The following is a 57,246-nucleotide window of genomic DNA, read 5'->3' on the forward strand; positions in this document are numbered from 1 at the left end:
GAGCGGTGCGCGGTCGAGCCCGCTCTTGAGGATCGAGGCGACACTGCGGTAACGCATTGCCCCGAGGGTGACGGCGCGGGTCGCCGCGGCTTCGAGGCGTTCGTTGCCGTATTGACGACCGAGGCGCATCAGCCCGAGGCATGCCCGGTAGCCCTGCTCGGGGTGCGGCATGCGTTCGAGTTGGTGGCTGACCACCTGCTCGGTGTGAGGTCCGACCGTGGCACCCCAGGCGATGAGTTTGCCCGGGGACCACTGGCGATGCGCCTGATGCGATGCGGGCATGTGCTCGGTGAGCGTGGTGAAGGCACCGTGCCGGTGGCTCCTCGCATGCACGGCCACGCGCCTGCCGCCGGCGAGGCATTCGATGCTGCTCGCGGTGATGCGCAGCTCCACCGCCTGGCCGGCGAGCGCATAGGGCACGCTGTAGTAATGCCCGTCGAACTCGACGTGGTAATCGATGTTGGGCTTGGCCCGCTTCCACTGGGCGAACTGGAAGGGCGTGGCCGGCAACGCGCGCAGCGCCGGGCGGTCGAGCGTCTCGAACGCTTCGTGGCGCGAGCCTGGCAGGCGCCGGAAGGCACGCGTGTTCAGCGGCTCGAGTAACGCGGCGATCGCCTCGTTCAACTCCCCCAGCGAGAAGAAACGCTGATGCCGCAACCGCGCCAGAATCCAGCGCTGCACGATCTGTACGCCGACTTCGACCTTGGACTTGTCCTGCGGCTTGTAGGGGCGCGCGGGCAGGATCGCCACGCCGTAGTGCGCGGCGAACTCGGCGGTGGTGCGCTGCAGTTGCGGCTCGTAGCGGTCGGCTTGGCCAACGAGCGAGCGCGTATTGTCGGGCACGACGAGCTCGGGCACGCCACCGATGAAGGCCAGCGCCCGGGCGAGCGAGCCCAGCCAATCCGCCTGCGACTGCGTCGCCGTGGCACAGGCGAAGGTGTAGCTCGAGGCCCCGAGGACCGCGACGAAGATCTGCGCGCGGGAAATCTCGCCCGTGTCGGCGTCAACAATCGGCACCGTGTCGCCGGCGTAGTCGATGAAGAGCTTCTCGCCGGCGCGGTGAACCTGGCGCATCGAGCGCTTCAGGTGCCGGGCGAACTCGCGGTACAGGTCGCAAAAGCGCGAGTACTGGTAGGCCGGCCCGGCGGCCGCCTGCACGTACTCCTCCCACAGCAGCGCGAGCGTGACGCTCTTCTTCTTCAGTCCCTGATGCACCGCCGCCAGGTCCGGCGGCACATAGCCCGCCGTCGCCCCGCGTGGGCGCATCGTCCCGCCGAGCCACCCGCGCAGCTGCGCCTCGTCGGCCGCCGACAACTCGGCCCACGCCCGTCCGCTCGCCTCGGCCGCCTTCACATACTTGGCGACCACCCCCTTCGAAATCGATAGCGCGCGGGCGATGCGCTCATGCGAGAGCGCGCAGTCGTACTTGAGCCGTAACAGCTCCCTGATCTTGTGCATGGCAATCCGCTCCGCCGGCATCCTCGGTCTCCGCGCAAAGCGCGCGAGGGTAGCCGGTCTGATAAACGACGTTGCCACGCCTGCTGCATACACCCGTTCCGATCTGATCGTGACCGGCGATTCCGACAACGTGACCGGTCATTCCGACGACCGCCCAAATCGGTCACGATCAAATCGGAATCCGCGGTCACCATCCCGGAAACACCGGTCACACCCTTCTCGGATTCAGCGGTCACGTTGGGTCGGAATCCGCATTCCGAATACAACGCCAAGCTCGAAGCCATTCTCAAGGGCAATGTCAGCGATGCGGCGATGGCCGACGTGCACCAGTTAACGTACACGCTGGAAAATGCACTGGGGAAGATGAACGAGGAATTGACGGAGCTCGCCGAAACGCTGGAAAAGCTGCATCAGGCGTCCGAAAAGCTGGATCGGGAAAACGTCATCCAGCATGGCGACGAATATCTTTCAGTTTCCCGGCAGCTCGTAAAGTAGCTGACTGCGGGACTCCTCCGCCCCGGCACCACGGTGACAGCCACCGCGGAATTTGCCGACTGACGAGAAACAGTTCGTGCTGTCGAACGTCACCGGCCACACCCGCAGGAAGAGTTTCCTGAAGCTGTTGATCGCCGGCGGCAGCTTGCGCCGGTCCTCATCCATCGTCCGCTCGATGGAATTTCGCGACTGCTCCGCCGCGTGCCAGCCCGCAATACGCTGGCCGGGACTTTTCCCTCACCCTCCACAATCCACCTGACGGGCCCGGTCGCCACGCTCCGAGCCGCAAGGCGACGCCTCAGATCATTCATCCATCATTTCAGGGAAGACCGATCCTTGACGTGCCTGACGGTGCCCGGATACTGGATGTTTATTTCGAGGAAAAGGAATGAACAGTCTTCGATGGGCGCTCTGTGCGGCGCTCGCCTGCGTGGCACACGCGGCAGAAGCGGCAGATCCAGCCGAGTGTCAGCATATCGAGGAAGACGCCGCGCGGCTGGCCTGCTACGACGAGGCGTTCAGAAGTGCGCAGACGGAGGTCGCCTCCGGGCAATATACGACGCTCGATTTTCGCGAGCTGTGGGTCAACCTCAGTGGCCACAGGGGGAAGAAAGTCGAGGTCGAAGGCGAGATTTCCACTTTGGCCGAGCCCGGCCTCGTATCCTTGGGAAAACGGTTGCCGAGCGCGAACACGATTCAGGTCAAAACCGACCAGCTCGACCGGGAGCTACGCCTGCGAATCCTCGAAGCCTGCCACCGCTCTTGCGCGGTGATCGTGAAAGGCGTCGTCTCGACGCGCGGCCAGAACCACATCCTCGCCGATGACATCGTGTTCAAGAAAGCGCTGACCCCGCTGGAGCGCCGCGAGCAAGGCCGGAGGTAGTGGCGACGGAATTCGCACCGTGCTCTTCACCTCGAGGTGTACCTGCCCCCCCTAGGTGATCAGCGCCTTGGAGTGGTTTTTTCCTGGATATGGAGCGGCGGAGCGTTGAGGACGAGGTCGGACTAGTCCTGCCGGTCCTTGCCGCGCCACACGAGCTGCGGGTCGAGATTGCGTTTGCGGCGCGTAGGCGACGCAAACGGGCGAGCGCTCGTCCTTCTACATCACCCACTGGTATTCGGCGGTGGGATGTTCTTTCGCGCTGCGTCGTCGTGAGTGAGGGTTGCGACGGTGAGGGCGGCGGCGGGTTTCTTGGCCATGGTCTTATTCGGTGGGGTTGCCGTCGCGCCGGGTGATCTGTTCGGCTCGATTGTCGTGTCGCCGATACGAGAATGCCACAATGGATTCATCGGTGCGGAGGCAATGGGTTCCGGTGGTGTCGTTTGTCATTCGCACTCACCTCTTGATGGGATGCCTGGAGCCTCGCAAGCATTTGCAACATGGCGGTCGACAGGACGTTTCAGCCCGGACTGCAGGCCATCGATGTGCTCGAACAAGTCGTCATTCACCTTTTGCCAGAGTGGATCGAGGATAAACTCCATGCCTTCCCGCCGGGCGAGCTGGGCGGCCGGGACGAAGTCACTGTCCCCCGCAACGAGAACGATGGTGTCTGCCTGTTTTTTCAGCGTCAGGCTGGCGATATCCAAGCCGATTCGCATGTCGACGCCCTTCTGGCGCAGACCCAGACTGTCTCCCCGCGGGCCGAGCGGTATTGCAAGCCAGAAAAGGAAAAGCCCCAGGGGTTCGGCACACTCTCGGGATAGTTGAGAGGGCGTACTGCCAAGGGGCGGATGTGCGGTGGACCATACCTGCGCACCACCACCAGGTCAATCATGAAATCCAAGCAAGAATAATAGTCACGATCTATGAGGTGGCGTACTGCCCGGTCGGCACCAGCCTCCACCGACTGTCCGGCCATCTTCCCGACGGCGGCAATAGGGTTTCCATGTATCCCGATCATCATTTACCTCGCTTGCTGCCAGCAACATCCGCTCGAACTCTGCCTCCACCTTCCTGGCGAAGTCGTCCTGCATCTGCCACACGTCCGTGAACTCGGCAAAAGCCCAGCGCCCATATGTGTAGAGGTTATTCACTCCGGGCACCCAGCAGGTATCCATCGTCGATTTTTTCCTTGGCGTTCTCGCGACGGTAGCCCTTGATCTCGATGACGAGGTGCAGCGGATCGCTCATTTGGTCGCCCTCGCCGTTGCCACCGTCGATGAGAAGGCTGTCCTTGCTCGTCCAACTCCCAGTGTCTCGCCGGATAGGCAAAGGCGAGTCCAGTAGGGGATGCTCGAAGAATGGATTGCTCATGCGCCGTTGTGGTTTTCCGGTTGTCGGGCGACGAGATATGCGCGAAGTCGCTTTTCAGGCCACGCGACGGGGCCAAGGAGTGACCGCTACTCGTTTCAGCTACTTCTTCTACCGGGATTATGCCAATTTTCTTGCGATGAACCGAATCGACTCTCCCCTTCGGACTTGCTGCAGGAGGACGCAATCGAGATCACGACGAAAAAACAGCCGTCCAAAGGCGGCCGAAGGAGCGATGGGGACCGATCCGTCGTTGGACAACGCCCGCATCAAGGTCTCGGTCGCGTCATGTCGGCTCGGGCCGACTACAGTCTTTGATTCGGACGTGCCAGTTGTCCACCCGATCGGGGATCGCGGCAGGGTGTGGACGTTACGCCGTCCCCCCGGAATCCTTGCGTGTTGCCGGGCTGCTCAGCGCTCGAATCGCCGCTTCAAGGCGTTGCCAGTCGTTCTCCGTCCCCGGCAGGCCGAAGCGCAGGCCTTGGCAATCGGGAGTCGCGAAATGGCGGACCAGGATGCCTTGGCGCGCCAGCGCAGCGGCGATCGATTCGGCCGCCGGAGTGGGCAGCCAGACGAACAGCGGATGCACGCGCCGCGTGTCCTCCGGGTCGAGCGGCGCGAGCAGCCGGGCGAGGCGTGCGCTCGCTTCGGCCAGCGTGGGCCGCATGACGTCCTGCCAGGCCGTATCGGCCAGCGCTCGGCGCGCCACCGTGCGTGCCGGCCCGCACAGCGGCCACGGGCCGGCCGCCTCGCGCAGCGCGGCGAGGAGGTCCGGCCGGGCGGCGACGAAGCCGACGCGGGCACCGGCAAGGCCGAAGAACTTCCCGAGCGAACGGAGGACGACCAGGTTCGGCAGGCGAGCGCCGGCCAGCGTGATCACTGAAGCGTCGGGCGTCGCGTCGATGAAAGCTTCGTCGACCACCAGGTGGCCTCCTCGCGCCTGCAGGCGTTCGGCGACGTCGATCAGGACCGCCGGCGCAATACAGCCGGCATCGGGATTGTTCGGCTGGCAGATCACGAGTGTGTCGACCGTGTCCGCGACGGCGGGCAGCGCCGCGGCCGCAAAGCGGATCACGTCGTGGCCGGCGCGCTGCCAGTGATGCGGATGTTCGGCGTAGGTCGGCGCCAGCACGCCGACGCGACCGCGCGGCAGCAGGAAAGGCAGCCCCTGGATCGCTGGCTGCGAGCCGGCCAGCGCCACCAGCCGCGCAGTGCCGTAGTACGCCGCGGCGGCGTCGAGCAGGCCATCGTCGTCTTCGGGCAGACGCAGCCAGTCTTCCGCCGCAATGGTCGGCACCGGATAAGCGTGCGGACTGATACCGGTCGACAGGTCCAGCCAGTCGGCTTCCGGGATTGCGTAACGCCTTGCCGCCACGCGACGGCGTCCGCCGTGTTCAAGCATGGAACGCTCCCCACACCAGCGCCGGCAGGAAACCGGCGATCAGCCACACGCCGATGCCGCGCCGAACCAGCGCCAGCGCACGTCGGATATCGGCCGCCGTCGGCGCCGCGCCGGCGCCCAGCATCGGGCGTGTCTCGGGCTGCCCGTGATACACCGCTGCGCCACCCAGGCTCACGCCGAGGCTGCCGGCGCCCGCGGCCATCACCGGGCCGGCGTTCGGGCTGTCCCACAGCGGCGCCTGGACGCGCCAGCACGCCAGCGCCTGGCCCCCGCGACCGAGCACCGCGTAAGTAAGCGCGCAAAAGCGGGCGGGCAGGTAACCGAGCAGGTCGTCGAGACGCGCTGCCGCCCGGCCGAAGTGAAGGTAGCGTTCGTTGCGGTAGCCCCACATCGCGTCGAGCGTATTGGCGAGGCGGAAGAGCAAGGCGCCCGGGCCGCCGAGCAAGGCGAACCAGAACAGCGCGCCGAACACCGCGTCGCTGCCGTTTTCCAGCGTCGATTCGACGGCGGCGCGCGCAACGGCCGTCTCGTCGAGCGCCGTGGTGTCGCGCGAGACGATGCGGCCGACAGCCTCGCGTGCAGCAGGCAGGTCGTCGGCGTCGAGCGCGTCGGCGATGGGCATCACGTGTTCGCGCAGGCTCTGGGCGCCGAGCGCGAAGTAGAGCAGGACGACATCGAGCGACACTGCCAGCCACGCCGGCGCGATATGGCGCAGCCACAGCGCGCCCCCGGCGCAAGGCAGGACAGCGAGCATCCAGGCGGCGATGCCGGCTTTTTTTTGCCGGTTGTGGCGCGTCGGGAAGCGGCGCAGCGCGGCTTCGATCCGTTGCGCCAGCCGGCCGAAACCGACCAGCGGATGAAAGCGGCGCGGTTCGCCGAACACGCGGTCGAGGCCGACGGCGACGAGGGCGCAAAGCGGCAGCTGCAGCCACTGCCACAATTCGACCGCAACGGTCAGGAGCTCGGCATCACCGGCCCCCGCGCCGACCAGCTCGACGATCCCCTGCGTAGACATTACTGACATCATGGGTTCAGCTCATGGCAGCTGGCTCGGCCAGCAGCTCTTCGATAGAGGTGGGCAGGCCGAAGCCGGCGGCAATGGCCGCCGCGAGAGCTCCGGAGACCGGCGCCGATCCTACATCCATTTGCACCCATTCCAACAGAGGCGTAATCACGACAATCACAGAGTAACAGCCGCTTGCGAGACTCTGTTTTTACATGCTGCCCCCGGTTGCGCTCCCCGCCCCACCGCTTTCCCACGCCCGCTGCGCGACTCCCGCGAGGAACGTTTCTTGCTCCCGCTCCTTCGTGAGCCCGCACCGGTCCCTCGACAGCCGGCCGGGCGAAGCCGATGCTGTCGCCGTGATCTTTGGCGACGGTATCGACGGTGCCAACTTCACGCAGCCGGGATCGTTGTTCCTGTTGTCCCAGCGGCCGGCAAGGAGGATTGGAATGAGAAATCATGTGAGTCGCGTCACATCGGCAATCCGCGGGTTCAGCCTCGGGGTGCTGGCGATGTACCTGTTCGATCCCGATGTCGGCAGGCGCCGGCGTGCCCTGGTCGTCGATCAGTTCGCGAGCACGCGCAACCGGCTGACCCACTTCGCCGACAGCGCGTACCGCGACGCGGTCAACCGCAGTTACGGCGTCGCGGCGCGGCTGCGGCCGGGTACGGAACGGCGGCAGCCGATGACGACGCATCAGGTCGAGGAGCGCGTGCGGGCGCGCATCGGCAGGGTCGTGCGCAATTCGCACGCCCTCAGGGTGCAGGCGCGTGACGACGGCACGGTGGTGCTGTCCGGCCCGGTGCTCGCAAGCGAGGTGAACCGCCTGATGAGCGCGGTGTGGTCGGTGGGCGGCGTCGCGGGCATCGAGGACCGGTTGCAGGTACACGAGCAGGCGGGGAACGTTTCCGCGCTGCAGGGGACGCTTGCGCACGAAGGGCATCGCGGCGCGGGGATGAACGAGAAGTGGCCGCCGTCGCTCCGGCTGGCCGCAGGCGTCGTCGGTGGCGCGCTCGCGCTGGCCGGGCTGTCGCGCAATCGTCCGCTCGGCATGGTGCAGACGCTGCTCGGCGGTGCGCTCGTCACGCGCGCGCTGGCGAACCGCAAGCTCGGTGAAGTCACCCGCCAGTCCGGGCGCCACGGCGTGCACATCGACAAGGAAATGTTCATCGCCGCCCCGCCCGAACGCGTCTTCGACTTCTGGCAGCACCAGGAGAATTTCCCGCAGTTCATGCGCAACGTCGAGGAAGTGCGGCCGACCGGCGAGGACTGCTGGCACTGGAAAGTCGCCGGCCCGTTCGGCCCGGTCGAATGGGACGCGCGGATCACCGAGCGCGAACTGAACCGCCGCCTCGCGTGGCACACCGTCCAAGGCGCCCCGGTCGAGAGCGAAGGGCACGTCGACTTCGAACCCGCCGGCGAAGGCACGCGGCTACGGGTGTCGATGGACTACGCCCCCGCTGCCGGAGCGATCGGCCATGCGGCAGCGCGGCTGCTCGGGCGCGATGCGAAAACCGAGATGGACGAGGACCTGATGCGCGTGAAGTCCTTCCTCGAAACAGGTGTCCCCGCACGCGACTCGGCCGCCCGACGCACGGCCGAACACCCGCAGCGGTTCCACTGAGCCGGAGTCCCGGGCCGAACGTCACCGGCTTTCGGCGTACGGAATCGGGATAGGGACGGCCAAGTACCTGACCGTTCCCCTCCGCCCAGTACCGGCATGCGGGTCGGCACTGGGCGGTTTGAGTAGTCGAGGTTATGAGAACCGAGTCGCACCAAAAAAACGGGCGCCGAGCTGCGTCAGAACGTGTGGCGTACACCGATGACGAAGTTGTCGCTGTCTTCGCCGAAGACGGTGACGCCATCGATCTCCTTGCTGGCGAGATTGGTCTGATTCGTCTCGTCCTCGTTGTCATTGTGCAGGAAGCCGGTGTACAGCGTGGTGCGCTTGGACAGCGAGTACGTATAGGCCAACACCCAGGACTTGACGTCGTGGTCGCTGCCCGCGTCGGCGTCGAGCTTGCCCCAAGCCGCATGGATATGACCGGAGCCCACCGGGACGGCCGCCCCGATCTGGTAGATCTTGTCGGTATTGCCCTCGTTGCCGAGCGCGTCCTTGACTTGCTGGTAGGAGCCGAGGACCTTTACCACGCCGAAATCATAGGCGCCGCCGAGCATCCATTCCTTCTGGTCATCCGGACGGTCGATATCGCCGCCTTCAATCTGCTGGTAGGTGAGGCCGGCGGCAAGCGGCCCCCCCTTGTATTCGACGCCGACACCCAGCTTGTCTTCGGTGCGGCGGTCTTCGTCCTGGTTTGCTTCATTGAAACTGTAGATGGCGTTGACGCTCAGGCCTCCGAAGCTGGGCGACTTGTAGTTGATCGCATTGTTGAAGCGCGAGCCCCCGCCGGCGTCGATCGTCGCGCCAGCCGCCTTGGCCAGCTGGATCTGCGGGCTGAGCGCGCTCGATCCGCCAGTGGTGTCGTACTTGTTCACGAAGTAGCCCGGCGCATACTGGCGGCCGAGCCCGACGAAGCCGAAGCTCCCCTGCAGACCGACAAACTGCTGGCGCGCACCACTGGAAGTGCCGATGCCGTCGTTCCTGTCGAGGTTCAGCGAGTATTCGAGGGTAAACAACGCCTTGAGACCGTTGCCTAGATCCTCGCTGCCCTTGAAGCCGATGCGCGAACCCGACAGACCGCCGCTATTTACTCCGGTGAATTTATTGTCGTCATACTCACCGTAGCCGAAGTACGCGTCCGCGACGCCATAAACGGTCACGTTCGGCTGTGCCAGAAGCGGCGTCGAGAAGACGCTTGCGAGCGCCAGTGCGGTCAGTTTTGCCTTCATGGTTTCTTCCTGGTCGATAAAAGGAGCAAATTCAGGAAGGACAGTTTCGCAATATTTGATTACATCGATGCTACAGGACGATCGAAAGGTCATTATGCAAGGCGCAAACTACACAAGGATCCGCCTGACGAGGCGACGGCAGACCAGGATGAGTAGAGGTCATCGAGGGCCCGGCGCTGCCGCTCGCGGAGCTCACGGAAGCACCTTGGGTGTTCGGGCAAGCTGGAAGTGCGCCTTCCAGCCCGACATGTAGGCCCGCAGTCGCTCGGCGGCCTCGGGCAGGTGCTCCCGCCCGAGCTGCATCAAAAGGCTGTGATCACCTTACGCGGATACCGCCATTGATAGCGGGGCCACGGCTTCGTCGCTATCCGCTGCATCCATCGACTATCCTGAAATTCCATGAAGTTCCGGCACAACGGGAAAACAGCCCCCGACACGAACTCGTATAGAATTTCCCGGTTTCCGCGATACGACGCTGCGGGAAGCCCTCAGGGGTGGGGCATCAAGAGGCCGGCCGCGAGAGTTCAGGGGCGGGTATATCGACTGTCATGACCGCCTCGTTTCAACAGCATCCCCGCTCCGGCCTGGCGTCGCTCGCCGGGCAGCCGGGGTGGAACCCAATCATGAGTGAACAGAACTTCGACTCCGACGATCGCGACGCGCCCGTGCTGCCCGCCGCGTTCCCGATCGTCGGCATCGGCGCTTCGGCCGGCGGCCTCGAAGCCTTCAACGAGTTCCTCGACCATCTTGCGCCGGACCTCGGCATGGCTTACGTGCTGGTCCAGCATCTGGACCCGGCGCACCACAGCATCCTCGCCAACCTGCTCGCGGGGCGCACGCGCATGCCGGTCAGCGAGGCGGGCGATAACATGCGGGTCGAGCCGAATCACATCTACGTGATCCCGCCGAACACCAATCTGGCAATCCTCGGCGGCGTGCTGCACCTGATGCCGCCTGCCGAGATGCGGGCACCGCAGCTGACGGTGGATTATTTCCTGCGCTCGCTCGCGCAGGACCAGGGCAGCCAGGCGATCGGCGTCATCCTGTCGGGTGCCGCGTCGGACGGCGTGACCGGCATGAAGATGATCAAGACCGAAGGCGGCATCACGTTCGCCGAGGACCAGAACAGCGCCCGCTACAGCAGCATGCCGGACGCGGCGATCGCCAGCGGCTGCGTCGATTTCGTGCTGCCTCCGGCCGAAATCGCCGACGAACTCGCGCGTCTCGCCGGGCGGGTGGCCGCGACGCCGCGCGAGGCGCCGGCCGTTCCCGCCGACGACGAGGGGCACCTCGACAAGCTCTTCATCCTGCTGCGCCGGCGCACCGGCGTCGACTTCGCGCAGTACAAGCACACGACGATCCACCGCCGCATCCAGCGCCGCATGCTCGTCCACCGGCTCGACCGGCTCGCCGACTACGTCAGGCTGCTGCACGAGCGACCGGCCGAGATCGACACGCTCTACAACGAGATCCTGATCAACGTCACCGCGTTCTTTCGCGACCCGGCCGTGTTCGACGCGCTGGCGCGCGAAATCCTGCCCAAGATCATCGAGCGCTGCGCCGGCAGCGGCGACCCGGTCCGCATCTGGGTGCCGGGCTGCTCGACCGGTGAGGAGCCGTATTCGATCGCGATCGCGCTGCTCGAATGCATGGAGAAAGCCGACCTCCACCTGCCGATCCAGATCTTCGCGACCGACATCGACACCCACGCGATCAACACCGCGCGTGCCGGCGTGTTCCCCGACAGCATCGCCGCCGACGTGTCGCCGGCGCGGCTCGCGCGCCACTTCACGCACGACGAGCAGGGCTATCTGATCAGCAAGCAGATCCGCGACATGTGCCTGTTCGCGAAACAGAACGTCGTCAAGGACCCGCCGTTCTCGCGCCTCGACCTGATCAGCTGCCGCAACCTCCTGATCTACCTCGGTCCGGTGCTGCAGAAGAAAGTGCTGGCGCTGTTCCACTACGCGCTCAAGCCGGCCGGTTTCCTGCTGCTGGGCAGCGCCGAGACCGTCGGCAAGCACGCCGACATGTACCGGACGCTCGACACGAAGCACAAGATCTACGTCAAGAAGGCGCTCGCGGCGACGCTGCAGTTCGACTTTTCCGCACCGCTATCGGCGTCGTTCAGACTCGCCGACCCGGTCGCGCGCGAACGGACCGCGCCGCCGCTCGCCGGCCGCGACCTGGCGAAGGCCGTCGACCGGCTGCTGATGAAGAAGTACTGCCCGGGGAGCGTCGTCATCAACGAGCAGATGGACATCGTGCAGTTCCGCGGCCAGACCGGCGAGTTTCTCGAACCGGCGCCGGGCGAAGCGAGTTTCAACCTGCTGCGGATGGCGCGCGGCGCGCTCGCGATGGAGCTGCGCGAGATCGTCGGCGAAGCGCTCAGGAAGCGCGCCGTGGTGCGCAAGGAAGGCATCGCATTGCGGCGCAACGACGTAACGCTGCTCGTCGAAGTCGAAGTGTCGCCGCTCGAATCCGCCGCGCTGGGTTTCTTTCTCGTCGTCTTCCGTGCAACGTGCGGCATGCCGCTTGCTCCGGAGAGCGCGAGCACACCCGGCGCGCAGCACGAGGAACGCCTGGCGCGGCTCGAACACGAGCTGGCGGCGACCCACGAATACCTGCAGTCGGTGATCGAGCAGGACGAGACGATCAACGAGGAACTGCGCTCGGCCAACGAGGAGATCCTGTCGAGCAACGAGGAACTACAGAGCACCAATGAAGAGCTCGAAACAGCCAAGGAAGAGCTGCAGTCGGTCAACGAGGAGTTGTCCACCGTCAATGAAGAACTGGAAACGCGCAACCGCGAGCTGTCGCAGCTCAACAATGACCTGTCCAACCTGCTCGGCAGCGTCAACGTCCCGATCGTGATCCTCGGCACCGACCTGCGCATCCGCCGCTACACGCCGCTGGCCGGGAAGAAACTGAATCTCGATGACCGGGACCTCGGGCGCGCGCTCGGCGACGTCGAACTCGGCATCCGGGCGCCGGATCTGCCGCAGCTCGTCGCGCACGTCATCGATACCGTCACGCAGCAGGAGATCGAAGGCCAGGCGCGCGACGGGCGCTGGTATTCGATCCGCGTGCGGCCGTACAAGACGATCGAGAGCCGCATCGAAGGCGCGGTCGTCGCCTTCGTCGACATCGACGACACGCGGCGCGCGCTGCGGATGGCGCAAGAGGCCCGCGACTACGCGCAAGGCATCGTCAACGCGATCCGCCACCCGTTGCTGGTGCTCGACAAGAACCTCAAGGTGGTATCCGCGAACCCGGCGTTTCTCGACACGTTCCAGGTCGCCCAGGCGGAGACGGTCGGCAATCTCCTTTACCATCTGGGCAACGGCCAGTGGGGGATCCCGCAGCTGCGCAAGGCACTCGAAGGGGTATGCACGCGCAGCGAGGGGTTCGAGGATTTCGTCGTCGAGCATGAGTTCGAGACCATCGGGCCGCGACGCCTGCGCATCAGCGGCCGGCCGATCGATGCGGCAGCCGGCCCGCCGTTTCTCGCGCTGATGCAGATCGAGGCCGGCACCGATGACCACGGCGTCACGCGAGACAAGGAGTAGCCATGGACGGGTATGGCGAGGACGGCAAATCCAGCGATGAGCTGATCGCGCGCATCCGCGAGCTCGAAGCGCGCCTCGGCGCGCTGCGAGCTGCGCCAGACACCTCGTCCCTCGTCGAGGAGCTGCGCGTGCACCAGATCGAGCTGGAAGCGCAGAACCGCGAACTCATCGAAGCGCGGCGGGCGCTCGAGGACGCCCGCGACCGCTACAGCGACCTCTACGATTTCGCCCCGGTCGGTTACATGACGCTCGACGAGCACGGGGTGATCCTCGAGATCAACCTGACCGGCGCGCGCCTCCTCGGGCAGGACCGCGCGCAGGTGATCGGCATGCCGCTGAGCGGCTGGGTGCCGAACGGCGCGGTGGCACAATTGTTCCATCACCTGCGCCGCGTGCTGTCGGAACCGGGACGGGTGTTCGACCACCTGCCGTTGCACACGTCGCTCGTTCGCGAGAGCCCGATCCGCCACGTGCGGCTCGAGAGCATCGCTTTTACGCAGTATGGCAGCGGGCGCCTGTGCCGCACTGCGCTCGTCGACCTCAGCGACCGCAAGCGCGAAGAAGACCGCCTCAACCTGATCGCTCAGGTGTTCGAGCGCAGCACCGACGCGATCATGATCACCGACAGCCTCAACCGTATCGTGTCGGTCAATCGCGCCTTCACCACCGTGACCGGCTACTCGGCCGACGAAGTGCTCGGCCGCAACCCGAAACTGCTCGCCTCGGGCCGCCATGATCGCGACTTCTATCGCGAGATGTGGAGCGCGATCGAACGCAACGGGTCGTGGAGCGGCGAGATCAGCAATCGCCGCAAGAACGGCGAGATCTACAACGAATGGCTGACGATCCACGCGGTGCGCAACGAGTCCGGCGGCATCGAGAACTGCATCGCGATCTACGCCGAGATCACCGACCAGCGGGCGGCCGCGTCGCGCATCCAGTTCCTTGCCCATTACGACCCGCTGACGCTGCTGCCGAACCGCGCGCTGCTGCAGGACCGCATGCATCAGGGCCTCGCCCACGCCGCCCGCGAGGGAACGCGGGCGGCGGTGCTGTTCCTCGACCTCGACCGCTTCAAGACGATCAACGATTCGCTCGGCCACCTCGTCGGCGACCACCTGCTGCAGGAAGTCGCCCAGCGCCTCAAGGCCAGCGTGCGCGAGGACGACACGGTGGCGCGCCGCGGCGGCGACGAATTCATCGTGATGCTGCCACACGTCGACTCGGCCGAACAGGCGGCGCATGTCGCCGGGAAAATCATCGAGGCGATGGAGCAGACCATCCCCGTCAACGGCTACGTGTTGAACGTCTCGTTCAGCATCGGCATCAGCGTGTTCCCCGACGACGCGATGGACCCGGACACGCTGATCCGCAACGCCGACATCGCGATGTACCGCTCGAAAGCCAGCGGGCGCAACCAATTCCAGTTCTTCACTGCCGACATGAACGCGCACGCGCTCGAGCGGCTCGCGCTCGAAAACGACCTGCACCGGGCGGTCGAACGCGGCGAGTTCCGGCTCATGTTCCAGCCGCAGTTCGAGGGCAGCGGCAGCATCATCGGTGCGGAAGCGCTGCTGCGCTGGCAGCACCCTCAACGCGGTCTCGTCACACCCGCAGAGTTCATTCCGGTCGCCGAGGAAACCGGGCTGATCGTGCCGATCGGCACGTGGGTGCTCGAACGCGCGTGCCAGCAGGTGCGCGCGTGGCGCGACGCCGGGCTGAAGAAAATCACGGTGTCGGTGAACATCTCGGCGCTGCAGTTCTCGCAGAAGAACCTTCTCGAGCTGATCCGTCGGCTGCTCGCCGTGAGCAATATCGAGCCCGGCACGCTGGAGCTCGAGCTGACCGAAAGCGTGCTGATGCACGATCACGTCGCGACTTCCGGCCTGATGAGCGAGCTCAAGGAAATGGGAGTGCGGATGGCGATCGACGACTTCGGCACCGGCTACTCGTCGCTGAGCTATCTGCGCAGCTTTCCGATCAGCAAGCTGAAAATCGACCAGTCCTTCGTGCGCGACCTTAGCGACGGCGGCGACGCGGGCGCGATCACCGGCGCGATCATCGGGCTGGCGAAGAACCTGAACATGCGCGTGATTGCCGAAGGCGTCGAGACCGCGCAGCAGGCGAGCTTTTTGCAGGCGCAGTGCTGCGACGAATTCCAGGGGCACTTCTTCAGCCAGCCGGTATCGCCAGAGAAATTCGCCGAACTGCTGCGCGCCGAGTAGCCGACGCCGGCAGCCCCAGCCGCCGCCACTGCCACCGAGCCAGAGCATGTCCAGCACGAGCTTTTCGCATTTTCGCGTGATCGTCATCGGTGCTTCGGCCGGAGGGGTCGAGGCGCTGTGCAACATTACGCGCGCGTTGCCGGAGAATTTTCCGGCCGCCGTCTTCGTCGTCCTGCATTTGTCGCGCGACAGCCCTTCGATGCTGCCGGACATCCTGTCGCGTGCCGGCCCGCTGCCGGCGAACCGCGCTGTCGATGGCGAGCCGATCCGTTCGGGGCGCATCTACGTCGCGCCGCCGGATTTCCACCTCCTGATCGAGCGCGACCAAGTGCGCATGTCGCGAGGACCGCGCGAGAACAACGTGCGGCCGGCGATCGATCCGCTGTTCCGCAGCGCGGCGATCGCCTATGGTTCGGCCGTGATCGGCGTCGTCCTCACCGGCAACCTGTACGACGGCGCAGCCGGCCTGAGGTCGATCAAGCTGCGCGGGGGCACCACGGTTGTCCAGGATCCGCGCGACGCGCTTTTCCCGTCGATGCCGCAGAGCGCGCTGCGCGAGACCGAGATCGACCATTGCGTGCCGCTGCACGAGATCCCGCGCGTGCTGGTGAGCCTCGCAAAGCCCCTGCCGGCCGGCGCCGAAGTGGGTGCGCCAAGCCAGGGCCTGCAACCGTGCCTGCCTTCCGGGCCGCCCGCTGTTTCGAATCCGCAATCACGGCAAACGAACATGGCGAAGACGAAGAACGCAAAAACGAGCATGGCGACGACGGAGATCGATGTCGTCGAAGCGAAGATCGCCGAGGGCAACGCCGACAGCGAGGCGTTGCTGCGCCAGATCGCGTCACCGGCGCCCTACGTCTGCCCGGAGTGCCACGGGGCGTTGTGGGAAATCCGCGACGACGGGCTGATCCGCTTTCGTTGCCGCGTCGGCCACGCCTACACGCTCGAATCGCTGCTCACCGAACAGGACGAGGCGATCGAGGAGGCGCTGTGGACCGCAGTGCGCGCCCTCGAGGAGCGCGCGACACTCAACGCGCGGATGGCCGAACGCATCGAACAGCAGCAGCTTAGCGGGTTCGTGCAGCACTTCCGCGACCGCGAGCGAGAGTCGACCCACCACGCGCAGGTGGTGCGCCGGCTGCTGCAAGGCGGCATCGACAAGCTGGCCCCCAAATAACGCTGGCATCCAGTACCGGCCCGGCAGACCGGACGAACCTGCCGCATGCTGCCGGCGAGGATCACTTTTGCAGGAATATTAAATACTTGGTGCATGTTAATATCTCGCCGTTCAAATTCTGGCGAGATATCGAACGGCCGATGAACGGACTGCACCTGATTGCCGACCTGTATCGCTGCGGCACCACCGCCGCCGCGCTGACCGAGCGCGAAGCGCTCGAGACCCTGTGCGTGACGCAATGCCGGGAGGCCGGGCTGACTCCGCTCGGCTCCTATTTCTATCAGTTTCGCGACGAAAGCGGAGCAGCGGCCGGCGTGACCGGGACCGTCGTGCTGGCCGAATCCCATCTGGCGATCCACACCTGGCCGGAGTCGGGCGGCGTGACGCTCGACGTATACGTCTGCAACTTCTCGCGCGACAACGGCGATCGTGCACGTATGGTCTATCGCGCCGTCATCGACGCCCTGCGGCCGGCGGAGATCGTCGGGCACGAAGTCGTACGGGGCCGGCTGCCGGAGAAAGGCGTTGCCGGCCCGATGCCGCTCCCCGCTGTCGAAGGCGTGATTTTCGAGCAGCTTAACGACAACGCCGGCTATTTCACGCGCGGCGGAAAGCTGATCGAAAAGGGCCGCTCCCGCTACCAGGAGTACGAAGTGTGGGAAACCCCGCAGTTCGGCCGCCTGTTCCGGCTCGACGGCTGCTTCATGACGTCCGAGCGCGACGAGTTCCATTATCACGAGAACCTGATCCAGGTGCCGTGCATCGCGCATCCCGCGCCGGCGCGGGCGCTGATCCTCGGCGGCGGCGACGGCGGGTCGGCCGAGGAGCTGCTGAAGCAGCCGGCGATGGCGAAAATCGTCATCGCCGAACTCGACGAGAAAGTGATCGAGATCGCGCGCGAGCACCTGCAGGCCGTCCATCGCGGCGCCCTCGACGACCCGCGCATCGAGCTGCGCATCGGCGACGGCTTCCGTTATGTCATGGAGGAAGCCCCGGCCGCCGCCGAGCGCTTCGACCTGATCGTGCTCGACCTCACCGACCCGGTCGGTCCTGCCGAAGCGCTGTATTCGGAAGATTTTTTCCGCGGTTGCCGCGCGCTGCTCGCACCGGGCGGCGCGATCAGCCTGCACATCGGCTCGCCGGCCTTCCAGCCGGAGCGCCTGCGAACGCTCGTCGCGAGGCTGCGCGACGTGTTCGCGATCGTCCGCCCGTATTTCCTCTATGTCCCGCTGTACGGCACGCTGTGGGGTTTCGCGACCGCCTCCGACACCCTCGACCCGGCCGCGCTGTCCGCCGCGGAAGTCGACCGCCGCCTCGCGGAACGCCGCATCGGCGCGCTGCAGCATTACAACGGCGCGGTCCATTGCGCGCAGTTTGCGCTGCCGAACCACCTGCGCACGCTGCTGGGCTGATCGCCGGGGATCGTGCGACAGAGCCAGCGGCCGTCGTGGCGGTGACTTTGTCATCGCGTGTCGTCGCACACACCCGCTGAAATCGGCGAAGAGCGGGAGTCAGGCTTCGACGGTGCGCATCCGACAGAAAACTTACAAGTCCTTGTAACTTTTTCCGGCCCGATGCTGCGGCGTCTGCGCGGCCAGACAGCGGGAAGACGACAAGCGGGCCTGCTCCGATCCTGCCTCGTCGGCGAACGGCCGGCGCCCTGCATCCCTCGAATCGACCTGTCACGACACCCTGTTCGCAGTCGCCGGGGCACGCCCATTGCTCAGGATGGGGAGGAAATCGATGGGCGGCCGGAGCCGTCCCTTTTCCGCCGGGATGTGTCGGAACCCGGTTTGTTGTCGCCACCTGAGGAGACAGGACATGAAAGCGCAGCGTCAGAAAGGCCAGCGTGAACAGGGCTACGGACAGCATGATTACGAAGAAGAGGAATACGGCCAGCAGGGCGGCCGGCAGTCTCAACAAGGGTTCGGCCAGCACGGCTGGGGACATCAGCAGCCGCAACAGGGATTCGGTCAGCAAGGCCATGGTCAGCATCAGCAGGGCTACGGGCAGCAGGGCTACGGGCAGCAGGGCTATGGGCAGCAGGGCTATGGCCAGCAGTATGACCAGGGTTACGGCCAGCAGGGCTACCGGCAGCAGCAGCCGCAGCAGGGTTTCGGCCAGCAGGGTTGGGGCCGGCAACACGAACAGGGGTTCGGCCAGCAAGGCTACGGCCAGCAGCACGAACAGGGGTTTGGCCAGCAGGGCTACGGACAGCAGCAGCCGCAGCAGGGTTTCGGCCAGCAGGGCTGGGGCCAGCAGCACGAACAGGGATTCGGGCAGCAAGGCTACGGTCAGCAGGGCGGCTATGGCCAGCAGAGTTTCGGCCAACAACCCCAGCAGGGATTCGGCCAGCGCGGATACGGCCAGCAAGGCAGCTTCGGGCAGCAAGGCAGCTACGGTCAGCAGGACTGGGGCCAGCAGCCGCAGCAGGGCATGATGGGCACGCAGACGTCGCAGACGGGCCGCGGCTACGGCGGCATGCAGGCCTCCTGGGGCCAGTCCGAGCTGTCGTCACGCAACCGCAAGGGGCCGAAGAACTATGCCCGGTCCGACGAACGCATCCGCGAGATGGTCTGCGAGCGCCTTGTCGAGGAACCGGGCGTGGACGTGAGCGAAGTGAGCATCAACGTCAAGGAAGGTTGCGTGGAACTGGAAGGCACGGTACCCAGCCGCCAGATGCGTCATCGCATCGAGGACGTGGTCGATGAGTGCTGGGGCGTGCACGATATCGAGAACCGCATCCGCGTGCAGTCCGAATCGCAGTCGCAGCCACAGTCCTCATCGCAGCAGTCGCAGTCCAGCCAGCAGCGGGGGACGAGCGGCAGCGAGCACAGCCAGAGCGGCTCGTCGTCCGGCGGATTCTCCGGCATGTCCGGCTCATCGAGCGGCAAGTCGGGCTCGAGCGAGTCGAGCCGCGGCAAGAGCAAGGAGGAGTAACTCGCCTCTGCCGCCCGCCAGGCTGGCGGGCGACGGCAGGGCCGGCCGCGCGCTAACTCGTTCGGTCGGCCCCGTCTAGCTTTCGCCTTCGCGTTTTTCGCTGCGCGGCGTGTTGAGGGAGGTGTTCTGCCGCAGTGCCTCCGCAGTGAGCTGGATGTTCTCCCAGTCCGGATTGGGCAGGGCACTGAAGACTTCGCGCAGCTGCTGGCTCCAGAGCTTGCGGATCAGTGCGAAATAGGCGTTGTCCTCGCGGATGACGCAGTAATGGCCGACGCGCAACGCGTCGCGCTGATAGACCAGCAGGTCGAGCGGCAGGCCCACCGAGAGGTTCGAGCGGATGCTCGAATCCATCGACACGAGCGCACATTTCACCGCTTCGTCGAGCGACGTCGCATGCGTGATGATGCGCACGATGATCGGCTTGCCGTACTTGGATTCGCCGATCTGGAAATACGGCGTCTCCTGCGTCGCCTCGGTGAAGTTGCCGGCCGCGTAGAGCTGAAACAGGCGCGGCTCCTCGCCCTGGATCTGGCCCCCGAGCAGCAGCCCGGCAGAAAAATCGACGCCGAATTCCTTCAGCGATTCGGCATCACGCGCATGAACTTCGCGCAGGCAGTCGCCGACGTGCTTGGCCGCCTCGAACATCGTCGGCACGTTGCACAGGTTCCTCGCTCCGCCCGACTCGATCCGTTCGCGCAGCGTGTTGACGACCGACTGGCTGATCGACAGGTTTCCCGCCGTCATCAGCACGAGCACCCGTTCGCCGTGGCGCTCGAAGAAATGCATCTTGCGGAAAGTGTTGATGTGATCGACGCCGGCATAAGTACGGGAGTCGGACAGGAAGACCAGACCTGCATCCATCCGCATGGCGACACAATATGTCATGACCCCCCCGGGTGCGAGCGAAGGAATCCCGCGGGGCTGCCCGCGGCCGCCGATGTGACGTCGGAATTCCTCCGCGTTAACGGGTTACATCGGGCACAGCACGCAAAACTGTCCGGTTGGACCGGGCCAGCCGCATTTCGTGCCGCGCCCGGGCTCGCGTTCGAAGCAAGATCGGCTCCCTGCCCGCGCCAACTCGCTTTTTTGGCGCGAAAGCGGTCACGACTTCTCGTCGTAGCCGGATTCGGGCTCTTTCCCCGTTCGGGTCGTGTGAATGGACCCATGATTTCCCGCAGGCTGGATGGTCTCAACCCGTCCATTGCGAAACACGATCAACGCGGTTCCAGTCTGGGCCGCCATTTGGCCTGCGCGCGCTGCGGCCCGCTCCAGGGCTTTCTGTGAGAAGCGCAAATCGGCGTCGCGAGCCTGAGAAATCGGCAATGCGTTCATAGCTTTTCACTCCAGTCGAGCAGCACCGGGCTGGGCCCGGAGTTGTCATACAGCGCCCACGCGTCGACCAGGGGGGCATAGTGTTCGGAAAAATTGGCCAGCCCTGCCGCAAACCGGCGCCGGATGACCTCTTCGGGAATATTGTGTCCGCCCTGCTTCACACGTTGGGCAACACGCGCAACCGCCTCGTCCGGTTGAGCAAGTTGCAAGAAAATGAGCTTCACCCGATAGCCCGCGGACTGCCAACGCACAATGTGACGGAGGTACCCACGCCCTGACAGCGTAGTTTCAAAAGCGAAACTCTCGCGTGCCGCAAAATGGCGCTTCAACTCTTCCAACATCAGTCGCCCCGCTTGCACTGCAGCCGTTTCAGGCGCAAAAGGTGCCAGACCTGCGGCAATCAGATCGGCGTTCACGAACACCGGGCAACCTGCTTCATTGGGCAAAAACTCTCGCGCGAAAGTCGTCTTGCCCGCGCCGTTTGGCCCCGCGATGATGATGACCTTGCGCTCGCTGGCCATGTCACCCATTCAGCACATAAGGGGTTTGCCTGGAGCTGATTACCCACAGTTCGGCTGTCATGGAATAGGCATCCGGCAGAACAGCCTCGAAATCGTCTTGAATCCTCACAAGTCTACCAGACACCTATCTCGGCGAGCAGCACGAGAAGGTTGTAGCGATGAGCGCGCCCGATGCAAACGACCCGGTGTTCACTTGTCCGGCGCCCCGCCCTCGCGCCGGAGATTCGTCTCGTACTGGCTGCGCGCGGACAGATACTGTTTCGGCCACGCGACGTCGTCGAAGCCGATCTTCGCCGCTTCATGCAATGTCCAGGCTGGATCGGCGAGGTGCGGGCGCGCGATCGCGCACAGATCCGCACGGCCTGCGGCGATGATGCTGTTCGCGTGGTCGGCCTCGTAGAGCGCGCCGACGGCGACCGTCGGGATGCCGGCTTCGTTGCGGATGCGGTCGGCGAACGGCGTCTGGTACATGCGCCCATAGACCGGCCGGTCGCCTTTCCAAACCTGGCCCGACGAGCAGTCGATGAGATCCGCGCCGGCGTCCCTGAAAAGACGCGCGAAGGCGACTGCGTCGTCGGCAGTGTTGCCGCCGGGGAACCAGTCATGGCACGACAGGCGCACCGACATCGGGCGGTTCGAAGGCCACGCGGCGCGCATCGCGCGGAATACTTCGAGCGGGAAGCGCACGCGGTTTTCATGTCCACCGCCGTAATCGTCCCTGCGCCGGTTCGTCAGCGGCGACAGGAAGCTCGACAGCAGGTAGCCGTGCGCGCAGTGCAGCTCGAGGATGTCGAAGCCGGCTTCAAACGCCATCTTCGTCGCGCGGACGAAGTCGTCGCGCACGCGCTCCATGTCGTCACGCGTCATCTCGCGCGGCACCTGCGAATGCGGCAGGTACGGCAGCGGCGACGCGGACATCAGCGGCCAGCCGCCGGCTTCGAGCGGCTCGTCGATGCCTTCCCACGCGAGCTTCGTCGCGCCCTTGCGCCCCGCGTGACCGAGCTGGATGCCCATTTTCGCGCCCGAATTCGCGTGGACGAAATCGACGACGCGCTTCCATGCATTGACGTGCTCGGGCTTGTACATCCCGGCGCAGCCCGGCGTGATACGTGCGTCGGGCGACACGCACGTCATCTCGGTATACAGCAGCCCCGCCCCGCCGAGCGCGCGGGCGCCGAAATGCACGAGGTGGAAGTCGTTCGCGCTGCCGTCGTCGGCCGAGTACATCGCCATCGGCGACACGACGACGCGGTTCGCAAGCGTCAGGCCGCGCAGCGTGAAGGGCGTGAACATCGGCGGCGGCGCCTCGCCGGCCTTGACCGGCAGCCCCGCGTTGTTCGCGAACCAGCGCTCGTAGCCTTCGAGCCACGTCGCGTCGCGCAGGCGCAGATTCTCGTGCGAGATGCGCTGCGAGCGCGTCAGCATCGAATACATGAACTGCTCCGGCTCGAGCGTATCGCAGTAGCGCGCGCCGCAGACTTCGAACCATTCCATCGCGTTCCACGCGGCGTTCTGCAGCCGCAGCACGTCGATGTTGCGCGCCGCCTGGTAGCGTTCGAGCACCGCCGGGATGTGCTCCGGCGTGTCGCCTTCGTCGCGGAACAGGCGCGTCAGCTCGATCGCGTCCTCGAGCGCGAGCTTCGTGCCCGAGCCGATCGCGAAATGCGCGGTATGCACCGCGTCGCCCATCAGCACGACGTGGCTCCTGCCGTTGTCGTGGTGCCATTGCTCGCACTTGACGCGCTGGAAGTTCAGCCACGCCGAGCCGCGCAGGTGGCGGGCATTCGTCATCAGCCGATGACCGTCGAGGTACTTGCCGAAGAGCTTTTGGCAGAATTCGATCGACTGTTCCTGGCCGGCCTTGTCGAGCCCGTGCGCGAGCCACACGTGCTCCGGACATTCGACGATGAAAGTCGTCGTCGTGTCGTCGAACTTGTAGACGTGCGCCTGGAACCAGCCGTGCTCGGTCTTCTCGAACAGGAACGTGAACGCGTCGAAAAGCTGGTTCGTGCCGAGCCAGATGTAGCGGTTCGGCCGCGTGACGATGTCCGGCTTGAACACTTCCGCGTACTTGTTGCGGATGCGCGAGTTGATGCCGTCGGACGCGATGATCAGATCGGCATCGGGAAACTCGCTGTCCGACTCGACATCGCGGTCGAACACCAGCTCGACGCCGAGTTCCTCGCAGCGCGCCTGCAGGATGTTGAGCATCTTCTTGCGCCCGATGCCGACGAAACCGTGGCCGCCGCTGCGGATCGTGTGGTCCTTGAAATGCAGCTCGATGTCGTCCCAGTGGTTGAACGCGACCTGGATCGCCTCGGCCGTCACCGGGTCCCATTCGCGCATGTTGTCCATCGTCGCGTCCGAGAACACCACGCCCCAGCCGAACGTGTCGTATGGCCGGTTGCGCTCGACGACGGCGATCTCGTGCGCCGGGTTCAGCTTCTTCATCAGGAGCGCGAAATACAGCCCCGCGGGTCCGCCGCCGATACACACGATGCGCATGCCAGGTCTCCTTCGTTCGTTGCGCTTGCGGATGCGACGCCGGCGCCGTCCCTGCACGGTCCGGCCGAACCGCGTCACAGCGACAATCTGCCGCACGGCGGCAGGTGGCACGCCCCCTTTCGCGGGGGGGGCGGAACGAGGGGGAATGGCGGGGAAAGGGCCCTGTTCCGCTCGACAGCGCGAGCGTCTTGTACAAAGATTCGCCCCTGAATTGAACATCCCGATCCACACACATCGCATATTCCTTCCCGCCCGCCTGCCGGCCCCAGGTTCGCTGCCTCGCGGCCCGGCCCCGGCTGACAAAAATGTAATTTTCCCGTCAGCCTCCGGTCGGTATTACTTCCTCATACTTCATTCCACTCACCGAAACACAGGATTCATGATGCCCCTCACCTGCCCCCTCACCCGCTCCCTCGCCGCGTTCGCCCTCCTCGCCACGCTCACCAGCGCCAGCCCGGCCTTTGCCATGAGCGGGCACGGACACGAGGCCGCTCATGGCGCGGCGATGCCCGTCGCCGACGTGAAAGCTTCGTTGTCCGAAGGCACCGTCAAGAAAGTCGACAAAGCGGCCGGCAAGATCACCATCAGCCACGGCCCGCTCGAAAACCTGGGCATGCCGCCGATGACGATGGTGTTTCGCGCGACCGACCCGTCGATGCTCGACGCGGTCAGGGAGGGCGACAGGATCCGCTTCGCCGCGCAGCGCGTCGACGGAGTGTTCTCGGTGACGAAGCTGGAAATCGCGGAATAAGGGCCAAATAAGGGCGAAACAGGCGTGACGCCGCAGCCGGACGGTATTCCGGCTGCGGCTCGCTCGACGCGCCATTTCGCCTTCGGCATTTTCCCTGCCCACCAGCTCCGGCCACCCCACTTTTTCCGGACACCCGATGAAACCGCTTATCGCCGGCCTGCGTTCCCTGCGTCTGGCCGCGGGCATCGCCGTCCTTGCGGCGAGCGCCTTCGGCCACGCGCAGGACGCCGTGCCGCCCTCCGCCGCCGCGGCTCCCCTCGGCGCCGATCTCCCCGGCCTGATCGAATACGCCCGCGTGAACAACCCCGCTTTCGCCGTCGACCGCGCCGAAGCGGAGGCTGCCCGCGAACGTGTCGAGCCCGCCGGCGCGCTGCCCGACCCGAGCTTCCAGGTCGAGCTGATGGACGTCACGAACCGCATGCACGGCGGCCCGACGACGCTCGTGCCGGGCGAAGTCGGCGAGACCCGCTACCGCGTCATCCAGCCGCTGCCGGCGTGGGGCAAGCGCGAACTCGCCGAGCGTGCGGCGGGCGCGCGCGCGGACCAGGCGGAGGCGGCTCGCGATGCGGCATGGACGAACACGGCTGCCGAGATCAAGGCAGCCTGGCTGCGCTATTACGCTGCCGACCGCGAGGCGGGGCTCAATCGCGACGCGCTGGCGCTGCTGCAGAGCCTCGAGGAGATCACGCTGTCGCGCTACCGCCTCGGCCTGCTGCCGCAGCAGGCGGTGCTGCGCGCGCAGCGCGAGATCACGTCGCAGCGGCTCGCGCTCGTCGGCGTCGAGCAGCGCCGCCGCGGCACGGCGTCAGCGCTGAACGCGCTGCTCGGACGCACGCCCGGCAGTGCCCTTGCGGCGCCACAGGAACCGCCGCCGCTGCCGCAGGGGGTCGCTCTCGCGCCCCTCGTCGAACGCACCCGTGCGATTCATCCGGCGATCACCGCCGAAGCGCGCGGCATCGACGTGGCGCGCCTCGAACGCGACCGCACGTGGCGCGACCGCTATCCGGATTTCAGCCTCGGACTGACGAACAACCGTCCGCTCGGGGGCGAAAACTCGTGGGACGTGATGCTCGAAGTCATGATCCCGCTGCAGCAGTCGGCACGCCGCGCGCGCGAGCGCGAAGCCGCGCTGATGGTCACCGCTGCCCACGCGCGGCGGGCCGCCGCCGAATCGACGCTCCTCGGCGAGCTCGGCAGCGCGTACGCCGCGTTCACGAGCGGCCACGAGACACTGCAGCTGCTGCGCGGCACGCTGACGCCGCAGGCCGAAGCGACGCGCGACGCGACCCGTGCCGCGTTCTCGGCGGGGCGCGTCGACTTCGACACCGTGCTCGAAGCCGAGCGCCAGCTCGTCGATACGCGCATCGCGCTGCTGCAGGCCGATGTCGAGACCCGCATGGCGCTCGCCGAAATCGAAAAACTTGCAGGAGAACAGCCGTGAAGCCCGCCGTACGACTTTCCCTCGCGGCGCTCACCGTCGCGCTCGCGCTCGGCGCCGGCTATTGGGCGGGCAGCCGCAGCGACCACGCTCCCGCGCCCGGCAGCACGGCGACGGCCGCTGAAAACACGGCCGCAGCCGCTGGCGGCGAACGCCAGATCCTCTATTACCGCAACCCGATGGGCCTGCCCGACACGTCACCGGCGCCGAAGAAGGACTCGATGGGCATGGACTACCTCCCGGTCTATGCCGACGACAAGCCCGACGACAGCGGCGCCGTCGTCGTCAGCCCGGCGCGCGTGCAGACCCTCGGCGTGAAGACCACCGTCGCCGAGATGCGCGTCGTCGGTGCCGCAGTGCGCGCGGTCGGACGCATCGAGCTCAACGAGCGCGCGGTCGTCGACGTCGCGCCGCGCTTCGAAGGCTGGATCGAGCGCCTGCACGTCAATGCGGTCGGCGACCCGGTGCGCCGCGGCCAGCCGCTGTTCACGATCTACAGCCCCGAGCTGCTATCGGCCAGCGAGGAACTGCGCATCGCCGAGCGGCTACAGCGCGACAGTGCCACCACCGACCCGATCGCATCGGAAGCGGCGCGCCGGCTCGCCAACGCGACGCGCGAGCGCCTGCAGAACTGGCAGGTCGCCGCTGCGCGAGAGGGCAAGGGCGAGATCGCGCAGCGCCAGACTTTCCATTCGCCGGCCAACGGCGTCGTGCTTGAGAAGAACGCAGTCCAGGGCGCGCGCTTCATGCCCGGCGAAGCGGTCTATCGCATCGCCGACCTGTCGAAAGTGTGGGTCATCGCCGACATCTTCGAGCGCGACCTCGCGCGCGTGCGCGTCGGCCAGCCGGCGAGCGTAACGCTCGACGCCTTCCCGGACCGCCGCTTCGACGCGAAAGTGGGCTATCTGTACCCGACGCTGAACGTCGAGACGCGCAGCACCCGCATCCGTCTCGAACTCGACAACCGCGAAGGCCTGCTGCGCCCGGGCATGTTCGCGCACGTCGAGCTCGCGTCCGGCTCGCCGACACCGCGCGTGACCGTGCCGACGTCCGCGGTCATCGACGACGGGGTGCGCCAGGTCGTGCTGATCGCGCTCGACGAAGGCCGCTTCAAGCCGCAGCCGGTGCGCCTGGGCGAGCGCGGCACCGACCACGTCGAAGTGCTCGAAGGCGTCGAGGCCGGCGACCGCGTCGTGACGTCGGCGAACTTCCTCATCGACTCCGAAAGCCAGCTGAAGGCCGCGCTGTCGAACCTGACCGACGCCGCCCCGGCAACGGATGCAGCGCCGGTGACGTACGAAGCCGAAGGAACGTTCGACGCCGTTGATCCGGCGACGAAGACCGTGACGCTGACGCACGGCGACATCCCTGCGCTGCAATGGCCGGCGATGACGATGGACTTCGCGGTGGCGTCCCCCGACCTCGTCGCCAACCTCGCGCCGGGCACGCCGGTCCGCTTCGAGTTCGAGCAGCGCCAACCGGGCGAATTCGTCGTGACGAAAGTCGAGAAGGCGAACGGGGCGAAACCGGCGGCCGCGAACGGACACGGGAGCCACTGACATGCTCGACCGCCTCATCGACTGGTCCGCGAAGAACGTCTTCCTCGTGCTGCTCGCGACGCTGTTCGTCCTCGGCGGCGGGCTGTACGCGGTGAAGAACACGCCGCTCGACGCGCTGCCGGATCTGTCGGACGTGCAGGTGATCGTGTTCACCGACTTCCCCGGCCAGGCGCCGCAGGTCGTCGAGGACCAGGTGACCTATCCGCTGACGACGTCGATGCTCGCGGTGCCGCGTGCGAAAGTCGTGCGCGGCTTCTCGATGTTCGGCGCGTCCTACGTCTACGTGATCTTCGAGGACGGCACCGACATCTACTGGGCGCGCTCGCGCGTGCTCGAATACCTGTCCTCGGTCGCCGGCCGGCTGCCGCAAGGCGTGTCGCCGCAGATCGGGCCGGATGCGACCGGCGTCGGCTGGGTCTATCAGTACGCAGTGACCGGCAAGAACATGTCGCTCGCCGAGACGAGGAGCCTGCAGGACTGGTATATCCGCTACCAGCTGACGAAAGCCGGCGGCGTATCGGAAGTCGCGAGCGTCGGCGGCTTCGTGCGCGAATACCAGGTCACCGTCGACCCGCACCGGCTCGCGACTTTCGGCCTCGCGCTCGACGACGTCAGCCGCGTGATCCGCGAGTCGAACCGCGACGTCGGCGGGCGCGTCGTCGAGATGGCCGAGAAGGAATACATGGTGCGCGGCCGCGGCTATCTGGGCGGCAGCGACGACATCGCGAACCTGGCGCTGAAAAGCGCAGGCGGCACGCCGGTGCGGGTCGCCGACATCGGCCGCGTCGAGCTCGTGCCGGCCGAGCGGCGCGGGATCGCCGAATTGAACGGCGAAGGCGAAGTCGCTTCCGGCATCGTCATGGCGCGCTTCGGCCAGAACGCGCTCGACGTCATCGCGAACGTCAAGGCGAAGATCGCCGAGATCGCGCCGGGGCTCCCCGAAGGCGTCGAGATCGTGCCGGTCTATGACCGCTCGACGCTGATCGAGCGCGCGATCGCGAATCTCAAATGGACGCTGCTCGAAGAGAGCCTGATCGTCGTCGCGGTGTGCGTGATCTTCCTGCTGCACGTCCGGAGCGCGCTCGTCGCGATCATCACGCTGCCGCTCGGCATCCTCATCGCGTTCATCGCGATGCGCGCGCTCGACCTCGGCTCGAACATCATGAGCCTCGGCGGCATCGCGATCGCGATCGGCGCGATGGTCGATGCCGCAATCGTCATGATCGAGAACGCGCACAAGCGCCTCGAACATCTGCCGGCGCACGCGACGCAGGCCGAGCGCGCGCAGACGATCATCCGCGCGTGCAAGGAAGTCGGGCCGGCGCTGTTCTTTTCGCTGTTGATCATCACCGTGTCGTTCCTGCCGGTGTTCACGCTCGAAGGCCAGGAAGGCCGGATGTTCTCGCCGCTCGCGTTCACGAAGACGTTCGCGATGGCGGGCGCGGCGATCCTGTCGGTGACGCTCGTGCCGGTGCTGATGCTGTTCTTCGTGCGCGGGCGCATCCTGCCCGAAGCGAAGAACCCGGTGAACCGCTTCCTGATCTGGGCCTACCGGCCGATCATCCGCGGCGTGATGCGCCACAAGGTGCTGACGCTCGTCGCGGCGGGGGTGGTGATGGCTGTGACAATCGTCCCGGCGCGTGAGATCGGCTCGGAGTTCATGCCGACGTTGAACGAAGGCACCCTTTTCTACATGCCGGCGGCGCTGCCCGGCATGTCGGTGACCGAAGCCGGGCGCCTGTTGGCGACGACGAACCGCATCATCAAGACTTTCCCTGAAGTCGAATCGGTGTATGGCAAGGCCGGGCGGGCGCTGTCGGCGACCGACCCGGCGCCGCTCGAGATGTTCGAGACGGTCGTGAACCTCAAGCCGCAGGCCGACTGGCGCCCGGGCATGACGACCGACCAACTGATCGCCGAGATGGACGCGGCGTTGAAGTTTCCCGGCGTCGCGAACTCCTGGACGATGCCGATCAAGGCGCGCCTCGACATGCTCGCGACCGGCATCCGCACGCCGATCGGCGTCAAGGTGTTCGGCAACGATCTCGCGACGATCGAGCAGGTCGCGAAGGACGTCGAAGCCGCGGTGCGGAACGTCCCGGGCGCTTCCAGCGCCTATGCCGAGCGCGTCAGCGGCGGCTACTACCTCGACATCGTGCCGCGCCGCGACCAGCTCGCGCGCTACGGCCTGACGGTCAATGCGTTGCAGGAAGTCGTCGCGACCGCGCTCGGCGGCGACATGGTCACGACCGCCGTCGAAGGGCTCGAACGCTACAACGTCACGGTGCGCTACCCGCGCGGCCTGCGCGACGACCCGCACCGCATCGCGGCCGAAGTGTACGTGCCGACGGCGAGCGGCCCGATCCCGCTCGGCCAGCTCGCCGACGTGCAGCTCACGCGCGGCTCGCCCGGCATCCGCACCGAGAACGCGCTGCTCGCCGCGTATGTGTATGTCGACACCCGCGACGCCGATCTCGGCGCGTTCGTCAAACGCGCACAGAAGGCGGTCGCCGAGCAGGTGACGTTCCCGCCCGGCTATTACGCGACGTGGAGCGGCCAGTTCGAGTACATGGAGCGCGCGAAGGAGAAGATGAAGGTCGTGCTGCCGCTGACGCTGGGGCTGATCTTCGTGCTGCTGTACCTGAACTTCCGGCGCCTGACCGAGACCTTGATCGTGATGCTGTCGGTGCCGTTCGCGCTCGTTGGCGGCGTGTGGCTGATGTGGTGGCTCGGCTACCAGATGAGCGTCGCGGTCGCGGTCGGCTTCATCGCGCTCGCCGGCGTCGCCGCCGAGACCGGCGTCGTCATGCTGATCTACCTCGACCAGGCGTGGAAGGCGATCCGCGCGAAACGTGCTGCCGAAGGCCGCGAGGCGTCGGTCGCCGACCTGTACGAAGCGATCATGGAAGGCGCCGTCGAGCGCGTGCGGCCGAAGATGATGACGGTCGTCGCGATCATGGCGGGCCTCCTGCCGATCATGTGGGGCACGGGCACCGGCTCCGAAGTCATGAGCCGCATCGCTGCGCCGATGGTCGGCGGCATGATCTCGTCGACGGTGCTGACGCTCGGCGTCATCCCCGCGCTGTATGCGCTGGTCAAGCAGTGGCAGCTGCGGCGGGAGCTCGAATCCGGTGCGCGCACCCCGGTCGTGCCGGCATCGGCGGCGACGATTCGATGACAGAAATGTAATCAGCGCGTCAGCCTTGCGTCGCACGGCGCGGACTATGATGAATCCATCGAAGCACGGCGAGCGTATCAGGAACACGCCTCACCCTCGTGCCCCGACGCACCATCCGAAGCTTCGCCCGACGACCGGCACGGCCAACGAATCGGCGCCGGCTTTATTGCCTCTGCGTGCAATCCGGCGCCCGCCCGACCACTTATTTTCAGGAGACGCATCATGAAAAAGACTCTCACTGCCATCGCGATATCCCTGGTCGCGGCCTTTCCTGCCTTCGCGGAGGATGCGCATCACCCGGATCAGGCCCCGGCCGTCTCGGCGCCGGTACCCGCAGCGACGGTGCAGACGATGCGGGACAACACGACCAAGATGCAGTCCCAACTCGATGCCCTCGCCGCAGCCAGGAGTCCTGAGGAGCGGCAGAAACTGCTGATGGAGCACATGCAGACGATGCGCGAAAACATGATGTTGGGCCGGCAGATGGCGGCGGGCCAGATGGGCTGCCCGATGATGGGCGACCCGGACATGATGCAGGGAATGGGAATGATGGGTCCGGGCGGAATGATGGGTCCGGGTGCGGGCGCGCCCTCAGTCGAGGCTCTCGCGAAGCGCATGCATCAGATCGAGCAGCGCCTGGACAGGATACAGATGGGGAGGGAACAGACGCCCTGACGCGCCCGGAAATGACTGTTGGTGGGCGGGCGAGCGTCGTTTCAGACGACGGCAGCTGCTCGGCCGCCCCGCACACAGCGTTGAACGGAGGAGGCTGCGATGCTCGACACGCTGAAGGACCTGCTGCTGCGATTACGGACGTGGATGTCCGAGAACGAGCGCGCTCACCGGAACGCGAAGGCGAACACGTGCTGCAGCACGCCGTCCGCGATCTACGCGGCGTCATACCGGGCGCGGGGAGAAAATCGTCATGAGTGAAATCCGTCCCGCCCCGGCACACGATCATCATCGCCACGATCGTCCCGAACATGCCGCTCCCTCGCCTGCCCCGGCAACCGACCCGGTATGCGGCATGATCGTGAAACCCGATTCGCCGCACGTCGCGACGCACGACGGGCAGACGTACCGCTTCTGCAGCGCGAAGTGCCTCGACAAGTTCCGCGCCGAGCCGACGCGCTACCTGCACCCGGCGCCGGTCGAGGCCGCGGACGCCACGACGCCGCCCGGCACCGAATACACCTGCCCGATGCACCCGGAGATTCGCCAGATCGGCCCCGGCAGCTGCCCGAAGTGCGGCATGGCGCTCGAGCCGGTGCTGCCCGAACTGGAGGAAGGCGAAAACCCGGAGCTCGCGGACTTTCGACGGCGCTTCTGGTGGACGCTGCCAGCGACCGTGCTGGTGACGCTGATCGCGATGTCCGGCGGGCTGTTCGATCCGCTGCTCGGCGCCGCACGCCCGTGGGTCGAGCTGCTGCTCGCGACACCGGTGGTGCTGTGGGGCGGCTGGCCGTTCTTCGTGCGCTGGGCGCAGTCGCTTGCAAACCGCAGTCCGAACATGTGGACGCTGATCGGCACCGGCGTCGGCGCGGCCTATGCCTACAGCGTCGTCGCGACCGTCGCACCCGGCCTCTTCCCCGAGTCCTTCCGCATCGGCGGCCACGTCGCGGTGTATTTCGAGGCCGCCGCGGTGATCGTGTCGCTGACGCTGCTCGGCCAGGTGCTCGAACTGCGCGCGCGCTCCGAAACCGGCGCGGCAATCAAGGCGCTGCTCGGCCTCGCGCCGAAGACCGCGCGCCGGCTCAACGCCGACGGCAGCGAGGAGGACATCCCGCTGACCCATGTGCACCCCGGCGACCACCTGCGCGTGCGCCCCGGCGAGAAAGTCCCGGTCGACGGCGTCGTGCTCGAAGGGGCGAGCGCGGTCGATGAATCGATGCTCACCGGCGAGCCGCTGCCGGTCGACAAGCGCACCGGCGACAAGCTGATCGGCGCGACGCAGAACACCAGCGGCGCGCTGGTGATGCAGGCCGAGAAAATCGGCTCGCAGACGGTGCTCGCGCAGATCGTGCAGATGGTCGCGCAGGCGCAGCGCTCGCGCGCGCCGATGCAGCGCATGGCCGACCAGGTCGCAGGGTATTTCGTCGTCGCGGTCGTCGCGATCGCCGCCCTCACCTTCTTCGGCTGGGGCCTGTTCGGCCCGGAACCGTCGTGGGCCTTCGGCCTGATCAACGCGGTCGCAGTGCTGATCATCGCCTGCCCGTGCGCGCTCGGGCTCGCGACGCCGATGTCGGTGATGGTCGCGACCGGCAACGCCGCGACCCAGGGGGTGCTGTTCCGCGATGCCGCGGCGATCGAGAACTTGCGCCGGGTCGACACGCTGATCGTCGACAAGACCGGCACGCTGACCGAAGGCAAGCCCGCATTCCACGCGACGGTCGCCGCCTCCGGCTGGAGCGGGGACGAAGTGCTGCGCATCGCCGCGAGCCTCGACCAGGGCAGCGAACATCCGCTCGCGCACGCGATCGTCGACGAGGCGCGGCGCCAGGGGCTGGCGCTGTCGAAACCGGACAGCTTCGAATCGTCGTCCGGCATCGGCGTGCGCGGGATCGTCGAGGGCCGCAAGATCGTGCTCGGCAACACCGCGTTGATGGACGACGAGGGTGTCGCCTGGCAGGACCTCGCCGAACAGGCCGAAGCGCTGCGCAGCGAGGGCGCGAGCGTGATGATGCTCGCCGTCGATGGCCGCGCGGCGGGTCTTGTCGCGGTCGCCGACCCGGTCAAGGCGACGACGCCCGAGGCGCTCGACGAACTGCGCGCGAACGGGATCACGCGCATCGTCATGGCGACCGGCGACGGCCTGACGACGGCGCGCGCGGTCGGCAAGCGATTGGGCATCGACGAGGTGCACGGCGAAGTCAAGCCGAAGGACAAGAACGATCTGGTCGCGAAGCTGCAGGCCGAGGGTCGCATCGTCGCGATGGCCGGCGACGGCATCAACGACGCGCCGGCGCTCGCGCGCGCCCACATCGGCATCGCGATGGGCACCGGCACCGACGTCGCGATGTCGAGCGCGCAGCTCACTCTGGTCAAGGGCGACCTGCGCGGCATCGCCGCCGCGCGCCGCGTGTCGGTCGCGACAGTGCGCAACATGCGCCAGAACCTCGCTTTCGCCTTCCTCTACAACGCGCTCGGCGTGCCGCTCGCCGCCGGCCTGCTGTATCCCTTCACCGGCCTGCTGCTGTCGCCGCTGGTCGCCGCGCTGGCGATGAGCGCGAGCTCGGTGTCGGTGGTCACCAATGCGCTGCGGCTGCGTCGGCGAGCCGGCTGAGCCCATGAAATCGCTGGACGACAAGGAGCAGTCATCCCATCCCCACGCCCGCTCGGGCTCGCGGGCGAAGTGGGTCTTCGCCGGCTTTCTCGCGCTGGCCGTGTTCTTGCTTTTCACTGAGCACCGCGCCCACGTGCTCGGCTTCCTCCCCTGGCTGATATTGCTCGCGTGTCCGCTGATGCATCTGTTCATGCATGGCGGGCACGATCACGGGACAAAGCCGAAAAGTGTGGAAGGAGATGAAACATGACCGACACGCCCGCCTACGGCCTGTGGTCGCTGGTCGTGATCAATTCGCTGTTCTTCATCGCGTTCGCGTTCAGCTTCGCCAGGCCTCACAGCAAGCGCGACTGGTGCTCGTTCGGTGCCTACTCGGCGTTCATCGTCGCCCTGTTCACCGAGATGTATGGCTTCCCGCTCACGATCTACCTGCTTTCGGGCTGGCTGTCGTCGCGTTTTCCGGGCGTGGATTTCCTCGCCCATGAGTCCGGGCACCTGCTCGAGACGATGTTCGGCTGGCGCTCGAATCCGCATTTCGGCCCCTTCCACCTGCTCAGCACCGTGTTCATCGTCGGCGGATTCTGGTTGCTCGCCAAGGCCTGGCCGGTGCTCTACGAGACCCAGCGCGAGCACCGGGTGGCCGACAGCGGTCCTTATGCCAGCATCCGACATCCACAGTACGTCGCCTTCGTGCTCGTGATGTTCGGCTTCCTGCTGCAGTGGCCGACGCTGATCACACTGGTGCTGTTCCCGATCCTGCTCGTCGTCTACGCGCGGCTCGCGCGGCACGAGGAGCGCGACGCGGTTGCCGAATTCGGCGATGCGTACCGCCGCTACCTCGAGCGCACGCCCGCGTTCATCCCCCGCCTGGGTGCGCAGCGGTCCGGAGCGCCGCGGAACTGACGAAACGGGGTTTCGATCGCACGGCCATCGAAGGAGATTGCGGCCTTGAACGATTCACGCACTTCGACCACTTCAGCGGCAACATGCAGTTGCTGCGGCGCACTCATCGCGTCGCGGGACCGGCCGGGAACGGGCGATGCACTCTGCGAGCGCTGTTTTCTCGAACCGCTCGCGGCGGAGCGTTCGACTTGCAGCGACCTGAATGCCGGCTTCGCCGAAGCGCTCGCCGAGGCGCTCGATCTGCGCGAACATGAGACCGGTCTCCACTCACGGCGCGTCGCCTGCCACACGGTCGTCCTGGCGAAACGCTTCTTTCCGCACGACGAGCGACGCCTCGCCCAAATCTACTGGGGCGCGCTGCTTCACGACCTCGGGAAGATCGGCGTCCCGGACCGTATCTTGTTGAAGAACGGACCGCTCGACGACGACGAATGGACCGTGATGCGCCGCCATCCCGATGACGGCCATCACCTTGTCAGTCGCCTCGCAGGCATGGAGGAAGCGGCGGAAATCGTGCGCTGCCACGAGGAACGCTTCGACGGCACAGGTTATCCGCGTGGTTTGCGTGGCGAGGCCATCCCGTTGGGGGCGAGGCTGTTTGCCGTGATCGACGCGCTCGACGCGATGACCTCGGACCGCCCCTACCGGAAGGGACTGTCGTTCGATGTCGCCAAGGCCGAGATCCTGCGCATGTCGGTCAGGCAGTTCGACCCCGTGGCCGTCCGTCTCTTCCTCGACGAGGAGCCGGTATTGCGGCGCATGGTCGAGATGAAGTGCAGTGAAGCGGATTTCGGCCGAGCCGACCGGCCCTCCCCGGGGCGAGCATAGCGGCGAGCACGACACGTGTCGCGAGCGCTGCGTCCCCTTCAGTTGCCGCGACGATCGTGATTCAGCACATCGTCGAGGCGCCAGACCTCGTTGCCCTTCATCATGATCTTCTGGCCATCCTTCGTCTCCATCGCATGGCCCTCCTTCATCGAGACAACCAGGCCGGCCTTGTTTTCCATGGCCATCTTGCCGTCCTTGAACACATACACCGTGGAGCCGTCCTTCAGTTCGTAGGACTTGGCGACATTGACCTTGTCGGCGGCGAAAGCCGAAGTGGCGATCAGCACGGACGCGGCGGCAGCGGCGATTTTCATCAGCATGATTTACTCCTTGTGAATTGCGTTATTTCGGCTCGAACCGGACGGGTAACGCCCTGTTCGAATCAGGCGCTCGCGTTCGAGCGACCCTGGACACATGCTAGGCGGACGCCACTGACCACAAGATGACTAGAGCATTACTTTTGCTTCACCTTCCGGTCATCTCCCGGACAGGCGGGGCGGAGCGTGACCCCGCGCATTCGGGAACGGCGGGATGGACCACGGTGTCCATAAACCGGATACCGCAGCGACGTGTCATTGCCGTTTCCACCGCTCAAACAGATACCGATCCGCGGCGGGAGCCGGAATATTCCGATGCAGTTGGAGTGTCAGTCAGTCTGCATCCCCCGTACAGTGGTCTAGACTGACAGGAAACAAGGAGCTTGCGATGACCACCATCGGTCGGTTCCAGGTCGACTACACGCGCTTCCTCGATCCCCGGGGCGAAGCGACCCAGCCTTTGCCGGATTTCGCGCTCGATCCGGAAAAACTGATTCCCCTGTACCGCGCGATGGTCCTGACGCGCACTTTCGACACCAAGGCGATCGCGCTGCAGCGCACCGGCAAGCTCGGCACGTTCGCGTCGGCGCTCGGGCAGGAGGCGATCGGGGTCGGCGTCGCAGCCGCGATGCGCGCCGAGGACGTGCTCGTGCCGTCGTATCGAGACCACCCGGCGCAGCTGCTGCGCGGCGTCACGATGGCCGAAAGCCTGCTCTACTGGGGCGGCGACGAGCGCGGCAGCGATTTCGCCGGGCCGCGCGACGATTTTCCGATCTGCGTGCCGATCGCGACGCAGGTCTGCCACGCGGCCGGTGCAGCGTATGCATTCCAGTTGCGCCAGGAAGCGCGCGTCGCGGTGTGCTTTATCGGCGACGGCGGCACGTCGAAAGGCGACTTCTACGAAGCGCTGAATTTCGGCGCAGTGTGGAAAGCCCCCCTGGTCGTGGTCGTCAACAACAACCAGTGGGCGATCTCCGTGCCGCGCAGCATGCAGAGCGCCGCTCAGACGCTGGCGCAAAAAGCGATCGCGGCCGGGATCGAAGGCTGCCAGGTGGACGGCAACGACATCGTCGCCGTCCACCACGCCGCGCGGCAGGCGATCGAGAAAGCGCGCAGCGGCGGCGGCCCGAGCCTGATCGAGGCGCTCAGCTACCGCCTCGGCGACCACACCACTGCCGATGACGCGAGCCGTTACCGCGATCCGGCGGTCGTGCAGGAGAACTGGACGTTCGAACCGGTGGTGCGCCTGCGCAACCACCTCGTGCGGCTGAACGCGTGGGACCCGCAGCACGAAGAACAACTCGTCCGGGAATGCGGCGAAGCGGTCAATGCGGCAGTCGAGAGGTATCTCGCGACGCCGCCGCCTACGCCCGAAGCCATGTTCGATCACCTGTACCGCACGCTGCCGGCGGCGCTGCAGGAACAGCGCGACATGGCACTGCGGTTCGCACCGCACGAGGGAGGCGGCCATGACTGAGCTCAATCTGATCGAAGCGATCAACCACGCACTGGCGCACGAACTGGCGCGGGACCCGGCAGTCGTGCTGCTCGGGGAAGACATCGGCGTCAACGGCGGCGTCTTCCGCGCCACCGCCGGACTGCAGCAGCGCTTCGGCGCGGCGCGCGTCGTCGACACGCCGCTGGCCGAAACCGCGATCGCCGGCACCGCGGTCGGCATGGCAGCGATGGGGCTGAAGCCGGTGGCGGAAATCCAGTTCGCGGGTTTCATCTACCCGACGTTCGACCACATCATCAACCATGCGTCGCGCCTGCGCCATCGCACGCGCAGCAGGATGTCGTGCCCGCTCGTGCTGCGCTCGCCTTCCGGAGCAGGCATTCACGCCCCCGAACACCACTCCGAAAGCACGGAAGCGTTGTTTGCGCACGTGCCGGGGCTGCGCGTCGTGATCCCGTCATCGCCGTCGCGCGCCTACGGCCTGCTGCTGGCAGCGATACGCGACCCCGATCCGGTGATTTTTCTCGAACCGACGCGGCTGTACCGTCTGTTCAAGCAGGAAGTCGCCGACGACGGCGAGGCGCTGCCGCTCGACGTGTGCTTCACGCTGCGCTCGGGCAGCGACGTGACGCTGGTCAGCTGGGGCGCGATGGTGCACGAAACGCAGGCCGCAGCCGACGCGCTGGCGCAGCAGGGAATCATGGCCGAAGTCATCGACGTGGCGACGCTCAAGCCGCTCGACATGGGGACGATACTCGAATCTGTTGGCCGCACCGGGCGCTGCGTGATCGTCCACGAAGCCGCGCGCACGGCCGGCTTCGGTGCCGAAATTGCAGCCAATCTCGCTGAAGAAGGCCTCTACACCTTGCTCGCGCCGGTGAGGCGCGTCACCGGATACGATACGGTGGTGCCGCTGGCACGTCTCGAATACCAGTACCTGCCGAGCGTCGAACGCATCGTCGCGGCAGTCCACAAGACGCTGGAGGGCGCATGAAGATCTTCAAACTGCCCGACCTGGGCGAAGGCCTGCAGGAAGCGGAGATCGTCGAATGGCACGTCGCGGCCGGCGACGAGATCGAGGCGGACCGGCCGCTGCTGTCGGTGGAGACGGCCAAGGCGATCGTCGAGATCCCTTCGCCGCATTCGGGCCACATCGAGAAGCTGTTCGGGCAGCCGGGGCAGATCGTGCATGTCGGCGCGCCGCTGGTCGGCTTTGCCGGCACCGCCGAAGACAGCGACACCGGCACCGTCGTCGGTGAAGTGCAGGTCGGCCATCAGCTCGCGCCGGAAGCTCCGGCAGCCGTCGGCGGCGGCGCAGCGGCGATCAAGGCGACGCCCGCGGTGCGCGCGCTTGCCCGCCAGCTCAACGTCGAGCTCGAGATGGTCACACCGTCCGGCCCGGACGGCCTGATCACGACGGCCGACGTGCAGCGGGTCGCGAAGATCCTCGCCGACGTCGGGCCGCCGGAGGTCCTGCGCGGCGTGCGGCGCGCGATGGCTCGCAACATGGCGCTCGCGCAAAGCGAAGTGGCGGGGGCGACGGTCGTCGATGACGCCGACATCGACGCGTGGCTGCCGGACAGCGACGTCACGATCCGGCTCGTGCGCGCGCTGGTTGCGGGCTGCCGGGCCGAGCCGGCGCTCAACGCGTGGTACGAGAGCCACACGATGGGACGCCGCGTGCTCGAGAAGATCGACGTCGGCATCGCGATCGACCTCGCCGAAGGACTGTTCGTGCCGGTGTTGCGCGACGTCGCGAACCGCGACGCGAACGACCTGCGCCGCGGCCTCGACCGGATGCGCGCCGATGTCATCGCGCGCAAGATCCCGGCCGACGAACTGCGCGGCAACACGATCACGCTGTCGAATTTCGGCATGATCGCCGGCAAGTACGCCGCACCGATCGTCATGCCGCCGACGGTGGCGATCCTCGGCGCCGGCCGCGTGCACCAGCAGGTGCTCGCGATCGACGGCGCGCCGGCCGTGCGCCGCGTGCTGCCGCTGAGCCTCACGTTCGACCATCGCGTCGTGACCGGCGGCGAAGCAGCCCGGTTCCTCGCCGCGGTGATCGCGGACCTCGCGCTGCCGGAGTGAATCAGGACGCCGGCGCATTGAAGGGCAGCTTGCCGCAGGGGCTGATCAGGCGCGGGGGCGTGTCCCGCACTGTCGCGCATCTCGCTGCCCGCGACGTTCGAGCCGAGCGCGGGCCGGCCGAAAAAGCGCAGATCGCCGTCGAGTTCCGTTTTGGCGCGCGTCGGCAACGGCCGATAATAGTCGTAGCGCCGGCGCCGCACCGCGCTCAATCCCCCGTTCGAGCCCCAACCTGCCCCAGGGACAAGCATGAATTACGAGACGATCCTGTACGACATGACGGACGGCATTGCCGAGATCCGGCTGAACCGCCCGCACCGGCTCAACGCCGTAACCGCGCAGCTGTATGACGAACTGAACGCGGCGCTGAGCCGCGCCGAAGCTGACCCCGATGCGCGCGTCGTGCTGCTCACCGGCGAAGGCCGCGCGTTCTGCGTCGGTGCCGACCTCAAGGAACACAAGGCGGGCCGCACGCCGTTCGAGCGCCGCCAGTACCTGCAGGGCGAGCAGAAAGTGTGCAAGCGGCTGTTGCAGCTCGGCAAGCCGGTGATCGCTGCGGTCAATGGCTTCGCGCTCGGCGCCGGAGCCGAAATGGCGATCGCTTCGGACTTCGTGCTGATGGCCGAAAGCGCGCAGATCGGCTTGCCGGAAATCTCGATCGGCAACTTCCTCGGTGGCGGCGTCACCTACCTGCTGCCGCGCCTCGTCGGGCTGGCGAAAGCGCGCGAGCTGGTATTCCTCGGCGAGCGCATCGGCGGCGCCGAAGCGGTGCGCATCGGGCTCGCGAACCGCGCGCTGCCCGACGAAGGTTTCCTCGACGCCGCGCGCGATTTCGCGCGCCGGATCGCGGCCAAGGCGCCGTTCTCGATGCAGCTCGCGAAGGAGCAGCTGAACATGGCGGCCGAGCGCACGCTCGATGCCGCGCTGACTGCCGAGCTCGAAGGCATGATGTTCGTCGGCACGACGCGCGACTGGCAGGAGGGCGTGGACGCCTTCGCCGAAAAGCGCGCGCCGGTTTTCCGGGGAGAATGACATGGAGCTCGCCCCGCCGTTGCCCAGAACCAGCCCGCTGCACGATTTCCTCGCCCCCGGCTCGATCGCGATCATCGGCGCCTCGACCGACCCCACCAAGCGCGGCTACAAGGCGATGGTCGGACTGATCAAGGATGGCTACCCGGGCGCGATCTACCCGATCAACCCGAAAGTGGACAATGTGCTCGGCGTCAGGACCTACGCGACGCTCGACGACATCCCCGGCCCCGTCGACCTCGCGCTGATCTGCACGCCGGCCGCGACGGTGCCGGGCCTCGTCGCCGATTGCGGCCGGAAAGGCGTCAAGGGCGCGGCCATCCTCGCGAGTGGTTTCCGCGAAACCGGGCCGGCCGGCGCGCGGCTCGAACAGCAGGTGCTGGCCGCGGCGCGCGAAGGCGGCGTGCGCCTCATCGGGCCCAACACTTCGGGCATGTTCAACCTGCACAAGAAAGTCAATCTGCTGGCGCTGGCGAACGTCAAGCCGGGCAACATCGGCTTCATCTCGCAGTCCGGCAACATGCTGCTGTCGCTGGTGCTGGAAGCCGAGCACAACGGCCATGTCGGCTTCAGCACCTATGTCGGCCCGGGCAACCAGACCGACATCGGCTTCAACGACTATCTGCGCTACCTCGGCGAGGATCCCGATACCCGGGTCGCAACGTTCTATGTCGAAGGCTTCCGCGACGGCCAGCGCTTCCTGCATAACGCGCGCGAGATCACTGCCGTCAAGCCGGTCGTCGTGTACAAATCCGGCGCGACCGAGCAGGGCAAGAAGGCGGCGAGCTCCCATACCGGCGCGCTCGCCGGCAGCTACGCGATGACAGTCGACCTGCTGCGGCAGGTCGGCGTCAGCGTCGTGCAGCATTCCAACGAGATCCTGCCGGTCGCCGAAGGGCTGGGCCTGTTGCAGCACGCGCCGGGCAAGCGCGTGGCGGTGGTCTCGGACGGCGGCGGCCAGGCGACGATCGCCTCCGACCGCATTATCGAAGCGGGGCTGGAACTTGCAGAACTGGGTGAGGCGACAAAAAAGCGCCTCGGCGCGATCCTGCTGCCGCAGGCTTCGCCGGTGAACCCAGTGGATGTGGCCGGCAGCAGCGACGCCAACCCTGCGCTGCTTGCCGACTGCCTGGCGATCGTCGCCGACGACGACAACGTCGACGCGGTGTTCCTCGTCGGCATGTTCGGGGGCTACCATATCCGTTTCGCCGAGGATCTGCTCGGTGGCGAAATGCGCGGCGCCGAGTCGATGATCGAGCTCGCGCGCCGGATCGACAAGCCGGTCGTCGTGTATAGCCTTTACGCGCCGGTCAAGCCCCCGGCGCTGCGCCGCCTGCACGAAGCCGGACTGCCGGTGTACACGTCGATCGAATACGCGGTGCGCGTCCTCGCGGCGCTCGGCGAGCGCGGCGTGTATCTCCAGGATGCCGCGAACCAGGCGCCGCTGCCGGCAATGATGCCGAACGACGCGACACTGGCGATTTTCGCCGCCGCCCAGGCGGAGGCCCGCAACCTGTTCGAATTCGAAGCCAAGACGCTGTTGCGGGCGCACGGCGTCGACGTGCCCGCCGAAGCGCTGGTCCGCAATGTCGATGAACTCGACGAGGTCGCCGCCCGCTTCGGCGACCGTCCGCTCGTGATGAAAGTCGTGTCGAAGGACATCCTGCACAAGTCCGACGCCGGCGGCGTCAAGCTGAACCTGCATGGCAGGGCGGCATTGCGCGAAGCCTTCGACCAGATCATCGGCTCCTGCCATGCGTACAAGCCCGCTGCCGACATCAAGGGCGTGCTGATCACGCCGATGGCGCGCAAGGGCATCGAAGTCATCATCGGCGTCAGCCGCGACCCGATCTTCGGCCCGGTGCTGATGTTCGGCCTCGGCGGCATATTCGTCGAGATCCTCGAAGACGTCGCTTTCCGCGCGATTCCGCTGTCGCGTTATGCCGCCCGGTCGATGGTCGAGCAGATCAGGGCGCGCAGGATTCTCCAGGGCGCGCGCGGCGAAGCGGCCGTCGACAAGGAAGCGCTGGTCGACCTGCTGCTGAAAGTGTCGAGCATCGTCGCCGCGTATCCGCAGCTCGCCGAGCTCGATCTCAACCCGGTGATCCTCTACGAGGACGGGTATGCGATCGTCGACGCGCGCGTGATCGTCAATCAGACCGTGCTGAACCCGAAGGACGAGGCCTGAAGACGCTGGCGGCTTTCACGGTGGTGCGGCGCTGCCCCGGAACCCCTCGTCATGACGAGGATCGTCGCCAAATCGCGAACCGGGCTTGGCATTGCCGCGCAAGCCCTTACACTCCCATCCTCCGAAACGGCCCCGCCCATCTCACTGCCGGCCTGTTCGCTCCCTGTACACGTTCGGCGCGCTGCGCCGGGCAGTTTTTCAAAGGTTATTCGATGCACCCCGTCCACGATGTTGATGCGCTTCTCCTGCTCGCCCTGGCCCTGTCTTCGAAACGACGGCCGGCCGAACTCGCCGAAGTCATGGCCGCAGCCGAGCTGATCCAGGACTCGATTCCTTCCGAAACGAAACTGGGCGACGCTTTTCACCGCCTCTCGACACACGGCCTGATCGATGAGGTGGACGGCCGCTTCACTCTGACGCCGGACGGGCAGAAGATCGTGGCCGGCCAGCCGAGGAAAGCCGAGACGGCGGAACGCATCTTCAGCGTGCGGGAAAAGCTCTCGGCGTACGAGCCCGCCGAGAAACACACTCCGATCGTGCTCACCGAGGAGCAACTGGCGCAAGCGATCCTCGCGCACCGCAGCGCCGGCCAGGGCGCAGGCAAGAACATGCTGGTGCCGAAACCCAAGACCGCGGACGACGACAAGCGACCGGACAAGCGCCCCGGTCAGTGGCGCCGTCCTTTCGCGTCGCGCAAACGCAAGGCTTGAACAGTTTCGGGTTGCCGGACCTGCAAAGGGAGCTTTGCCTGCCCGAGTCGCGTCAATGCGACTGTTGAATGCCGGCGACAATCCAGCCGCGGCTGCCGTCGCGGGCTTTCGCGAGATGCCACCGCTCGTCGAACTCGACCGGCGCCGCCCCTGTTTCTTCGCGGATCAGGCCGTGAAAACGCACGCTGACGAGGTGACGCTGCGCCTCCTCGGCATAGCCGACGACCTCCGCCTGCAGATCGACCACTTCGGTACGCTGGACAACGTCGCCGCGTTCCTGGATCTGCATTTGCAGTTCCGCGAACATTTCCGGCGTGACGAACTCACGCAGGTCGTCGAGGTTGCGCGCGTCGTTCGCCGCCTGCAAGCGCACGAAGTTGAGCTTCGCCTGGCGCACGAAGGCCTCCGCATCGAATCCTGCCGGAAGCATGCCGGCACTGGAAGGCGCAGCCGCAGCGGGTGCCGCAGCGGGTGCCGAAGCCTGGGCCTGCATCGCGACCGTGCCGCCGCCCGCCCCGGCTCCGGCGTACTGCATCGCCGGCGCTGTCGAGCGTTTGCGCATCACGAAGCGGAAGACGGCGAAGGCGGCCATCGCCAGCAACGCGATCATCAGGATGTTCGCAAGTCCTTCGCCCATGCCCAGGTGCGAAGCGAGCGCCGCGAGACCGAGGCCTGCGGCAAGGCCGGCCAGCGGACCCATCCAGCTGTTCTTTTTCGCAGCCTGCCCCGTCGCGGCAGCGGCATTCGGAGCCGTGTCGGCGCTACGCGCCATCGGCGCGGTCGGAGGCTGCGCCGTCGCATCCCGCTGGGTGCCGAACGATTTCCCGCTGCCGAGACGTTTAGCCTCCGCGTCGGGCAGCGCCAGGCCCATGCTCAGCACGAGGGCGAAAAAGGTGAGGAAAATGCGCTTCATGTAGCAGGAACTCCTGTGGCTTGAATTCGGGAAAACTGCAGGGCGCAATCCGCCTTCACGGCATATCGGTCACCCGTCACGCAGCGTACGTGCGCCGGTATTGCCGCTCGAGCCGTCGCGCCGCGCTTTTCAACGCCTCGTCGATCGACTGCAGCCAGTCGCGCGCGATCGCGCTGACCACGACATCCTGCGTGCCGACCACTTTCAGCCTGACCTCGCAGCGCTTGTCCGGGCTTCCGGCGTCCCGCTCCAGATCGGACAGGCGCACCGTCGCATGGGGAACGAGCCATGACAGGCGGCGCAGCGCAAAGCGCAGACGAGCCTCGATCGCGTTCCTGAACCGCATGCCGGCAGCGCGGCCGGATTGGACTTGCACTTCCATCTCAATCCTCCTGTTGGGTGATGACCGGGCAACGATAGTTCACATCGAACTTCCTTTGAAGCTTAATTTGACGTAGTTTTACTTCGTAAAAAAGGAAGTCAACAATGTATCCCATCAACTTTCGCCATCTCTACTATTTCTGGGTCGCTTCGAAGGAAGGCGGGATCGCGCGCGCTGCGGAGCGCCTCGACATGGCCATCCAGACCGTCAGCACGCAAGTGAGAGAGCTCGAGCATTCGCTCGGCCATACCCTTTTCCGCTCGGCGGGCCGCGGCATCGAGCTGACCGAAGCCGGCACGACCGCCGTGCGTTACGCCGAGCAGATTTTCCAGCTCGCCGAAGCGCTGCCGGCGGCGGTGCGGGAAGCGGCTGCGGAACCGGGCGTGCGGCTCAACGTCGGCATCGCGGACAGCCTGCCCAAGCTCGCCGTGCGGCACCTGCTGCAGCCGGCGGTACAGACTCCCGGCCTGCGGCTGCTGTGCCACGAAAGCAGCTTCGACGACCTGCTGGCCGACCTCGCGCGCCACCGACTCGACGTCGTGCTCGCCGACCGCCCCGCGCCGACGAATCCGAACCTCAGGGTGTTCAGCCATCGCCTCGGAAAAGCTTCGCTCGCGTGGTATGCCCCCGCGACGCTGCTCGACGGTCGCGAAGGCGATTTTCCGGCCTGCCTTGCGCATTTGCCGCTGCTGCTGCCGACGACACACTCCGCGGTCCGGGCGCGACTCGACGACTGGCTCGCGCGGCATGGAATCCGCCCGCGGATTGTCGGGGAATTCGAGGACAGCGCGCTCCTCGCCACGTTCGGCGAAAGCGGCCTGGGTGCTTTCGCAGCCCCCGAATGGTCGTTCGACGACTTGCCCCGGGCGCGCGGACTCACGCTGCTCGGGCGCTGTCCCGAGGTCGTCGAACATTTCTATGCAATCCTCGCGCACCGCAAGGTCGAACACCCGGTGGTGCGCAAACTGCTGCTTCCCGCGGAGCCGTCCTGACCTTCGCTCCCTGAGACGTTCGCTTCGAATTCCGCGTTGAATTATTCCGCGTTGAATTCGCAGCTTCGCTGTGCCGGATCGGACTTCCGCACTTTCGCCTGCATCGCGTCGGGGACGCACATCAAGTTCGCCGACGCGGCGCTGCCGCCGGACCGGCGAAACCGGTCCGGCGGCAGCTGCAGGTACTGCTGTCGCGTTCAGGTGTTGCCGCGACTAGAACCACCCTGTCCCTGACCGGGCTGCCTGTGGGTGCCCTGGCTTTGCTCTTCCTGCCTTTGGCCACCCTGACCGCCTTGACCCTGACCGGGCTGCTTCTGCGTACCCTGGCTTTGCTCCTGCTGCCTTTGACCGCCCTGACCGCCTTGGCCCTGACCGGGCTGCTTCTGCGTACCCTGGCTTTGCTCCTGTTGCCTTTGGCCGCCCTGACCGCCCTGACCGCCTTGGCCCTGACCGGGCTGCTGCTTCTGGATGTCCTGCTGTTGCTGCTCGCTCTGGTTCTGACCACGCTGGTTCTTCTGTTCCATGATTTTCTCCATGTACAGGGGCGACGGGAACGTCGCCTGTCGAACTGGTAGCAATGCACGGGCCCGGGGATGCCGATGTCTCCTCACTGCCGCCGCCCATCGGGAACTGCTCGGCGTTCCGGGCCCGAGCTGCTGTCACGACTGCCCCGGCCCTGGCGCGAACTCCTGGCCCTTGGCCTCGAGCGAGCGGATCAGGCCATCGATCCCGCCGAGGCGTATCTGCTGCGAGAACGTCCCGCGATAATTCGTCACGAGACTGACCCCGGTGACGACGATGTCGAAAATCTTCCATCCGTCGGCGCGCTGCTCGAGGACGTAGTCGACGGTCACCGGCTGACCGCCCGGCTGGCGGATCTCGGTCTGGACCTTGACGATCTTGTCCGACGGATTCATGCGCACCGGGCGAACCTGGACGGTCTGGTCGCGATACTGCGTCAGCGCATTCGAATAGGTCCGCACCAGCATGTTGTAGAACGCGTCCATCAGCCGCTTCTGCTGCTCGGGCGACGCATCGCGCCAGTCGCGCCCCACTGCCAGCATCGTCATTCGCCGAAAGTTGAAGTGCGGCAGTACCACTTGTTCGACGAGTCCCACGACCTGCGTCGTTTCGCCCGCGCGCAGCGAGTCGTTGGTGTGGAGGATTTCCAGCACCTCGCCCGAGAGTTTGTCGATCAGTTGGTCGGGAGCGGGCCCACCTGCCGACACACCGCTCGGCAGGAACGAGAGAACCGAGATATACAGTAGGGCAAAGAAAGTCGATTTCATGTTGATCACCTCATCGTGAGCAGGTCCGGGAGCAAAATCGCTCTGGACATGCGGGTCAATCAGAGACGCCCGGCAGCCGAGCGCTCGTCACTTGCGGGTTGCGTCGCGGCAGGCACGAGCAATGCCTCCTCGTCGGGTTCGAAATCCTCGTATTCCATCGGCGGGTTGCCGTCGTGCACCTTGGCGCGGCGCTGCTGCAGATGGAAATTGCGGGTAAAGGTGTATTTATCCAGCGTGCCTTCGTCGAGCGTCTTCTCGAATCCGAGCAGGCGCGCGCGCTTGTCGGCAATGCGCAGGCCGGCCAGCGAGTTGCGCGTCGGAACGTGGGCCATCCGCCACACCGGGTCGCTTGCGCCGTCGAGCGGCAGCGCCGCCGCGTCGCGCAATGTGCTCGGGCCGAAAAACGGCACGACGAAATACGGCCCTTCGCCCACTCCCCATACGGCGAGCGTCTGGCCGAAATCCTCATCGTTCTTCTGCAATTCCAGCTCGGACGCGACGTCCAGCAGTCCGAAAATCCCGAACGTCGAGTTCACGAGGAAACGTGCCCAGTCGGACAAGCCGGCACCGACCTTGCCCTGGAGAAGGTTGTTGAAACCGATCCAGATATCGCCGAGATTGCCGAAGAAATTGCCCACGCCGGTCTGCACCGGGCGAGGCGCGAACGTGTCATAGACGGTCGCGAGCGGCCTTGCCACCGCCTTGTCGACCCGCTCGTTGAAGCTGAACACCGCCTGGTTGTAACGCTCGAGCGGATCCTCCGGGTTGCGCGGCACACTCGCACATCCGCCTGCGACCAGAAGCGCACAGGCGATGAGCAGCGCAAATGCCCGGGACCGCGATTGGAATGCTCTCATGCTGATCTCTTCTTGTTCCGTTCGTCACTTGAAAGGCGAAGCTGCCGGGTTTCTTACAGCCAGATACATGCCAGAACGTACAAGCCGTTGATTAGCAATATATTGCTTCGTAAAACCAGAAAATGCACGATAGTGCACAGATGACGCGAACGTTCAGTTCTGAACGTCAAGCGTTCAGTGTTGAACGTTCAGTCCTGACGGTCTGGAGTTCGCGGAGGTGTACGGGGACAGGAGTCGCTACGCGGCGATCGGAAGCTGTGTTGCCCTGTCGACCGCCCGGAAAAACGCACAGCTGAAGTGAAAAATCTGCCTTGTGGCTCCCCGCCTCCCACATGCCCTCGGCAGCTGCTGCGCAAAAACGGCGGCCGGGGAAAAGCCCGGGCCGCCGTTCGCGAAAGTCATGGCTCGGATTCGAGAGCAAGCCGGCGTCGATCTGCACCGGCTGCCTGAGCCCGGATCTCGTTGCCTGCGCTTAACGAATCGTCTCCCGATCGGTCGGAGCGGAGTCCTGTCCACGAGTCGCATCCGGAGTCGACGGGCTGCGCATGGTATCGCTGGCGCCCGGCGTGGTGGTCGTCGGCGAGGACGGTGTCACGCTGCGGGACTTCGACTCGTCCGTTTCGAACGCGGAAAACTCGCTGATCGGGCGATCTGTCGGTTCGAGCTCGACATACTGCTCAGACTCGTATTCGGGCCGCGCCTTCAGCTCATCCTCGGTGGCGCTGATGTGCAGCTTCCCGTCCCGATAACTCAGTTGATCGAGCGGCACCGCGACTTCCTTGTCGCCCATCCCCATCACGCCGCCGGCAGAGATCACTACCTGGATGTTCCGCTCGTCACGGCTGCGCACCACTTCCTTCACGGAGCCGATCTCTTTGCCGGTCTGGCTGACAACATCCTTGCCTTCCAGCTCACGCGGCGTCATGTTTTGAAGCTGGCTGGCCGCGGCGGTACTTCCGGTCCCGGCTGCCGTACCTGTCGTGCTCGACTGGTTCATCTGCTGCGACGTGTCCGATTCGGAGGATTTGTAAGTTTTATCCCCTTCCGCCCATACGGGCGAGGCGACGAATACGGCAATCGCGCTGGCTATCAGCGACTTGCGATAGATCGGGTTCATGGCACTCTCCTCTGTCAAGGTTCTTGATCCGACCGGTCCACCCTGCGCAGGTTACGAAGGGGCTCGGAGCCGGTCCGAGGTGAGCGTTGCAAAAACCGCTCCCGCCCTTCGCCCTGCAGCGAGGTTTTTCGCCTCAGCCGGCTCCTGAAAATGCTCCGGTTCGCCGCCCGGAAGCCGCTCAACAGCCAGGGGCCGCACTGGCACGCGCGTGCCGGCGGCGGCTTGAGAATTCCGTTTCGTACCGTCGCAGCAATGGCGATCGCGCATTGACTGCGCATCGACGGAGCCAGGGAGGAAACGGGATGCGGGGTTCCAGTCAGAATGTACGCTTCAGATGAACGAGCCACTTGCTCGCGCCGGTGTCTTCGCACCTGCGGTTGCCATCACACAGCGTGTAGAGCTCGGTGTCGGCGTCGGTGTCTATCCAGGCGAGGCCGATTTGCCAGCCTCCGTCGAAGTCCCTGGTGACACCCGCTTTCCAGTCGGTGAAGCTGTAATCGCCATAGTTGCGCACATGCTGGCGGCCGACGTGCGCGAGCGCCGTCCAGCCCGGCAGGAACTCGTAGGCGAGGTTGCCTTCGATGTAATGGGATCCGTCGGAGTCGCCCCGCCCCAGGCTGAAGGATTTGTCGTTGAAGCCGAAGTAGTCGGTCAACGCTCGCGAGTACTTCAGGTTCACGAATTTCCACGTCACGCCGGCGTAGGCTTCGAGAGTGTTGTACTTCTCGTTCGTGCCATTGATCTCGCCGCCCGGGAAGATGAACTGCAGAAGGCCGACATCGAAGGTGAAATCCCCGATCGCTTTCGCATATCCGCCGTATACGTCGATCTCGCCTACTGCATTGTTGAGCGCGGTGTCGCTCACGTTCGTTCCCCAGACACCGGCATACAGCCCGCTCTCGTGTGCGAGGTCGAAACCACCCTGCACGGCCGGTTTTTCCTGCGTGTAGGAAATACCCCGGAAGACGTACTGCGAAAAAAGGCCGACGTTCGCGCTGACCGTGTAGGGCGAGGCTGGTGTCTGCTCTGCCTGGGCACCGAGCGACGTGGCGAGCAGACCTGTAAGCAGGATACCCATTGCATTGCGCTTGATGGATTTCACGTTCTTGTAGCTCCTCTTGCCTTGGTAAGTGAGTGCGTCGGTTCAATATCCCGCGCAGGAAGCCAGCTGCCTCGCCTGCAGCCATTGCAGGGCGCGGCGAACCGACTCGGGACGAGCGTTCAGTTGCCCGCAGAAATTCGTCGGATCCACCGATGGGACGGCCCGAACGAGGTCGTCGAGCCGCCCGAGGTCGACGCCGTCGATAAAGCGCACTCCCCGCGGATACTCCTCACTGACGACCGCGCGACGCTCGACGATGAAGCCATCCTCGACCACCGGGCACATGACAAAGGCCGGTGCGCGGAAGACAGGAGTCCGTGCGGATTCTTGAACGGACGCTCCCGTGGTCCGCCAGAACGCCGCGTCCGGCCACCGGGTTTCGCTGCGGTAATGCAGGCGCGCCGCCTCGACGCGAGACGCAAACACCGTTCTTGCCCGCCCTTTGAAGTACCGGGTGGCCAGGGCCGCGGCTGCCGAACGATTCAGCAGCGTGTTGATCACCGGTGCAGCGGCCAGCGCGCCCGAGGCCGCTTCGAAGACCCCATGCCCGGATAGTGGATCGCAGCTGTAGGCGGAATCTCCGACCCGCAGGAAGTCGCCGGTCGCGATGCCTCCGCGCAGCGTCGGCTGTATGCCACGAGCCAGAACAGGGCCGACCGGCTCGAGTTTCGAGCCGAACCTCCGTTTCAGCCGATACAGGTGGTCGAGGCAAGCGGTGTGCGTCGATTCCGGATCGCCGCCGTGCCTGCTTACCGCCTCGGGCAGGATGACGGTCTGGATGTGCGCGTGTCCCGAACTATCGACCGCCCCCCAGGCCCAGCCCAGAGGGAAGGACTCGACGAAGGTTGTGTGGGGCTGGACCGTCGCCCCGGCGAACGTCCGTCCGAGCGATACCAGGATGCCTTCGACGCATTCGTCCGGCGCCGTCTTCGGCGCCGTCCGGCCGCGGCACTCCGCGATCAAGGAGGCGTCGATGCTCCGCACGCGACCGCACGAATCTTCCCAATGGACGCGCCACGCGCCCTCACCCATGCGCTCGACGCCGCGCACCAGCCCCTCCCGTACTGTTGCGCCGGCCGCACGCACATCGCCGAGCAGAGCCTTGTCGAAGGCGACCCGGTCGACCACGAACTCACCATTCATCTCCGTTTCGGTGCCGTTCCACGCCGAGACCCGCAACCAGCGCGGCCCGAGGAGCGACAACGCGCTGGAGCCTCCGAACTGCTTCAGGGCCTCGACGACGCGTTGCGACAGCCCTTCGGTCGCGGATCGCTGGCGCGGCCGGCCGATCAGCACCGCAGACAGGCCTTGGCGCACGAGCGAAAGTGCGAGGAGGGAGGCAGACGGTCCGGCCCCCAGGATCAGCACGGGAGTCATGAATGCTCCTTGGGCCGGCGCAGCGCGAGCCAGAGAGCTCCCGCCGAGGTCAGCAGGAGCCCCATCCAGAGAAGGGATGCGAAAGGGAATACGCGCAGGACCACGACCACCTGCGAGGCCTGCGGCCCGCCTTCGAGCGCGGCCACCGCGGCCGAAGGGGAGACCCAGAGCTGGACATCGCGCTCCCAGCCGCGATCGATGAATGGATCGAGGACATAGCCCGGCGTGTTCGCATAGCGCGCGTAGCGGTAGTCGAGGATCTCGCAGATCTGGCGCACCGGCCCGGCGTAGCCTTCGACGGCGCGGCGCCCGTCGCGATACAGCGTCTCCCCGTTCAGCACCTGGTGCGAGGGGGTCCGGAGCTCGACCTGCGCAAGGGCCCGGAAACCGGCCTCGCCGTTCGTCCGTCCTCCGTCGGCGGAATGATCGACGGCAAGCGACGTCACGCGAAACGCATAGCCGTGGTGGTCGCGCTGCCAGGTTTCGGCGACGTCGATGACGTGTTGCGAGTAGCCATTGAGGGCGGTCGAAAGCAGCGCGCCCCACAGGCTCATCATTGCGCCAAGATGCACCATGCCCAGCGACAGTACATAGCCTTTCGCCGAGGTCTTGCACGCAGTGCGGATACTCCAGACGGCGGTGCCCAGAGCCAGATACGCGCCTGCGGCAAGGCTGGCGTCGATGCGCGGCAAAACGGCGATGATCTGCTGCGAAAGAACGCCCTTCCCGGAGTATTCGCGGACGAGCACGCCGCCTTCGAACCATATGCCGGCGCAGGCAACGGACGCGAGCGCCAACGACATCCACGCGAGCCGGGCAGACACACGCCGCAGGAAGAACCACCCGCCGAGAAGCCCGACGACGATGAGCGGAAACAGCAAAGCCTGGGCCAGCGCATAGCCATCGACATCCCACTGGGCGAAGGCTGAGCGCAGGTATGGCAACTCGGAGCCGCGCGCCCAGTTCGTCAGCGTCGAGAAAAAGGGTCTCAGCTCGTCCGGCCGCGGCAACTCCTTCGCACTTGCAGCGAAGGCCCACGCAAGGTGTGCGGCCGCGAATACTCCCACGATGACGAACGCAACCTGCGTGGCACGCAGTGCCCCTGTCGACAGGCCGAGCGGCGACTGCGACCCGACGGCCGCTGCACGGCGCAATCCGCGCACCCAGGTTGCGCCGATCGTCAGCACGAGAAGGCCGGCGAGCGAGAAGTACACGAAAGACGACGTTGCGCCGACGTAGCGATGCGAACTGGCGAGCGCATCGTGTCGCGTGACTCCCATCGCCACCAAGGTCAGCGCCGCCGCGAGTGCGGCCGCGAGCGGCGTCCAGCGCCACATCGGGCGGCCCGCGCGCCAGCCGGAGAGACCATGCAAGTGGGCGCCGAGGAGACACCAGACTGCGAACACGGCGGTCTGCACCGGATCCCAATGCCACACCTGGCCATACATCGCATCCTCGAACGCCCACACCATGCCGAATCCGATGCCGGCCGTCAGCAGTGCCCAAGCGCGGCGCGCACGTATCAACGCGTCGTCGGGCCAGCGTGCAAGGTCTCCCGCAAGCGCTGCCAGCGCCGGCGACGCGAGAGACAGTGTCCAGGCATAGGCCGCCAGCACCAACGGAGCGTGGGCAAGCATCCACACTTTCATCAGGTGCGCATTCATGCCCTGGTAAGCCGCTCGCTCCAGCCACTCCGGCGGGGTCGCTGCAAACGGCGACAAGGTCGCCGCAGCGAGCGCGAGCGCCCCGGCAAGAAACGCGGTGACGTCAAAACGCAGCGGGGCCGACGAAGAACGGGCAGCGAGGCTTGCACCGAAGGCTGCCAGCAGCAGCGTAGTGCCCTCGTCGCCTCCCCACAGGTTGGAGAGCTTCAGGAAAATCGGCAGTTCGGCTCCGCTGTAGAGCCATACATAGCGGACATCGAAGCGGTCGGCGAGCATCAGCACCGCAAGTGTCAGGATCGACCCCCAAAGCGCCGCAGCGCCGACCCGGCACAGGCGCAGCCGGTATCGTGCCGAAGCACCGGCGACAAGCACGGATAGGGCCGCGAGGCCGATCACGACATCGCCAAGCCCTGAAAACAGCACGCCCGCCAAGGCTGCCAGGATGACGGCGACCCAGCTCGTGCGCTCAGGCATGGCGCCGCTCCGGTCCGACATAGGCTGCCCGGCGCTGCAACTCGGTCCGCACATCGTCGGCCTCGGAACCTGCTTCCAACAGCCCGGCGAGCAGACCGCTCATCCGACCGGCTGCCATGCTCGCGCCGCCCGCGCGATCAGGCCGCTGCGGATCGCAGAACGGATGCGTCCCGAAATCGGCGGAACTGGTCGCGAGCCAGGACACTTCCCCGGGCGCGCAGCGCGCGTCGCCGCTCACTGCGAGGCACTCCTCCAGCGCGGCCGGAAACGCGACACCTCCGCGAGCCGGAGCCGAAGCGACCAGGACGACACCGGTTCGCGCCGCAGCGCGACAGGCATTCGCGAGGCGGGTGCTCGGGCTCGCCGTCCCGAAACTCATGTTGATGATCTGCACCCCTTGGTCGACGAGCCAGTGCATGCCCTCGACAACTGCATCGATGGACGCCTCGCGAGTTCGCCCGAAGACCTGCGCAACCACCAATTCTGCGGAACTGCAGTGCTGCAGAATGCAGCTCGCTATCTGGCCGCCGTGCCCGATCGAGTCGCCCGCAGCAGTCAGCACACGTGTCGCCACGACCGCTGCCGCAGGTGCACCGCCGACACCGCTGTCGATCAGGCCAACGCGCACGCGCTTCAGCATGAGCCCACCGTCTGGAAATCGATGACGAGGTCGAACGCATCGCATGCCAGTTCCCGATGGCTGACCACGATTCGCATTGCGCCCGGCAGTAGTGCGCCGCTTGCGTGCAGAAAGCGCTGCTCGAGGTCTGCGTCGAGCGAAGACGTCCCCTCGTCGATGACGAGCACTGCCGGCTTCAGCAGCAGTGCGCGCGCAAGGGCGACGCGTTGTTTCTCGCCGCCCGACAAGGCCGCCCCTCGAGCGCCGACTTGAGCGTCGAGACCATCGGGCAGGCGTCGAACGAAATCGAGGACTCCCGCAGCGAGCGCCACCCGCTCCATGTCCTCCTGTGTGGCGTCCGGGCAGGCATAACGGATGTTCTCCACGATCGATCCGGCAAAGAGCACCGGCTCCTGCGCGACAACGACCACATGTCGACGCAGCACGGAAATATCGACGTCGCAAAGATCGATCCCCCCGATCGAGATCGAACCGGATTCGGGATCGAAATGCCGGTGCAAAAGGTCGATGAATGTGGACTTCCCGCTGCCCGACGCACCACGGAACCACACCTTTGCGCCGGCCGGGATCGTGAAGTTCAAGCCCGACAACACTTCGCGCTGCGAGTCCGGATAGGAGAACACCAGGTCACGCACGACGAGCTCACCGGCGGGCAGCTTCTCCGCGTTCCCGGACATTGCAGCAACGGCCGGGCGCAGGCAGCGTATTTCCTCGACGCGGCCGAGTCCCACCTTCACGCGTTGCCACTGCAGGTAAAGACCCATCAGCCCGTGCAGGGGCGCGCTTGCCCTTTGAACGTAGGTCGCGAACGCAACCAGGGTCCCCAGCGTCAAGGCGTCTCCGCCTATCATCGCCAGGCTACCGCCGACGAAGATGCCGATCACGGCCAGTGACAACACGAGATTCGGAAACGCGCCGCCGAAATATCCGAACACCTGCAATGCAAGCATCCGGCCGCGCACCTCGTCGTGCAGGCCTTGCAGCCGTTCGAGCTCGCGCGCTTCGGCCATGTGCGTCTGGATGCAGCGTACCGCGGCGAGCTTTTCGACCAGGAAGCTCGACACGTCCACCCCGGCGTCACGCGCTCTGAGCGAAAGGCTTTCGATGCGGGGCTTCACCCATGACAGCACGACGCTGTTGACTGCGATGAGCACCGCGAGGAACAGCGCAAGGCGGGGACTGAGCAGGCCGAGCAAGGCCACGGTGCCGATCAGTGTGAGCGTCGAGTTGATCGCGGAGAGAACGGCGTCCACGGCGAAGCGCTGCACCTCGCCCAGATCACCTTCGAGTCTTGCGAGAAGATCGCCTTGGCGGGTTCGCGAAAAGAACATCGGCGAAAGGCTGAGTACATGCGCGAACAGGGATTCGCGCATGCGGTGCAGCATTCGTGCCGAAGCCGCAACGTGAATGCGGCGACAGCCGAAACCAATGGCCAGAGCGGTCAGCGCCAACCCCACCATCAATGCGCCAATCTCCAGGACCCCCGCACGGTCACGCGCGAGGATTCCGTCGTCGATCAGCGCCTTGGTGAGGTAAGGCTGGCCCAGACCGGCCGCGACGGCCAGCAATGAGAGCAGAAGCACTGCCGCGAACGCAGGCAGTTCAGGACGGATGAATTTCCATAGCCAACGGTACAGCGCACTGAGGCGCTCCCGCTCTCCCTGAGCGGTCAGCCCGGAAGTTGGCGTCGCGCCGGCAACCCGAAGTGCTTCTGCGCTCATATCGGATCAACGAGAAACGATGCGCAGGGAGGTCAGGACCTGGTCGCCGCCACCCGGGGTCCGGATGTTGCCGATGCGCTTGAGCGATTTGCTGTCATAGACGGCGATGTCGCCCTGCGTCCCGCCGATGTAAAGCTCGGAACCGTCGCTCGACACGTTCACGTTGTAGTAGGTGTGATCGAGATCGACCCGGTCCATCTTGCCGGTGTTCATGTCCGTCCGCGTCAGCTGCGTATAGACCGTGTACACCTCGTTGCGCCGGACCGGATTGACGGCTGACGAGAACAGCACGACCGACGCGTTCTCGAACTCCTTGTAGGTGACCGTGTCATTTTCGAGGTCGAGCGCCCAGATGCCGGCACGCAGCGCTGCGGGATCGCCGGCCGGCTTGTCGGTGCTCGCGACGTAGAAGGGGGTGGCGAAGACGTTCGTCTGCTCCCACTGCGGCCAGATCGCCAGCGTGTCGGGCTCACCGCGATCGGGGCGCTGCCAACTGCGCCACGGGTGGGTGCCCTTGACTGCCCCCGTCTGCGGATCGAGCTTCAGCATGTCCCAGCTGAACGCGTACAGCGTGTCGCCCTTGCCGGAATACGCGAGAGTCGATACCCGGCGCGGCGTCGGCAACTTCCGCACCGGCTTCGCGTCGGTGCCGGCGTCGGTGCGATAGACGGCGATGTACGGGTCGAGCGCCTTGTATTCGCCGGGGAGCAGCTGCGTGGGGTTCACGAAGACCGCGAGCTCCTTGCCGTCCGGGCTCAGATCCATCGCATAGGGGGCCTTGCCGCGGATGTCGCCTCCCGACAACTCGGCGCGGAACATCTCCTTGCCGGACTCGAGGTCGATGCCGGACACCGTTTCCCAGCGGTTATGGATGACATAGGCAACCTTGCCGTCCCTGGACGGGACGAGGGTGATCGGGCTGTTGCCCATCGATGTGTTCGGAATCTTGTGCGTCGCGACGACCTTGCGTTCCTTGGCGTCCGCGACGAACACCAGGTTGGGTCGCGCTGCGGTGACCAGGTAATCCTTGGTGGCAAGGGCGCCGGCCGAATACAGCGCGAGTGATGCCGCGATGGCGCTTGCGGCGCCGACAGCGGTCAATTTCTTCAATGTCATGATCTGATGTCTCCTCCGGTTCTTCGTTATGGCTCGGCGCGTCATTTCGGAAACACGCTTTGCAGCGCCTGCCAGTCGCGTGCCGCATCGTCGCGACCGGTACTCCAATCCGGGTAGTTGTGCAGGGTGTCCGGCACCTGCG

The 57,246-nt window shown here is 66.0% G+C and carries 49 protein-coding genes and 1 pseudogene (2 of these 50 running past the window's edge); 27 read left to right on the top strand and 23 right to left on the bottom strand.

The window, feature by feature from the left end; translation table 11 throughout:
- A protein-coding gene (gene istA, locus EBN1_RS05955) for an IS21 family transposase (protein WP_011237019.1) crosses the window boundary here: on the bottom strand, positions 1-1,479 show its 5' portion. The gene continues 84 nt to the left of window position 1, outside the view; 1,479 of the gene's 1,563 nt are visible here — the first part of the coding sequence; the start codon lies at positions 1,477-1,479; its stop codon lies off the left edge, out of view.
- A gap of 216 nt (positions 1,480-1,695) precedes the next feature.
- Between istA and EBN1_RS05960 the strand changes: the two genes are divergently transcribed.
- Complete coding sequence (locus EBN1_RS05960; protein WP_011237020.1) at positions 1,696-1,953, top strand: DUF6746 family protein; 258 nt, start codon at positions 1,696-1,698, stop codon at positions 1,951-1,953.
- On the opposite strand, the gene EBN1_RS05965 is transcribed toward EBN1_RS05960, so the two are convergent.
- Positions 1,927-2,118, bottom strand: a complete 192-nt coding sequence (locus EBN1_RS05965; protein ID WP_041645878.1) for a hypothetical protein — start codon at positions 2,116-2,118, stop codon at positions 1,927-1,929. The genes EBN1_RS05960 and EBN1_RS05965 overlap by 27 nt on opposite strands.
- 223 nt (positions 2,119-2,341) lie before the next feature.
- On the opposite strand from EBN1_RS05965, the gene EBN1_RS05970 reads away from it, so the two are divergent.
- Positions 2,342-2,836: a hypothetical protein gene (locus EBN1_RS05970; protein ID WP_041645880.1), complete on the top strand. Its 495-nt coding sequence runs from the start codon at positions 2,342-2,344 to the stop codon at positions 2,834-2,836.
- A gap of 443 nt (positions 2,837-3,279) precedes the next feature.
- On the opposite strand, the gene EBN1_RS22970 is transcribed toward EBN1_RS05970, so the two are convergent.
- The 3 genes from EBN1_RS22970 to cbiB all read right to left on the bottom strand — a co-directional run bounded on the left by EBN1_RS22970 (position 3,280) and on the right by cbiB (position 6,621).
- Positions 3,280-3,552 carry an NYN domain-containing protein gene (locus EBN1_RS22970; protein ID WP_011237024.1) on the bottom strand — a complete coding sequence of 91 codons (273 nt, stop codon included), beginning with the start codon at positions 3,550-3,552 and terminating at the stop codon, positions 3,280-3,282.
- A 1,022-nt stretch (positions 3,553-4,574) separates the two neighbouring features.
- A complete protein-coding gene (gene cobD / locus EBN1_RS05980) occupies positions 4,575-5,606 on the bottom strand; it encodes a threonine-phosphate decarboxylase CobD (RefSeq protein ID WP_011237030.1) in 1,032 nt (343 codons plus the stop codon).
- Positions 5,599-6,621 (bottom strand): adenosylcobinamide-phosphate synthase CbiB, encoded by a 1,023-nt coding sequence (gene cbiB, locus EBN1_RS05985; RefSeq protein WP_011237031.1) that lies wholly within the window; start codon positions 6,619-6,621, stop codon positions 5,599-5,601. The genes cobD and cbiB overlap by 8 nt, the downstream gene beginning before the upstream one ends.
- A gap of 437 nt (positions 6,622-7,058) precedes the next feature.
- Here cbiB and EBN1_RS05990 point away from each other — a divergent pair, with 437 nt between their 5' ends.
- Positions 7,059-8,234, top strand: coding sequence for an SRPBCC family protein (locus EBN1_RS05990; protein WP_011237032.1), 1,176 nt, complete (start codon positions 7,059-7,061; stop codon positions 8,232-8,234).
- Between the two features lie 176 nt (positions 8,235-8,410).
- Here the strand turns inward: EBN1_RS05990 and EBN1_RS05995 are convergent, their stop codons facing one another.
- Complete coding sequence (locus tag EBN1_RS05995; RefSeq protein ID WP_011237033.1) at positions 8,411-9,460, bottom strand: porin; 1,050 nt, start codon at positions 9,458-9,460, stop codon at positions 8,411-8,413.
- A 623-nt stretch (positions 9,461-10,083) separates the two neighbouring features.
- On the opposite strand from EBN1_RS05995, the gene EBN1_RS06000 reads away from it, so the two are divergent.
- The 6 genes and pseudogenes from EBN1_RS06000 (at position 10,084) to EBN1_RS06025 (ending at position 19,371) form a co-directional block, all read left to right on the top strand.
- Positions 10,084-13,029: a chemotaxis protein CheB gene (locus EBN1_RS06000; protein ID WP_011237035.1), complete on the top strand. Its 2,946-nt coding sequence runs from the start codon at positions 10,084-10,086 to the stop codon at positions 13,027-13,029.
- 2 nt (positions 13,030-13,031) lie between these two features.
- Entirely contained in the window at positions 13,032-15,254 is a 2,223-nt protein-coding gene (locus tag EBN1_RS06005) for a putative bifunctional diguanylate cyclase/phosphodiesterase (RefSeq protein ID WP_011237036.1), read from the top strand.
- Positions 15,255-15,300: 46 nt separating this feature from the next.
- The gene (locus EBN1_RS06010; RefSeq protein WP_011237037.1) at positions 15,301-16,431 is read left to right on the top strand and encodes a chemotaxis protein CheB; all 1,131 of its coding nucleotides are present in this window, start codon (positions 15,301-15,303) and stop codon (positions 16,429-16,431) included.
- A gap of 140 nt (positions 16,432-16,571) precedes the next feature.
- Positions 16,572-16,925, top strand: a pseudogene (speD, locus tag EBN1_RS06015) (adenosylmethionine decarboxylase); the annotation flags it as partial.
- A 42-nt stretch (positions 16,926-16,967) separates the two neighbouring features.
- The gene (gene speE / locus EBN1_RS06020; RefSeq protein ID WP_197531880.1) at positions 16,968-17,843 is read left to right on the top strand and encodes a polyamine aminopropyltransferase; all 876 of its coding nucleotides are present in this window, start codon (positions 16,968-16,970) and stop codon (positions 17,841-17,843) included.
- A gap of 409 nt (positions 17,844-18,252) precedes the next feature.
- On the top strand, positions 18,253-19,371 hold the full coding sequence (locus EBN1_RS06025; RefSeq protein ID WP_157866586.1) for a BON domain-containing protein: 1,119 nt from the start codon (positions 18,253-18,255) through the stop codon (positions 19,369-19,371).
- A gap of 75 nt (positions 19,372-19,446) precedes the next feature.
- Here the strand turns inward: EBN1_RS06025 and EBN1_RS06030 are convergent, their stop codons facing one another.
- The 4 genes from EBN1_RS06030 to EBN1_RS06045 all read right to left on the bottom strand — a co-directional run bounded on the left by EBN1_RS06030 (position 19,447) and on the right by EBN1_RS06045 (position 23,729).
- Positions 19,447-20,256 carry a proteasome-type protease gene (locus EBN1_RS06030; RefSeq protein WP_011237040.1) on the bottom strand — a complete coding sequence of 270 codons (810 nt, stop codon included), beginning with the start codon at positions 20,254-20,256 and terminating at the stop codon, positions 19,447-19,449.
- A 216-nt stretch (positions 20,257-20,472) separates the two neighbouring features.
- Complete coding sequence (locus EBN1_RS06035; RefSeq protein WP_041645888.1) at positions 20,473-20,703, bottom strand: hypothetical protein; 231 nt, start codon at positions 20,701-20,703, stop codon at positions 20,473-20,475.
- On the bottom strand, positions 20,700-21,224 hold the full coding sequence (locus EBN1_RS06040) for an ATPase (RefSeq protein ID WP_041645890.1): 525 nt from the start codon (positions 21,222-21,224) through the stop codon (positions 20,700-20,702). Before EBN1_RS06040 ends, EBN1_RS06035 begins: the two co-directional genes overlap by 4 nt.
- 189 nt (positions 21,225-21,413) lie before the next feature.
- Positions 21,414-23,729 carry a bifunctional salicylyl-CoA 5-hydroxylase/oxidoreductase gene (locus EBN1_RS06045; RefSeq protein ID WP_011237042.1) on the bottom strand — a complete coding sequence of 772 codons (2,316 nt, stop codon included), beginning with the start codon at positions 23,727-23,729 and terminating at the stop codon, positions 21,414-21,416.
- Positions 23,730-24,108: 379 nt separating this feature from the next.
- Between EBN1_RS06045 and EBN1_RS06050 the strand changes: the two genes are divergently transcribed.
- The 10 genes from EBN1_RS06050 to EBN1_RS06095 all read left to right on the top strand — a co-directional run bounded on the left by EBN1_RS06050 (position 24,109) and on the right by EBN1_RS06095 (position 35,669).
- The gene (locus EBN1_RS06050) at positions 24,109-24,480 is read left to right on the top strand and encodes a copper-binding protein (protein ID WP_241762817.1); all 372 of its coding nucleotides are present in this window, start codon (positions 24,109-24,111) and stop codon (positions 24,478-24,480) included.
- Positions 24,481-24,616: 136 nt separating this feature from the next.
- Positions 24,617-25,921, top strand: coding sequence for a TolC family protein (locus tag EBN1_RS06055; RefSeq protein WP_011237044.1), 1,305 nt, complete (start codon positions 24,617-24,619; stop codon positions 25,919-25,921).
- Positions 25,918-27,477 (top strand): efflux RND transporter periplasmic adaptor subunit, encoded by a 1,560-nt coding sequence (locus EBN1_RS06060; RefSeq protein ID WP_011237045.1) that lies wholly within the window; start codon positions 25,918-25,920, stop codon positions 27,475-27,477. Before EBN1_RS06055 ends, EBN1_RS06060 begins: the two co-directional genes overlap by 4 nt.
- 1 nt (position 27,478) lies before the next feature.
- The gene (locus EBN1_RS06065; RefSeq protein WP_011237046.1) at positions 27,479-30,655 is read left to right on the top strand and encodes an efflux RND transporter permease subunit; all 3,177 of its coding nucleotides are present in this window, start codon (positions 27,479-27,481) and stop codon (positions 30,653-30,655) included.
- Between the two features lie 222 nt (positions 30,656-30,877).
- On the top strand, positions 30,878-31,330 hold the full coding sequence (locus EBN1_RS06070) for a hypothetical protein (protein ID WP_011237047.1): 453 nt from the start codon (positions 30,878-30,880) through the stop codon (positions 31,328-31,330).
- 99 nt (positions 31,331-31,429) lie between these two features.
- Positions 31,430-31,588 (top strand): hypothetical protein, encoded by a 159-nt coding sequence (locus tag EBN1_RS06075; RefSeq protein ID WP_157866587.1) that lies wholly within the window; start codon positions 31,430-31,432, stop codon positions 31,586-31,588.
- Entirely contained in the window at positions 31,581-33,938 is a 2,358-nt protein-coding gene (locus EBN1_RS06080) for a heavy metal translocating P-type ATPase (protein ID WP_011237048.1), read from the top strand. Before EBN1_RS06075 ends, EBN1_RS06080 begins: the two co-directional genes overlap by 8 nt.
- Positions 33,939-33,942: 4 nt before the next feature.
- Entirely contained in the window at positions 33,943-34,188 is a 246-nt protein-coding gene (locus EBN1_RS06085) for a DUF2933 domain-containing protein (protein WP_011237049.1), read from the top strand.
- Positions 34,185-34,841 carry a methyltransferase family protein gene (locus EBN1_RS06090; protein WP_011237050.1) on the top strand — a complete coding sequence of 219 codons (657 nt, stop codon included), beginning with the start codon at positions 34,185-34,187 and terminating at the stop codon, positions 34,839-34,841. The genes EBN1_RS06085 and EBN1_RS06090 overlap by 4 nt, the downstream gene beginning before the upstream one ends.
- 45 nt (positions 34,842-34,886) lie before the next feature.
- Positions 34,887-35,669, top strand: coding sequence for an HD-GYP domain-containing protein (locus tag EBN1_RS06095; protein WP_011237051.1), 783 nt, complete (start codon positions 34,887-34,889; stop codon positions 35,667-35,669).
- 38 nt (positions 35,670-35,707) lie between these two features.
- Here the strand turns inward: EBN1_RS06095 and copK are convergent, their stop codons facing one another.
- Entirely contained in the window at positions 35,708-35,989 is a 282-nt protein-coding gene (gene copK / locus EBN1_RS06100) for a periplasmic Cu(I)/Cu(II)-binding protein CopK (protein WP_041645896.1), read from the bottom strand.
- A gap of 385 nt (positions 35,990-36,374) precedes the next feature.
- Between copK and pdhA the strand changes: the two genes are divergently transcribed.
- The 6 genes from pdhA (at position 36,375) to EBN1_RS06130 (ending at position 43,460) form a co-directional block, all read left to right on the top strand.
- Positions 36,375-37,463: a pyruvate dehydrogenase (acetyl-transferring) E1 component subunit alpha gene (gene pdhA / locus EBN1_RS06105; protein ID WP_011237053.1), complete on the top strand. Its 1,089-nt coding sequence runs from the start codon at positions 36,375-36,377 to the stop codon at positions 37,461-37,463.
- On the top strand, positions 37,456-38,436 hold the full coding sequence (locus EBN1_RS06110; protein ID WP_011237054.1) for an alpha-ketoacid dehydrogenase subunit beta: 981 nt from the start codon (positions 37,456-37,458) through the stop codon (positions 38,434-38,436). Before pdhA ends, EBN1_RS06110 begins: the two co-directional genes overlap by 8 nt.
- Positions 38,433-39,536 carry a dihydrolipoamide acetyltransferase family protein gene (locus tag EBN1_RS06115; RefSeq protein ID WP_011237055.1) on the top strand — a complete coding sequence of 368 codons (1,104 nt, stop codon included), beginning with the start codon at positions 38,433-38,435 and terminating at the stop codon, positions 39,534-39,536. The genes EBN1_RS06110 and EBN1_RS06115 overlap by 4 nt, the downstream gene beginning before the upstream one ends.
- 246 nt (positions 39,537-39,782) lie before the next feature.
- Complete coding sequence (locus EBN1_RS06120; protein WP_011237056.1) at positions 39,783-40,565, top strand: enoyl-CoA hydratase/isomerase family protein; 783 nt, start codon at positions 39,783-39,785, stop codon at positions 40,563-40,565.
- A gap of 1 nt (position 40,566) precedes the next feature.
- Positions 40,567-42,750: an acetate--CoA ligase family protein gene (locus EBN1_RS06125; RefSeq protein WP_011237057.1), complete on the top strand. Its 2,184-nt coding sequence runs from the start codon at positions 40,567-40,569 to the stop codon at positions 42,748-42,750.
- Between the two features lie 212 nt (positions 42,751-42,962).
- Positions 42,963-43,460 (top strand): hypothetical protein, encoded by a 498-nt coding sequence (locus tag EBN1_RS06130; RefSeq protein ID WP_011237058.1) that lies wholly within the window; start codon positions 42,963-42,965, stop codon positions 43,458-43,460.
- A 52-nt stretch (positions 43,461-43,512) separates the two neighbouring features.
- Here the strand turns inward: EBN1_RS06130 and EBN1_RS06135 are convergent, their stop codons facing one another.
- Together EBN1_RS06135 and EBN1_RS06140 are read right to left on the bottom strand one after the other, a co-directional pair.
- The gene (locus EBN1_RS06135) at positions 43,513-44,373 is read right to left on the bottom strand and encodes a Tim44 domain-containing protein (protein WP_041645898.1); all 861 of its coding nucleotides are present in this window, start codon (positions 44,371-44,373) and stop codon (positions 43,513-43,515) included.
- Between the two features lie 76 nt (positions 44,374-44,449).
- Positions 44,450-44,755, bottom strand: a complete 306-nt coding sequence (locus EBN1_RS06140) for an HPF/RaiA family ribosome-associated protein (RefSeq protein WP_041645899.1) — start codon at positions 44,753-44,755, stop codon at positions 44,450-44,452.
- A 104-nt stretch (positions 44,756-44,859) separates the two neighbouring features.
- On the opposite strand from EBN1_RS06140, the gene EBN1_RS06145 reads away from it, so the two are divergent.
- Entirely contained in the window at positions 44,860-45,747 is an 888-nt protein-coding gene (locus EBN1_RS06145; protein ID WP_011237061.1) for a LysR family transcriptional regulator, read from the top strand.
- 245 nt (positions 45,748-45,992) lie between these two features.
- Complete coding sequence (locus EBN1_RS06150; protein ID WP_041645901.1) at positions 45,993-46,322, top strand: hypothetical protein; 330 nt, start codon at positions 45,993-45,995, stop codon at positions 46,320-46,322.
- A gap of 84 nt (positions 46,323-46,406) precedes the next feature.
- Here EBN1_RS06150 and EBN1_RS06155 read toward each other — a convergent pair whose 3' ends face one another.
- The 10 genes from EBN1_RS06155 to qhpC form a co-directional block, all read right to left on the bottom strand.
- Positions 46,407-47,036, bottom strand: coding sequence for an MlaC/ttg2D family ABC transporter substrate-binding protein (locus EBN1_RS06155; protein ID WP_011237063.1), 630 nt, complete (start codon positions 47,034-47,036; stop codon positions 46,407-46,409).
- A 59-nt stretch (positions 47,037-47,095) separates the two neighbouring features.
- Positions 47,096-47,893 carry an MlaA family lipoprotein gene (locus EBN1_RS06160; RefSeq protein WP_011237064.1) on the bottom strand — a complete coding sequence of 266 codons (798 nt, stop codon included), beginning with the start codon at positions 47,891-47,893 and terminating at the stop codon, positions 47,096-47,098.
- 472 nt (positions 47,894-48,365) lie between these two features.
- Entirely contained in the window at positions 48,366-49,010 is a 645-nt protein-coding gene (locus tag EBN1_RS06165; RefSeq protein WP_011237066.1) for a PRC-barrel domain-containing protein, read from the bottom strand.
- 316 nt (positions 49,011-49,326) lie between these two features.
- Positions 49,327-50,112, bottom strand: coding sequence for a TorF family putative porin (locus EBN1_RS06170; RefSeq protein ID WP_011237068.1), 786 nt, complete (start codon positions 50,110-50,112; stop codon positions 49,327-49,329).
- Positions 50,113-50,154: 42 nt separating this feature from the next.
- Positions 50,155-51,489 (bottom strand): flavin-dependent monooxygenase QhpG, encoded by a 1,335-nt coding sequence (gene qhpG, locus EBN1_RS06175; RefSeq protein WP_011237069.1) that lies wholly within the window; start codon positions 51,487-51,489, stop codon positions 50,155-50,157.
- On the bottom strand, positions 51,486-53,627 hold the full coding sequence (gene ccsA, locus EBN1_RS06180; protein ID WP_011237070.1) for a cytochrome c biogenesis protein CcsA: 2,142 nt from the start codon (positions 53,625-53,627) through the stop codon (positions 51,486-51,488). Before ccsA ends, qhpG begins: the two co-directional genes overlap by 4 nt.
- Positions 53,620-54,267 (bottom strand): subtilisin-like serine protease QhpE, encoded by a 648-nt coding sequence (gene qhpE / locus EBN1_RS06185; protein WP_041645904.1) that lies wholly within the window; start codon positions 54,265-54,267, stop codon positions 53,620-53,622. Before qhpE ends, ccsA begins: the two co-directional genes overlap by 8 nt.
- A complete protein-coding gene (locus EBN1_RS06190) occupies positions 54,261-55,988 on the bottom strand; it encodes an ABC transporter ATP-binding protein (protein WP_011237072.1) in 1,728 nt (575 codons plus the stop codon). The genes qhpE and EBN1_RS06190 overlap by 7 nt, the downstream gene beginning before the upstream one ends.
- Before the next feature lie 6 nt (positions 55,989-55,994).
- On the bottom strand, positions 55,995-57,104 hold the full coding sequence (gene peaD, locus EBN1_RS06195) for a quinohemoprotein amine dehydrogenase subunit beta (protein WP_011237073.1): 1,110 nt from the start codon (positions 57,102-57,104) through the stop codon (positions 55,995-55,997).
- A gap of 41 nt (positions 57,105-57,145) precedes the next feature.
- Positions 57,146-57,246, bottom strand: the end of a protein-coding gene (gene qhpC / locus EBN1_RS06200) for a quinohemoprotein amine dehydrogenase subunit gamma (RefSeq protein WP_011237074.1). The gene runs 220 nt beyond the window's last position; the window shows 101 of its 321 coding nt (coding positions 221-321); its start codon lies beyond the right edge, outside the window; the stop codon is at positions 57,146-57,148.

The sequence above is a fragment of the Aromatoleum aromaticum EbN1 genome, from assembly GCF_000025965.1.
Lineage (GTDB): Bacteria > Pseudomonadota > Gammaproteobacteria > Burkholderiales > Rhodocyclaceae > Aromatoleum > Aromatoleum aromaticum.

Bases quoted from the DNA above. Each gene is read 5' to 3' on its own strand.
- EBN1_RS05965 (WP_041645878.1), bottom strand. From the start codon at position 2,118: ATGGATGAGGACCGGCGCAAGCTGCCGCCGGCGATCAACAGCTTCAGG.
- EBN1_RS05970 (WP_041645880.1), top strand. From the start codon at position 2,342: ATGAACAGTCTTCGATGGGCGCTCTGTGCGGCGCTCGCCTGCGTGGCA.
- EBN1_RS22970 (WP_011237024.1), bottom strand. From the start codon at position 3,552: ATGCGAATCGGCTTGGATATCGCCAGCCTGACGCTGAAAAAACAGGCA.
- cobD (WP_011237030.1), bottom strand. From the start codon at position 5,606: ATGCTTGAACACGGCGGACGCCGTCGCGTGGCGGCAAGGCGTTACGCA.
- cbiB (WP_011237031.1), bottom strand. From the start codon at position 6,621: ATGTCTACGCAGGGGATCGTCGAGCTGGTCGGCGCGGGGGCCGGTGAT.
- EBN1_RS05990 (WP_011237032.1), top strand. From the start codon at position 7,059: ATGAGAAATCATGTGAGTCGCGTCACATCGGCAATCCGCGGGTTCAGC.
- EBN1_RS05995 (WP_011237033.1), bottom strand. From the start codon at position 9,460: ATGAAGGCAAAACTGACCGCACTGGCGCTCGCAAGCGTCTTCTCGACG.
- EBN1_RS06000 (WP_011237035.1), top strand. From the start codon at position 10,084: ATGAGTGAACAGAACTTCGACTCCGACGATCGCGACGCGCCCGTGCTG.
- EBN1_RS06005 (WP_011237036.1), top strand. From the start codon at position 13,032: ATGGACGGGTATGGCGAGGACGGCAAATCCAGCGATGAGCTGATCGCG.
- EBN1_RS06010 (WP_011237037.1), top strand. From the start codon at position 15,301: ATGTCCAGCACGAGCTTTTCGCATTTTCGCGTGATCGTCATCGGTGCT.
- speE (WP_197531880.1), top strand. From the start codon at position 16,968: ATGCCGCTCCCCGCTGTCGAAGGCGTGATTTTCGAGCAGCTTAACGAC.
- EBN1_RS06025 (WP_157866586.1), top strand. From the start codon at position 18,253: ATGAAAGCGCAGCGTCAGAAAGGCCAGCGTGAACAGGGCTACGGACAG.
- EBN1_RS06030 (WP_011237040.1), bottom strand. From the start codon at position 20,256: ATGACATATTGTGTCGCCATGCGGATGGATGCAGGTCTGGTCTTCCTG.
- EBN1_RS06035 (WP_041645888.1), bottom strand. From the start codon at position 20,703: ATGAACGCATTGCCGATTTCTCAGGCTCGCGACGCCGATTTGCGCTTC.
- EBN1_RS06040 (WP_041645890.1), bottom strand. From the start codon at position 21,224: ATGGCCAGCGAGCGCAAGGTCATCATCATCGCGGGGCCAAACGGCGCG.
- EBN1_RS06045 (WP_011237042.1), bottom strand. From the start codon at position 23,729: ATGCGCATCGTGTGTATCGGCGGCGGACCCGCGGGGCTGTATTTCGCG.
- EBN1_RS06050 (WP_241762817.1), top strand. From the start codon at position 24,109: ATGATGCCCCTCACCTGCCCCCTCACCCGCTCCCTCGCCGCGTTCGCC.
- EBN1_RS06055 (WP_011237044.1), top strand. From the start codon at position 24,617: ATGAAACCGCTTATCGCCGGCCTGCGTTCCCTGCGTCTGGCCGCGGGC.
- EBN1_RS06065 (WP_011237046.1), top strand. From the start codon at position 27,479: ATGCTCGACCGCCTCATCGACTGGTCCGCGAAGAACGTCTTCCTCGTG.
- EBN1_RS06070 (WP_011237047.1), top strand. From the start codon at position 30,878: ATGAAAAAGACTCTCACTGCCATCGCGATATCCCTGGTCGCGGCCTTT.
- EBN1_RS06075 (WP_157866587.1), top strand. From the start codon at position 31,430: ATGCTCGACACGCTGAAGGACCTGCTGCTGCGATTACGGACGTGGATG.
- EBN1_RS06080 (WP_011237048.1), top strand. From the start codon at position 31,581: ATGAGTGAAATCCGTCCCGCCCCGGCACACGATCATCATCGCCACGAT.
- EBN1_RS06085 (WP_011237049.1), top strand. From the start codon at position 33,943: ATGAAATCGCTGGACGACAAGGAGCAGTCATCCCATCCCCACGCCCGC.
- EBN1_RS06090 (WP_011237050.1), top strand. From the start codon at position 34,185: ATGACCGACACGCCCGCCTACGGCCTGTGGTCGCTGGTCGTGATCAAT.
- copK (WP_041645896.1), bottom strand. From the start codon at position 35,989: ATGCTGATGAAAATCGCCGCTGCCGCCGCGTCCGTGCTGATCGCCACT.
- pdhA (WP_011237053.1), top strand. From the start codon at position 36,375: ATGACCACCATCGGTCGGTTCCAGGTCGACTACACGCGCTTCCTCGAT.
- EBN1_RS06110 (WP_011237054.1), top strand. From the start codon at position 37,456: ATGACTGAGCTCAATCTGATCGAAGCGATCAACCACGCACTGGCGCAC.
- EBN1_RS06115 (WP_011237055.1), top strand. From the start codon at position 38,433: ATGAAGATCTTCAAACTGCCCGACCTGGGCGAAGGCCTGCAGGAAGCG.
- EBN1_RS06120 (WP_011237056.1), top strand. From the start codon at position 39,783: ATGAATTACGAGACGATCCTGTACGACATGACGGACGGCATTGCCGAG.
- EBN1_RS06125 (WP_011237057.1), top strand. From the start codon at position 40,567: ATGGAGCTCGCCCCGCCGTTGCCCAGAACCAGCCCGCTGCACGATTTC.
- EBN1_RS06130 (WP_011237058.1), top strand. From the start codon at position 42,963: ATGCACCCCGTCCACGATGTTGATGCGCTTCTCCTGCTCGCCCTGGCC.
- EBN1_RS06135 (WP_041645898.1), bottom strand. From the start codon at position 44,373: ATGAAGCGCATTTTCCTCACCTTTTTCGCCCTCGTGCTGAGCATGGGC.
- EBN1_RS06140 (WP_041645899.1), bottom strand. From the start codon at position 44,755: ATGGAAGTGCAAGTCCAATCCGGCCGCGCTGCCGGCATGCGGTTCAGG.
- EBN1_RS06145 (WP_011237061.1), top strand. From the start codon at position 44,860: ATGTATCCCATCAACTTTCGCCATCTCTACTATTTCTGGGTCGCTTCG.
- EBN1_RS06155 (WP_011237063.1), bottom strand. From the start codon at position 47,036: ATGAAATCGACTTTCTTTGCCCTACTGTATATCTCGGTTCTCTCGTTC.
- EBN1_RS06160 (WP_011237064.1), bottom strand. From the start codon at position 47,893: ATGAGAGCATTCCAATCGCGGTCCCGGGCATTTGCGCTGCTCATCGCC.
- EBN1_RS06165 (WP_011237066.1), bottom strand. From the start codon at position 49,010: ATGAACCCGATCTATCGCAAGTCGCTGATAGCCAGCGCGATTGCCGTA.
- qhpG (WP_011237069.1), bottom strand. From the start codon at position 51,489: ATGACTCCCGTGCTGATCCTGGGGGCCGGACCGTCTGCCTCCCTCCTC.
- ccsA (WP_011237070.1), bottom strand. From the start codon at position 53,627: ATGCCTGAGCGCACGAGCTGGGTCGCCGTCATCCTGGCAGCCTTGGCG.
- qhpE (WP_041645904.1), bottom strand. From the start codon at position 54,267: ATGCTGAAGCGCGTGCGCGTTGGCCTGATCGACAGCGGTGTCGGCGGT.
- EBN1_RS06190 (WP_011237072.1), bottom strand. From the start codon at position 55,988: ATGAGCGCAGAAGCACTTCGGGTTGCCGGCGCGACGCCAACTTCCGGG.
- peaD (WP_011237073.1), bottom strand. From the start codon at position 57,104: ATGACATTGAAGAAATTGACCGCTGTCGGCGCCGCAAGCGCCATCGCG.